Below are 48,413 nucleotides of genomic sequence, written 5' to 3'. Positions count from 1 at the left end.
GGCAGAGAGGTCACACCCGTTCCCATACCGAACACGGAAGTTAAGCTCTCTAGCGCCGATGGTAGTTGGGACCTTGTCCCTGTGAGAGTAGGACGTCGCCAAGCAACTAAAAACACAAGTCATTTGACTTGTGTTTTTTTGTATTGTTAAAAAGAATGGGAAAGAAGTAATGGAAATACAAACACGTTGCCCAAGAGTTAATCATATTATATAAAAGATGGGTGTATATTTTTCTGTAAATTGTTAAGGATTAGAAGTATAAAATAGGTTCACTTAAATAGGGAGGGAAGATTATGAAATTACAAAGTGAAGTTTGTATTGTTTGTGAGACAAAAAGAAAAGAAGGTATATATGTTTATAATAATTTAATATGCCATGAATGTGAAAAGGATATGGTGAATACAGAGACAGATGATCCGAAATATATATATTATTTAAAGCAGCTTCGAAAATTAGAAGTATCATATTTTTAAATAGGCATATGCCTATTATTTTTTTTGTTCTGTATAATAGATAGAGAATGAATAATAAGGAAGAGATGTAGATGAATCAAAATCGTATGCCTTTATATGAGGCGTTAATAGAGTTTAAAGAAAGAGGGCCGTTATCCTTTCATGTTCCTGGTCATAAGAATGGTTTAAACTTCCCTCAGGAGGCAATAAGAGAGTTTAAAGGTATTCTATCTATTGATGTAACTGAATTAGCAGGACTAGATGATTTGCATAGTCCGTTTGAATGTATAGATGAGGCACAACAATTATTGGCTGAAGTTTATAATACAAAGAGAAGTTATTTTTTAATTAATGGTTCAACAGTCGGGAACTTAGCAATGATTTTGTCTTGTTGCGGGGAACATGATATTGTTCTTGTACAAAGAAATTGTCATAAATCAATTATTAATGGTTTAAAACTTGCGGGAGCAAATCCCATTTTTTTAGATCCATGGATTGATGAAGCTTATAACGTACCAGTGGGAGTTCGTAATGAAATTATTAAGAACGCAATTGGAAAGTATCCAAATGCGAAAGCACTTATTTTAACGCATCCTAATTATTATGGTATGGGGATGGATCTAGAGGCAAGCATCGCTTTTGCACATGCACATAAAATCCCTGTTTTGGTAGATGAGGCACATGGGGCACATCTATGTTTGGGAGAACCATTTCCGAAGTCAGCATTAACATATGGTGCAGATATTGTAGTTCATTCTGCACATAAAACATTACCCGCAATGACAATGGGTTCCTATTTACATATAAATAGTCATTTAGTAGACGAAGATAAGGTTACTACTTATTTAAGTATGCTACAATCTAGTAGTCCATCGTATCCAATTATGGCTTCCTTGGATATAGCACGCTTTACAATGGCGCGTATAAAAGAAGAAGGTCACAGTGAAATTGTTGAGTTTTTACGAAGATTTAAGGAACAATTACGTTCTATTCCCCAAATCACCATTTTAGAATATCCGTTGCAAGATGAGTTAAAGGTCACCGTACAAACTCGTTGTCAGTTATCAGGGTACGAATTACAGTCTGTATTTGAAAAGTTCGGTATATATACAGAGATGGCTGATCCGTACAATGTCCTATTTATTTTACCCTTACAAGTAAATGAGGGATATATGAAGGTTATAGAGATGATCCGAGTAGCATTGCAACATTATGAGGTGAAAGACAACAGGGAATCTATTCGTTATACTTATAATGGTGAATTCTCTCTTTTACCGTATACGTATAAACAACTAGACGGATATGAAACAAAGATAGTATCTATAGAAGAGGCTGTTGGAATGATAGCGGCGGAAATGGTGATTCCGTATCCACCTGGAATTCCATTAATTATGTATGGAGAGAGAATTACTTCAGAGCATAAAGAGCAAATTATGTATTTAGAAAGAGCAGGAGCTCGTTTTCAAGGTAATACGAAATATATGAAAGTGTATGATATAGAAAGTAGGTTTTAGGATGAAGGGATTATTTGTAACAATTGAGGGCCCAGAAGGTTCAGGTAAAACAACGTTAATTAAAAGCTTATTGCCATATTTTGAACAAAAAGCACAGAAGGTAATGGCGACAAGGGAACCAGGCGGTATTGCAATTTCTGAGGATATTAGGACGATTTTACATAAACAAGAATATACGATGATGGAAGCACGTACAGAAGCGCTTCTTTATGCTGCTGCGCGCAGACAACATTTAGTAGAAAAAGTTATGCCAGCACTTAATGAGAACTACCTCGTGTTATGTGATCGTTTTATAGATAGCTCTTTAGCATACCAAGGCTATGCAAGAGGATTGGGTATGGATAAGGTATTTGAAATAAATCGTTTCGCAACAGAGGACTGTATGCCTAGTTTAACAATTTATCTAGACATTGAGCCTGAGGTTGGTTTGGCTCGGATTGAAAAAGATGCAGGACGTGAAGTAAATCGACTAGATATGGAAGATATCTCTTTCCATAAACGTGTGCGCGAAGGGTATTTACAAGTTGTAGAACGTTTCTCGGATCGTATTGTATTGGTAAATGCTGATCAACCGATGGAAAAACTTATAGAAGAAGTTGTTCAGATTATAGAAGATAAATTGTTATAATAGAAGGAAAGAATGAAATAAGTGAGGTATGCATTATGACGAAGACGTGGGAGCAGCTTTCTGCTATACAACCCATCGGTGTAAAAATGTTGATGAATAGCATTGCAAAAGAGCGTATATCCCACGCTTACTTGTTAGAGGGAGGGAAAGGGACAGGAAAGTTTGCGACAGCAATTCAAATGGCAAAGAGTTTCCTCTGTTCTGAGCGGAATGGAGTAGAGCCCTGCCATGTATGTACAAACTGTAAGCGAATTGATTCAGGTAACCACCCTAACTTACATATTGTAAAACCAGACGGATTATCTATTAAGAAGCAGCAAATTCATGATTTACAAGAAGAGTTTTCCAAAACAGGATTAGAGGCAAATAAAAAAATATATATTATTGAGCACGCAGATCGTATGACAGCAAATGCGGCAAATACACTTTTGAAATTTTTAGAAGAACCAAGTAGTGATACAACTGCTATTTTACTTACTGAACAAAGTCATCAAATTTTAAATACGATTTTATCTCGCTGCCAAGTTGTTACGTTTAGACCGTTACCTACGGAATCTTTAATTAGAAGATTACAGGATGAAGGGATTACAGCATCTTTATCGACACTTGCTGCTCAACTTACAAATAGTTTTGATGAAGCTTTAGCTTTATGTAGTGATGAATGGTTTGCACAAGCACGAGCTTTAGTGATAAAATTATGTGAAGCGCTCGAAAAAGATAAAACCTCTATTTTTTTTGTACAAGAAAAATGGGGAAAACACTTTGGAGAGAAAGAACAATTACAGCAAGGTTTAGATATGTTACTCCTTATTTATAAGGATTTATTATATGTTCAACTTGGAGAAGAAGATCGTCTTGTTTTTCATGAGCAGAAAGAGATGTTTGAATCGTTTTCCTATGCTCAGAAGCGCATTGTATCAGCTCTCTTTAATATATTAGAGGCAAAAAATAGAATCAACGCTAATGTAAATGCGCAGCTTGTGTTCGAACAGTTAGTGTTGCGGTTGCAGGAGGGATGACCGTTTTGTATGATGTAGTAGGTGTTCGCTTTAAGAAGGCCGGAAAGGTATATTACTTTGATCCAAACCAGTTCGATATCTCTGAAAATGAGTTTGTCATTGTAGAAACGGTAAGAGGTATTGAATACGGAAAAGTAGTTATTACCAAAAAACAAGTTGATGAAAACGATGTTGTATTACCGCTAAAAAAGGTTATTCGTATTGCAAATGAAAATGATCGTACCATTGTTGAAGAGAACAAACATGCTGCCAAAGAAGCATATCAAGTCTGTCAACAAAAGGTAGTAGAGCATAATCTTGATATGAAACTTGTAGATGTAGAGTATACATTCGATCGTAATAAGATTATTTTCTATTTTACTGCGGATGGTCGGATCGATTTCCGCGAACTAGTGAAGGACTTAGCCGCAATTTTTAGAACAAGAATTGAACTAAGACAAATTGGTGTTCGTGATGAAGCGAAGATGCTAGGTGGTATTGGTCCATGTGGTCGTATGCTTTGTTGTTCTACTTTTTTAGGGGATTTTGAACCTGTATCCATTAAAATGGCAAAGGATCAAAATTTATCATTAAATCCTGCAAAAATCTCTGGTTTATGTGGTCGCTTAATGTGTTGCTTAAAATATGAGAATGATGAATATGAGGCAGCAAAGGAACAACTTCCTGATTTAGATCAACGTATACAAACCCCGCATGGTACTGGCCGTGTTATCGGATTAAATATTTTAGAAAGATTAATTCAAGTGGAACTAGTAGACAAGGAACGGATAGTAGAATATACGTTAGATGAGTTAGTGAATAAAGGGGTCGTTTCGAGTCAAACCACAGATTAATGAGGTGGGTGCTTGTGGAGAAAAAAGATATTTTTGAATCGGTTTCTAGTATGGAAGAGCAAATTGGACATTTATATAAACAGTTGGGAGAGTTAAAACAGCATCTTGCAGAGTTGTTGGAAGAAAACCAGCATATAAAAATGGAAAATAACAATTTGCGACACCGTTTTGAAGAAGTGCAGAATAAAGAAAAACAAAAAACTCAAAAACGTAAAGAAGTGAAGCCGAAAACAGATATTGGTGAAGGCTATGACAATTTAGCGAGACTATATCAAGAAGGTTTTCATATTTGCAATCTACATTATGGAAGTGTACGTAAAGAGGGAGATTGTTTGTTCTGTCTTTCATTCTTAAATAAAAAGTGAAATTACCTTTCCAATTATAATTGGAAAGGTAATTTTTTATACATGAAATAGGGTAGGTTAAGGGTAAGAAAAGGAGCAGTATATGAATTTATATGAAGATGAACGTTTAGATTACTTATTAGCACAAGACATGAAGATTATACAAAGCCCATCAGTATTTAATTTTTCTTTAGATGCCGTTTTACTCGCAGATTTTGCATGGGTACCAATTCAAAAGGGGAATTTACTTGATTTGTGTACAGGTAACGCGGTTGTTCCCCTTCTATTAAGTACAAGAACAAAAGGAAATATTACTGGTGTGGAAATTCAAGAACGCTTATATGATATGGGAGTAAGAAGTGTTCAATACAATGGGTTGGAAGAAAGAATTCACCTCATACATGGAGATTTGAAAGATATGCCAGAGAAACTTGGACGTCATCAATATGATGTTGTTACATGTAATCCACCATATTTTCAAACACCTCAAACTTCAGAGAAAAATATGAATGAACATTTAGCGATAGCTCGTCATGAAATTATGTGTACATTAGAAGATGTTGTATCTGCAAGTAGTCAGTTAGTAAAACAAGGTGGGAAAGTAGCGTTTGTACATCGTCCAGGGCGATTACTAGACATTGTCACATTAATGCGTAAATATAAAATTGAACCAAAGCGTGTGCAATTTGTTTATCCTAAGGTTGGAAAAGAAGCAAATACATTGTTAATTGAAGGAATTAAGGATGGAAATGCAGATTTGAAAATTTTACCGCCTCTCGTTGTATATGAGAACAATAACGAATATACAAAGGAGCTACGTTCAATTTTATATGGAGAAGAATAAGCACTTTTTTTATGTGGTAGAGTGCTCTGATGGAAGTTATTATGCTGGATATACAAACCATATAGAAAAGAGAATTCAGACTCATAATAGCGGCAAAGGGGCTAAGTATACACGCGTCAGGCTTCCTGTCGTTTTAAAATATGTAGAGACCCACGATGATAAGCGTACAGCTATGCAAGCGGAGTATTACTTTAAGCAATTAACGAGAAAACAAAAAGAGGCATATATGCAAAAAGGAGAACGCTATGTGGCAACAAAAAAGCTTTCAACAAAATGAAAAAGGAGTTTTATATTTAGTACCAACTCCTATTGGAAATCTAGAAGATATGACATTTCGTGCAATCCGAATTTTAAAAGAAGTTGATTTAATTGCTGCTGAAGATACGAGACAAACGAAAAAACTTTGTAATTATTTTGAAATTGAAACACCTGTCACGAGTTATCATGAGCACAATAAAGAAGTAAGTGGGAAGAAACTATTAGAGAAATTAGAGGATGGAAAGAATGTAGCACTTGTTAGTGACGCTGGTATGCCGTGTATTTCTGATCCAGGTTACGATATTGTCGTTGAGGCAGTAGCTGAGCAATATCATGTAATTCCGCTTCCTGGAGCAAATGCAGCCCTTACAGCATTAATTGCATCCGGTCTTGAAACAAAGCAGTTTTATTTCTATGGTTTCTTGCAGAGAAACAAAAAGGAACGGAAGATGGAGTTAGAAAAGCTTCGTTATGTACAAACTACAATGATGTTTTATGAAGCACCTCATCGTTTAGATGATACTTTAATTTCGATGCAGGAAGTGTTGGGAAATAGAGAGATTGTATTATGTCGAGAGTTAACGAAAAAATTTGAGGAATTTATTCGAGGAACAATCGAAGAAGCAATTGAGTGGACGAAGCAAAATGAAGTACGTGGTGAGTTTTGTATTTTAGTAGCTGGTTCAACAGAAGAACCTGCTCCAGAAGAACAATGGTGGGAATCTCTTTCGGTATATGATCATATTGAATATTATATAAATGAAAAAAGTATGAATTCAAAAGAAGCGATTAAAACAGTCGCTAAAGATCGAGATTTGTCGAAAAGAGATGTATATCAAATCTATCATGTCGATAAAAAATAAGCTTCTCATAATTGAGAAGCTTATTTTGCTGTTTCGATATAATCTTGAAGTTCGTTTAAGATTTGCTCAGCGCCTTCTTTGCTTAAGATGATTTTACCTTCAGCTAAAGAAAGGTTACCGTCAGATACTTCACCAGTTACTTGGCAAGTCATGTTTGGTTTATATTTCTTTAAGATGATTTTTTCGTCATCAACATAGATTTCAAGAGCGTCCTTTTCTGCAATACCTAAAGTACGGCGTAATTCGATTGGAATTACTACACGACCTAATTCATCAACTTTACGAACAATACCAGTAGATTTCATAATTTTTTTCCTCCTAAATAAATAGTTTATAAGTTTCGAGTCTATTTTTAGATTCGTCATTTTTCGACAAAATACCCTATGGACATATGATACCAATCATTTACATTTCCGTCAATTCTTAAATTCTATATTTTTTAAAAAGATTTATAGATTTCTTATTTCTTATATATAATAGATTGAGAGGAAATTCCACAATTATTTACATTATTTTCTGAAAAAATAATAAATTAAAAGTGGATATTGTATATTTTTTTGAAATATGAGCAATAGATGATAAAGATATTGAGCATTAAGACCTAAATTGAAAATTAGGTTGGCGTAAAGAAGATAAGTTAGATTTGGGCTGCTCGTAAAAGCCCAATTAACGTAGGCTAATAATTAGTGGGGAGGAACAAAAACCCTACTGATTAAAGTTTCACTTTATATATGAGTTTTTGATATACTGTTTATAAATACATATGAGGTTATTCGGGAGGTCCAAAACAATGACAGAGGAAAATAAGTCCTTTTATATTACTACCCCAATTTATTATCCAAGTGGAAAATTACACATTGGACATGCTTATACGACAGTAGCAGGAGATGCGATGGCACGATATAAGCGTATGCAAGGTTATAATGTGCATTATTTAACAGGAACTGATGAACATGGACAGAAGATCCAAAAGAAAGCAGAAGAGTTAAATATTACGCCACAGGCATATGTTGATAACATTGTTGCAGGAATTAAAGAGCTTTGGGAGAAGATGGATATTTCTTATGATGATTTTATTCGTACAACTGAAGATCGTCATAAAGATGTTGTCGAAAAAATCTTTAAACAATTAGTAGATCAAGGTGACATTTATCTTGATGAATATGAAGGTTGGTATTCTGTACAAGATGAGACGTTCTATACAGAGCATCAATTAGTAGATCCAATTATGGAAGGCGACAAAGTAGTTGGAGGAAAAAGCCCAGATAGTGGTCATGATGTAGAACTTGTTCGTGAAGAATCTTATTTCTTTAGAATGGGTAAATATGTCGACAGACTATTAAAGTTCTATGAAGATAATCCACATTTCATTCAGCCGGAGTCTCGTAAAAATGAAATGATTAATAATTTTATTAAACCGGGATTAGAAGATTTAGCAGTTTCTCGTACTTCATTTGACTGGGGAGTTCGTGTTCCTGGTAACCCAAAACACGTTATTTACGTATGGGTTGACGCATTATCTAACTATATTACGGCGTTAGGTTATGGAACAGCAAATGAAGAGAAATATAAAAAATTCTGGCCTGCAGATGTGCATTTAGTTGGGAAAGAAATTGTTCGTTTCCATACAATTTATTGGCCGATAATTTTAATGGCATTAGATTTACCTCTTCCGAAGAAAGTCTTTGCTCATGGCTGGATTTTAATGAAGGATGGAAAGATGAGTAAGTCAAAAGGAAACGTAGTAGATCCAGTTACATTAATCGATCGTTACGGATTAGATGCATTACGTTATTACCTACTTCGTGAAGTTCCATTTGGATCTGATGGCGTATTTACACCAGAAGGATTTGTGGAGCGTATTAATTTCGACTTAGCAAATGACTTAGGTAATTTATTAAATCGTACAGTAGCTATGATTGATAAGTACTTTAACGGAGAAATCCCTGCATTTAAAGCAAATGTGACGGAATTTGATGAAACGTTAGTAGCGTTTGCACAAGATACTTTGAAAAAAGTAGAAGAAGCAATGGAGAATATGGAGTTCTCTGTAGCGTTAGGATCTATTTGGCAACTAGTTAGTCGTACGAATAAATATATTGATGAAACACAACCATGGGTATTAGCAAAAGATGAGAATGATCGTGAAAAGTTAGCCTCTGTAATGGCTCATTTAGCAGAAGTACTTCGTCAAACAGGTATTATGCTTATGCCATTCTTAACAGTAGCACCAAGCAAGATGTTTGCTCAGCTTGGCCTTACTGATGAAGCTCATAAATCTTGGGAAAGTCTATCTACAATTGGCTGCATTCCAGCTGGAACAAAAGTAGAAAAAGGAAACCCAATTTTCCCTCGTTTAGAAATGGAAGTGGAAGTAGAGTACATTAAAGAACAAATGAAAAGCTCTGCTCCTAAAGTAGAAGAGAAAAAAGAAGAAGAACCGAAGGCAGAAGAAATTACAATTGATGATTTCTTTAAAGTAGAATTACGCGTAGCTGAAGTACTATCTGCTGAACCTGTGAAAAAAGCAGACAAGCTGTTAAAAATTCAACTAGACTTAGGTACAGAAAAGCGTCAAGTTGTTTCTGGAATTGCAAAATTCTATTCGCCGGAAGACTTAAAAGGTAAAAAGGTTATTTGTGTAACAAACTTAAAACCTGTAAAATTACGCGGTGAATTATCGCAAGGTATGATTTTAGCGGGTGAAGAGAATGGCGTATTGTCATTAGCATCAATTGACCAAAATCTACCAAATGGTACAAAAATCAAGTAATTAAGACAAGAAAAGAGATGTTTCACGTGTAACATGTGTGAAGCGTCTTTTTTCTTTTTACACTCTCTATTTTTGCATTAAGATTGTAGTATTGTTATCGTTAAGTTATTAAAGAACTTATTTTTGTAGAATAAACTTGATTTCAATATAAAAGGAGTTATGTATTATGTTGTTTGATACACATTCACATTTGAATGCAGAGCAATTCGAAGGAGATTTGCAAGAGGTTATTGCCCGAATGAAAGAAGCGGGAGTTACTTATACAGTTGTTGTTGGTTTTGATGAAGTAACGATAAAAAAGGCGATGGAATTAGCTGAAGCCTATGATTTTATTTACGCTGCGGTTGGGTGGCACCCAGTTGATGCAATCGACATGACAGAAGAACATTTAGCTTGGTTAGAAGAACTTGCTTCTCATCCTAAAGTCGTTGCACTTGGAGAAATGGGCTTAGATTATCACTGGGATAAGTCTCCAAAAGAAATACAGAAAGAAGTATTCCGTAAACAAATTGCATTAGCGAAAAAAGTAAAATTGCCGATTATTATACATAACCGCGATGCAACTCAAGATATTGTTGATATTCTAGAAGAAGAGAATGCAGCTGAAGTAGGAGGCATTATGCATTGCTTTAGCGGCAGTGTAGAGGTAGCAGAGCGATGTGTTGATATGAACTTTTTAATTTCGTTAGGTGGACCAGTTACATTTAAAAACGCTAAGAAGCCGAAAGAGATTGCTACGGAGATTCCATTAGAGAAATTGTTAATAGAGACGGATTGTCCGTATTTAACACCGCATCCATTTCGAGGGAAACGAAATGAACCGAGTTATGTAAAACTCGTAGCAGAAGAAATTGCGAATTTAAAAGGGATTTCTTATGAGGAAGTAGCAGAAATGACAACTAAAAATGCAAAAGTTTTATTTGGTGTTGAATAAAAAAGAATGGGGAAACCTGTTCTTTTTTATTTTGAGAAAAACTAGTAGAAGTGATGAAGAAAATAAATGTGAATGATGAAGTGTTACAATAAGGACAGAGAACAAAGATTTTTCTATTCTATTTTTTAAAATATAAGAATGGGGAAAATAATAATGGAAAAGTCGTCATTTTTTTGTTTTACTAAGTAGAGACGAAATGAGTGTGGAGGCAAGCATGAAAATAAAAGAGATTATCGTTGTAGAAGGTAAAGATGATACAGTTGCGATTAAGCGTGCTGTTGATGCGGATACAATTGAAACGAACGGTTCAGCAATCGGTGATCATGTTATTGAGCAAGTTAAATTAGCGCAGCAAAAAAGGGGCGTTATTATTTTCACAGATCCGGATTATCCTGGAGAGCGTATTCGAAAAATTATTTCTGACAAGGTTCCTGGCTGTAAGCATGCCTTTTTACCGAAGGAAGAAGCGCTTGCTAAAAGGAAAAAGGGTGTTGGGATCGAACACGCTTCTAATGAGTCGATTCGCCGCGCTCTAGAGAATATACATGAAGAAATGGAAGCTTACACAAGTGAAATTAGTTGGAGTGATTTAGTCGATGCAGGCTTAGTGGGCGGAGAAATGGCAAAGAGCCGCAGAGAAAGAATGGGTAAGCTATTAAAGATTGGCTATACAAATGCAAAACAGTTACATAAACGATTACAGATGTTTCAAGTTTCAAAGGAATCATTTGCAGAAGCTTATAAGCAAGTAATACAGGAGGAAAAAAAATGAAGGATATCGCAACGCCAAATCGTACAAAAGACATTGTTGAAAAGTATGGATTTTCATTCAAAAAAAGTTTAGGACAAAACTTTTTAATTGATACAAATGTATTAAATCGTATTGTCGATCATGCAGAAATTGGTTCAGAAAGTGGTGCAATTGAAATTGGACCAGGTATTGGTGCATTAACAGAGCAATTAGCAAAGCGTGCTAAAAAAGTAGTGGCTTTTGAAATTGATCAAAGACTATTACCAATTTTAGATGAGACGTTAGCGCCATATGGTAACGTTACAGTTATTAATAAAGACGTACTAAAAGCAGATGTACATGAAGTATTTAATGAGCAATTTGAAGAAGGGCAAGATGTAATGGTAGTAGCTAACTTACCATACTATATTACAACGCCAATTTTATTTAAATTGCTTGAAGAAAAGTTACCAGTTCGTGGATTTGTTGTTATGATGCAAAAAGAAGTTGGAGATCGTTTAGCTGCTAAACCTGGAACGAAAGAGTATGGTTCTTTATCGATTGCTATTCAGTATTATACAGAAGTTGAAACAGTTATGACTGTACCGCGTACAGTGTTTGTACCACAGCCAAATGTTGATTCTGCAATTATTCGCCTTCTAAAGCGTCCGAAACCGGTTGTAGAGGTGACAGATGAAACATTCTTCTTTGAAGTAGTACGAGCAAGTTTCGCACAGCGCCGTAAAACTTTGATGAATAATTTATCAAATAATTTAAATGGTTTCCCGAAAGATAAGGAATTATTGGATCGAATTTTAACAGAAGTAGGAATTGATCCAAAGCGAAGAGGCGAAACGCTATCTATTGAAGAGTTTGCAACATTAAGTAATGCATTAGTTCTTCATAAATTATCATAAGAATATGAAAGGGACAGTTCAAGTTGAACTGTCCCTTTTGTCACCTTTCTCTCTTTAAATTCATACTTTAAAAACAGGTAAGATGGCCTAATGAGTTTGGAGGTAGGAGAATGGTTTTACATGTTGGAGAATTAGTGGAACGATATTCTCATAAGAGGGATATTCTTTTTCGTATTATAGAAATAAAAGGCGAGATAGCTATATTGTTTGGAGAGGAAATTAGATTGGTGGCGGATGCGCCACTTGAAGATTTAATTAGTATAGATCAAAGAGAACATAAAAAAAGGGTGAAGCGTGAGAAAGAAACAATGGAGCGCACGTATCGTTTGTTTCAACAAGATTATGTACTGATGAAACAAAGGCATGAACATACTTCAACTGGTGGATACACAAGTGAGGTGAATTATTTTCAAATGCCGGGACGTGTATTGCATATAGATGGAGACCCTTTATATTTGCGCAAGTGCTTAGATTTATATAATAAAATTGGCGTTCCTGTTCAAGGTATTCATTGTAAAGAAACGGAGATGCATGAAAAAGTAGTAGACTTAATAGATCACTTTCGCCCAGACATTCTCGTTATTACAGGGCATGATGCATATACAAAATCAAAAGGAGTGAAGGGAGATTTAGCGGCATATAGGCATTCAAGACATTTTGTACAGGCTGTTCGTGAAGTGCGAAAAAAATATCCATCATTGGATCAACTTGTTATTTTTGCTGGGGCATGTCAATCACATTTTGAGGCACTAATTCGTGCAGGGGCCAATTTCGCTAGTTCACCATCTAGAATTAATATTCATGCACTAGATCCTGTATATGTAGTTGGTAAAATTAGTTTTACTTCATTTATGGAGAGAGTCAATGTATGGGATGTCGTACGTAATACAATTACTGGTGAAAAGGGACTAGGTGGAATTGAAACGAGAGGGATTTTACGAACGGGATTACCTTTTCAACATTACGAAGAGTAAGCAGGATACATATGTATCTTGCTTTTTTGTATGGAAGGATTTAAATGAATTTGGATAAAAAGAGGTAAGAACGTGCAGACTACGTAATGATACTTTTACAATATAGTATTTCTTCTATCTATTCAAACGCAGGATGATATTAGCTGTGAATCGCGGTTAATAATTAGGATAGATATATCGTGCTTTAAGTGTTCAATCTAAATTACAGCGAGGTGTAGCGAAGTATATGTCAAAACGTTTAGATGAAATTAAAAGCGAATTAGATCACCATCTTGGACAGCGACTTATGTTAAAAGCAAATAGTGGAAGAAGAAAAACTGTGGAGCAATCAGGTGTACTAGCAGAAACATACCGTTCCGTTTTTGTTGTACAATTAGATCAACAAGAAGATGCGTTGCAACGTGTATCTTATAGTTATGCAGATGTTTTAACAGAGACAGTAGAGTTAACATTTTATGGAGACCCTCATAATGAGGTCATTTTATAATCCGTATATCATTACATATATTCCCATAAATGAAAAGCTATATTATTTTGCATACTAACTATACCGTAGCAAAATAAGGAGGGACTCTGCATTGAGTAGACGAAGAGGTGTCATGTCAAACCAATTTAAAGAAGAGCTAGCAAAAGAGCTTGGCTTTTATGATGTTGTTCAGAAAGAAGGATGGGGCGGAATTCGTGCGAAAGATGCTGGTAACATGGTGAAACGTGCTATAGAAATTGCAGAACAGCAATTAATGAAACGAAACCAGTAGTTGTAAGATACTTTCTATGCTACGGTAGCCGAGGAGACATTCCTCGGCTTTTTGTACTCTAAAAGGTGCCATCATTTTACATAAGTAGTTTCATTCTGAATGCTTTTCGTTATAATTAGGGAAGTGTCATCGTCTTACTATAAATTTATGGTAAAATAAACGATAAAAGATTGAGTACATAGAGTGGGTGAATAGATTGAAGCTACTAGTGAAAGCACCAGCAAAGATTAATCTGTCGTTAGATGTACTGGGAAAAAGACAAGACGGATATCATGAAGTGAAAATGATTATGACAACCATTGATTTAGCAGATCGTCTAGAACTAACGGAATTAGCAGAAGACCGTATTGAAATTTTATCCCATAATCGGTATGTCCCAGACGACCAACGAAATTTAGCTTATCAGGCAGCGAAATTATTAAAAGAGAAGTTTAATGTAAAAAAAGGTGTATCTATTACTATTGAAAAAACGATTCCAGTAGCAGCTGGATTAGCAGGTGGAAGTAGTGATGCAGCAGCCACATTACGTGGTCTTAATAAATTATGGAATTTAGGGCTTACAATTGATGAGTTAGCAGAGCTTGGCGCAGAAATTGGATCAGATGTATCGTTCTGTGTATACGGAGGCACAGCAATTGCCACTGGAAGAGGAGAGAAAATTGAGCATATAAAGACTCCGCCTTCTTGTTGGGTTATTTTAGCGAAACCACATATAGGTGTATCTACTGCTGATGTGTATGGAAATTTAAAGTTAAATCGAGTTACACATCCGAATGTAGATAAAATGGTTGATGTCATAAATTCTGGTGATTATAAAGGAATTTGTGATACTGTTGGTAACGTTTTAGAAGATGTAACATTTGGAATGCATCCTGAAGTTGCCCGTATTAAATCACAGATGAAGCGATTTGGAGCGGATGCTGTATTAATGAGTGGAAGTGGTCCAACTGTATTTGGACTTGTACACCATGATTCACGAATGCATCGCATTTATAACGGATTAAAAGGATTTTGTGAACAAGTCTATGCGGTACGTTTATTAGGAGAGCGAGAAACGCTTGAATAAAGACGTATAATACGTTATGATTTGTTTAGAATATTCGTGATTTGAGGTGAGAGTATGAAAATTAGAAGAAGTACAAGATTAGTCGATATGACTTATTACTTGCTACAAAACCCTCGTCAGCTAGTATCTCTCACTTTTTTTGCTGAAAGGTATCAATCGGCTAAGTCTTCCATTAGTGAAGATTTAGTTATTATTAAGCAAACGTTTGAACAACAAGGGGTCGGCACATTGCAAACGATACCAGGAGCAGCAGGAGGAGTGAAATATATACCGTATATAAGTGAAGAAGAGGCAGATCTAATTATTGATGAGCTTTGTGGCTTATTTGAAAACCCAGATCGTATTTTGCCTGGCGGTTACTTATACATGACAGATTTATTGAGTAATCCTCGCCATATTAATGGCGCAGGTCGTTTGTTTGCTTCTGTTTTTGCTAGGCAACCAATTGATGCAGTTATGACGGTGGCAACGAAGGGGATTCCACTTGCTTATGCAGTGGCAAATTACTTAGATGTACCAGTTGTAATTGCAAGGAAAGATAATAAGGTAACAGAAGGTCCGACTGTTAGTATTAACTATGTGTCGGGTTCTTCTAAACGAATTCAAACAATGACGTTAGCAAAACGCAGTCTTCCAGAAGGGTCGAATGTTTTAATTATTGATGACTTCATGAAAGCTGGCGGAACAATTCAAGGTATGATGAGTATGTTAGAAGAGTTCAAGGCTAATGTTGTTGGTATTGGTGTATTAGTAGAATCCACAGATATTGAAGAACGACTAATTAATAATTTTGTATCATTAATTCGTCTATCGGAAGTTGATGTGAAAGAAAAAACGATTCAAGTGGAAAAAGGGAATTATTCTCTTGCGCCATTTGATGAAGGGCTTGTAGAGGCGGAATAAAAGATAGAGCAGATAGCTCTATCTTTTTTTATTTTATTTATAGATTATAAAATAGATGGACAAACTGCCTTTCGTACACTATTTTTAAAGAGTAAAATAAATAATAAAAGGGTGAAAAGTATGAAAGTTGTTCAAACAAGCAAGGCACCACAAGCAATTGGACCTTATTCACAGGGGATTATTGTAAATAACATGCTCTATAGCTCAGGACAAATTCCATTGACGGCAAATGGGGAGCTTGTAACAGGAGATGTAACAGTACAAACAGAACAAGTATTTCAAAATTTACAAGCGGTATTAGAGGAAGCAGGTGCTTCATTTGATACAGTCGTAAAAACAACAGTATTTTTAAAGGACATGGATGATTTTAATGCTGTGAATGAAGTGTATAGCTCTTATTTCTCTACTCATAAACCAGCTCGATCTTGTGTGCAAGTAGCAAAATTACCGAAAGATGTTTCCGTTGAAATTGAAGTAATCGCCCTAGTTAAGTAACCTTTTGTAAGCGATAACCTCCACTAATCTCTATATTCAACTACTTTAAAAATTTTTATCTTAAAAATTTTTAAAAAATTAAAGGGAAAATAGAAAATTTGTGGAATTTATACAAATATATCGCTTATTTAGAAAAGGGTGGTGAACACAAGATGGAAGTGACTGACGTAAGATTACGCCGCGTAAACACAGAAGGCCGCATGAGAGCAATTGCCTCTATTACTCTAGACCATGAATTTGTTGTTCATGATATTCGTGTAATTGATGGTAATAATGGATTATTTGTAGCAATGCCAAGTAAACGTACTCCAGATGGAGAGTTCCGTGACATTGCACATCCAATTAATTCTGGTACACGCTCTAAAATTCAAGATGCGGTTTTAACAGAGTATCATCGTTTAGGCGAGTTAGAAGAGGTTGAGTTTGAAGAAGCGGGTGCTTCGTAAAATTCGAATGAAAAGGGCTTTTGACAAAAAGCCTTATAATTTTGTAGCAAACTCCTGTAAGCATTTACAGGGGTTTGTTTTTTTTGCTTTATATTTGGAAACTGCATAATTTATTAACATAAAAAGAAGAAACTACTAATTTTTTCAAAATCATTTTAAATAGTATAGCTTATTTCTTAAAAAAGATACTAAAGAGTAAAACATCTTATAAGAATTATGGTAAAATTTAATAGTTAAAATGTGTTTCTTGAAATATATGATGATTTAGGATAATATCTTTAATGGATAAATAGGTTGCGATGGAGGGTCTATATGTCAAACAGATTTGCAGTGATTCTAGCTGCAGGTAAAGGCACACGTATGAAGTCTAAGCTATACAAAGTGCTGCATCCTGTATGTGGAAAACCTATGGTACAACACGTAGTCGATCAAGTATCTCAATTAGGATTGCAGAAACTTGTAACGGTTGTTGGACATGGTGCTGAAATGGTACAAGAACAGCTAGGGAACGTAAGTGAATTTGCATTACAAGCAGAACAACTTGGTACAGCACATGCTGTAGATCAAGCTGCAAGTGTACTTGCAAATGAAGAAGGAACAACTTTAGTTATTTGTGGTGATACGCCTCTAATAACTGCTGAAACAATGGAAGCATTACTTCAGCAACATAAAGAAGCAGGAGCAATGGCGACGGTGCTAACAGCATACATAGAAGAGCCTGCTGGATATGGCCGTATTGTTCGTAATGAGAATGGTCATGTTGAAAAGATTGTTGAGCATAAAGATGCAAATGAGAAAGAATTAGCTATTAAAGAAATCAATACAGGTACGTATTGTTTTGATAATAAGGCTTTATTTGCTTCACTTTCTAAAGTTTCAAATGATAACGTGCAAGGTGAATATTACCTTCCAGATGTTATTGAGATTTTAAAAAATGAAGGTCATATCGTATCAGCTTATCAAACAGAGCAGTTCGACGAAACGTTAGGTGTTAACGACAGAGTCGCTCTATCGCAAGCGGAAATTATTATGAAAAACCGTATCAACCGAAAGAACATGGTAAACGGTGTTACAATTATTGATCCAAGTAACACTTATATTTCTGCTGATGCAGTTATCGGTAGTGATACAGTTCTTCATCCAGGAACAATTATTGAGGGGAACACTGTAATTGGCTCTGATTGTGAAATTGGACCGCATACAGTAATTCGCGATAGTGAAATTGGAGATCGTACGACAATTCGACAATCTACTGTACATGATAGTAAGCTTGGTACAGAAGTATCGGTTGGTCCATTTGCACATATTCGCCCAGATTCAGTTATTGGAGACGAAGTACGCGTTGGAAACTTCGTGGAAATCAAAAAAACTGTCTTTGGTAATAGAAGTAAAGCTTCACACTTGAGTTATATCGGGGATGCACAAGTTGGAGAAGACGTGAATCTTGGTTGTGGTTCAATTACGGTGAACTATGACGGTAAGAATAAATTCAAAACTGTGATTGGTAATGGGGTATTTATTGGATGTAATTCAAACCTTGTTGCTCCAGTAACAGTTGAAGATGGTGCTTATGTGGCAGCAGGCTCTACAATTACAGAGAATGTTCCATCAAAAGCATTATCGGTAGCACGTGCACGTCAAGTTAACAAAGAAGACTATGTTGATCAATTGCTGAATAAGAAAAAATCATAATGTGGAGGGTTAATCTAGATGTCGACTCAATATCTAAATTCTAATTTGAAAGTATTCTCTTTAAACTCTAATAAGGAACTTGCTGAGCAGATTGCAAAGCATATTGGAGTAGGGCTAGGAAAATGTTCTGTTGATCGTTTTAGTGATGGAGAAGTTCAAATTAACATTGAAGAAAGTATCCGTGGTTGCGATGTATTCATTATTCAATCTACAAGCTTCCCAGTAAACGAACATATCATGGAATTACTTATTATGATTGATGCATTAAAACGTGCATCTGCGAAAACAATTAATATTGTTATTCCTTACTATGGTTATGCGCGTCAAGACCGTAAAGCGCGTTCTCGTGAACCAATTACATCGAAACTTGTAGCAAACTTGCTTGAAACAGCAGGTGCAACTCGTGTAATCACTCTAGATTTACATGCTCCACAAATTCAAGGATTCTTTGATATCCCAATCGACCACTTAATGGGTGTACCGATTCTTTCAGATTACTTTGAAACAAAAGGTCTTAAAGATATCGTAATCGTGTCTCCTGACCATGGTGGTGTAACTCGTGCAAGAAAAATGGCAGATCGTCTAAAAGCGCCAATCGCTATTATTGATAAGCGTCGTCCTCGCCCGAACGTATCAGAGGTAATGAACATTATCGGTAATATTGAAGGTAAAACAGCGATTTTAATTGATGACATCATTGATACAGCTGGTACAATTACATTAGCAGCAAACGCTCTTGTTGAGAACGGTGCTTCTGAAGTATATGCTTGCTGTACACACCCAGTATTATCTGGTCCAGCAATTGAGCGTATTCAAAATTCAAATATTAAAGAGTTAGTTGTAACGAACTCTATCGTATTACCAGAAGAGAAGAAAATCGACAAAGTACATGAACTTTCAGTTGCTCCATTAATCGGAGAAGCAATCATTCGTGTATACGAAGAAGAATCTGTGAGTGTATTATTCAATTAATTGGATAGAATGAGACGTAACCAAAATTGGTTACGTCTTTTCGTATCGAAAAAAGAAAGTAGTGGTACAAGAATGAAATTGATAGTAGGACTTGGGAACCCAGGTAGAGAATATGAATTAACAAGGCATAATATTGGATTTATGGCCATTGATGAACTTGCGAAGCGTTGGAACATTTCTTTGAATGAACAAAAATTTAAAGGTGTATTTGGTGCAGGGTTTGTTAATGGAGAAAAGGTAATCTTATTAAAGCCGCTAACATACATGAACTTATCTGGGGAAAGTATTCGTCCACTCATGGATTATTATAAAATTGATGTTGAGGACTTCGTTGTTATGTACGACGATTTGGACATTCCTGTAGGTAAATTGCGTCTTCGCATGAAAGGTAGTGCTGGTGGACATAATGGTGTAAAGTCAACGATTTCGCACCTAGGAACACAAGAATTTCAACGTATCCGTATGGGAATCGATCGCCCGAAAAATGGAATGAAGGTAGTCGATTATGTATTAGGACGCTTTACATCTGAAGAGATTCCGGATGTTAACCATTCTATTGAAAAAGCAGCGGATGCATGTGAAGAGTGGCTAAATAAGCCTTTTCTCCAAATCATGAATACTTTCAATAGTTAAAAATGAGATTGGGAATATTTCTCTTTTGTTTTACCCATACTAGTAGTAATTGAATTTTTAGGAGGCTAGTATGGAAGGGTATTATTATTGCAGACACTGCGGAGGTAATGTAGGCTCCATTAACGCAGAAAAAGTATATAGCGACGTTTTATTTCAACTAACAGAGCAAGAAGTAGTAGAAATGATTCATTTTCATGAGAATGGAAATATATATATAAAAACGATTTGTGAATCGTGTCAAGAAACGCTCGCATCTTATCCTGAGTATTATGAGTATGAAAAATTTCTGCAATAAAATGTTGTCGCTTTGGCATGTCCAAAGCATTTTTCTGTTTTCCTTTTCCAAAATATTTGCATAAAATAGAATGACTTGCTCTTTATGTTGAGAGGAGTTTTAAAAATGATAGGTTTATTAGAGCAATTTTATAAAAATGAAGAGATACAATCGGTTATTAATGGATTAGAAGATGGGTTAAAAGAACAACTTATATCAGGGATGGCAACGTCTTCTCGTTCGTTATTAATGGCGGCTTTATATAAAAAAACAAAAAAATCACAATTAATCGTGACACATAACTTATACCAAGCACAAAAAGTACATGAAGATTTAGTGGCGTTACTTGGTGAAAAAGATGTGTGGCTATATCCAGTGAATGAACTGATAGCATCGGAAATTGGGGTTGCAAGTCCAGAATTGAAGGCGCAACGTATAGAAGTGTTAAATCGCTTGGCTGCGGGAGAGAATGGAATCATTGTAGCGCCAGTGGCAGGATTGCGTAGATTTTTACCAATAAAAGAATTGTGGAAGCAAAAGCAAGTTGAAATCAATCTAGGGCAAGAGATTGATTTAGATGCGCTCTTGCATACTTTACATCATATTGGCTATGAACGTAAGTCGATGGTAGAAGCTCCAGGGGAGTTCAGTTTGCGTGGGGGAATATTAGATATTTATCCTTTAACTGAAGAACTACCATTTCGTATTGAATTCTTTGATACAGAAGTCGATTCTATTCGATTATTTGATGTGGATGAACAGCGTTCTCAAGGTAAAAAAGAAAGCGTTAGGTTTGGTCCGGCAACAGAGTTTTTATTTTCACAGGAAGAATTAAAATCAGGAATTCAGCATCTTGAAGAAGGTTTAACTAAGACGATGCAAAAACTTTCTGATGATAAACTAAAGACTACAGTGCTTGAGACGGTAAGTCATGAAATTGAGATGTTGAAAAACGGGCAAAGTATAGAACAGATTTTTAAATACTTATCTATTTTCTATAAAGAACCTGCTAGTCTGATAGATTATTTACCAGAAGACGGTGTTGTAATTTTAGACGAGATTTCGCGTATTCAAGAAACAGCATCGCATCTTGAAACAGAAGAGGCGGAATGGTATATATCACTTCTTGGTGAAGGAACAATTATTCAAGATTTATCTTTCTCTCACCCATTCGAGGGGTTTCTTCATCATAAAAAAAGAAGTTTTGTATATTTAACGTTATTCTTGCGTCATATCGCACACACACATCCGCAAAATATTGTTAATGTAACATGTAAAACAATGCAAGATTTCCATGGACAGATGAATTTGTTAAAAACAGAAATTGATAGATGGAATGAAGGACATTTTACGACTGTTGTACTTGGAACAGATGATGAACGTGTGAAAAAATTACAACATATTTTAAGTGATTATGATATTGAGGCAGATATTGTAGAAGGTACAGATATCTTATTGCCTGGAAGGTTACAAATTGCTGTAGGTGATTTACATGCAGGATTTGAAATGCCGATGCAAAAGCTTGTTGTCATTACTGAAAAGGAGCTTTTTCATAAGAAAGTTAAAAAATCACAACGTAAACAAAAGTTATCGAATGCTGAACGTATTAAAAGTTATTCGGAATTAAAAGTTGGAGATTATGTAGTTCACGTAAATCATGGTATAGGTAAATTTTTAGGTATTGAGACATTAGAGATTAATGGTGTTCACAAAGATTATTTAAATATTAAATATCAAGGTAATGATAAGCTATACGTTCCAATTGAACAAATTGATCAAGTCCAAAAATATGTAGGATCTGAAGGTAAGGATCCGAAAGTTTATAAATTAGGCGGTAATGATTGGAAAAAGGTTAAAACGAAAGTTGAAAAATCTGTACAAGACATTGCGGATGACCTAATTAAACTATATGCTGAGCGCGAAGCTTCAAAAGGCTATGCATATACGCCAGATACGGCAGAACAACAAGAGTTCGAATCCTCTTTCCCGTATCAAGAGACAGAGGATCAGTTACGTTCTATTGACGAGATTAAAAAAGATATGGAACGCGGACGCCCGATGGATAGGCTCCTTTGTGGTGACGTAGGGTATGGAAAGACTGAAGTGGCTATTCGTGCGGCATTTAAAGCAATTATGGATGAAAAACAAGTTGCAATTTTAGTACCGACAACGATTCTTGCGCAGCAACACTATGAAACAATTCGAGAGCGTTTTCAAGATTATCCGATCAATATAGGCTTATTAAGTAGATTCCGTACGAGAAAACAACAAAATGAAACAATTAAGGGCTTAAAGGATGGAACAGTAGATATCGTAATCGGAACACATCGTATTTTATCTAAAGATGTTACGTATAAAGATTTAGGGCTTCTTATTATTGATGAAGAACAAAGATTTGGTGTAACACATAAAGAAAAAATTAAACAATTGAAGGCAAATGTTGATGTATTAACATTAACGGCAACTCCGATTCCGCGGACGCTTCATATGTCTATGCTTGGTGTGCGCGACTTATCTGTTATTGAGACACCACCAGAAAATCGTTTCCCAGTCCAAACTTATGTAGTCGAGTATAATCCAGCGTTAATGCGAGAGGCAATAGAGCGAGAGCTTGCAAGAGGTGGTCAAGTTTACTTCCTATATAACCGTGTAGAGGATATTGAAAGAAAAGCAGATGAAATTTCGATGTTAGTTCCAGATGCCCGCGTAACGTACGCACATGGGAAAATGAACGAAAGCGAATTAGAGTCTGTTATGCTATCATTTTTAGAAGGACAGCATGATGTTCTTGTAAGTACAACAATTATTGAGACGGGTGTAGATATTCCGAATGTAAATACGTTAATTGTATTTGATGCAGATCGTATGGGATTATCACAGTTGTATCAGCTTCGTGGGCGTGTTGGACGTTCTAATCGTGTTGCGTATGCATACTTTGCATATAAACGTGACAAAGTGCTGTCAGAGGTTGCAGAGAAGCGTCTACAAGCAATTAAAGAGTTCACGGAACTTGGATCTGGTTTCAAAATTGCGATGAGAGATTTATCTATTCGTGGAGCAGGTAATTTGTTAGGGGCAGAACAGCATGGATTTATTGATTCTGTCGGATTTGATCTATATTCGCAAATGTTAAAAGATGCAATTGAACAGCGTAGAGGAACAGATGGGGCTGAAAATATAGTTAATGTTGAAATTGACTTAGAGGTAGATGCATACTTACCAGATGCTTATATTTCAGATAGTAAGCAAAAAATTATGATGTATAAACAATTTAGAGGTGTTTCTGCAATTGAGGATATTGAAGAATTGCAGGAAGAAATGATCGATAGATTTGGCGATTATCCACAAGAAGTTGGTTATTTATTACAAATTGCAAATATTAAAGTGTTGGCAATGAAAGAACAAATTGAATTAATTAAGCAGAATAAATTTGAAGTAACATTCCTATTTTCTGAACAAGCAAGTCAAAATATTGATGGTGGAAAATTATTCATGCTCGGAAATAGTTTTGGACGTATGATCGGTTTAGGAATGGAAGGATCACAATTGAAAATTGTTATGAAAACAAATGGCTTAGAGACATCGAAGTGGTTAACAATTGCTGAAAATTTATTAAAAGGCTTACCAGATGTAAAAAAAGAAGTAATAAATGCCTAAAATAAGATAAAAAAATACAATTCGACGTGCATAGAAGAACTAATGTGTAAAATACTATGTCTAACAGTTGGTGATTTTTACATGAACAGGTAAATTCACCACTTTGATCATCAGTAGAAAGTGAGGCAGCATTAGAATGAAAGCAACTGGAATCGTACGTCGAATTGATGATTTAGGCAGGGTAGTAATCCCGAAGGAAATTCGTAGAACTTTACGTATTCGAGAAGGAGACCCACTAGAAATATTTGTTGATCGCGATGGAGAGGTAATTTTAAAGAAGTATTCTCCAATTAGTGAGCTAGGTGATTTTGCGAAAGAATATGCTGATGCTTTATATGACAGCTTAGGACATAATGTGCTTGTGTGTGATCGAGATTCTATCATCGCAGTATCAGGCGTATCGAAAAAAGAATACTTAAATAAAAGTGTTGGCGATCTAATTGAAAAAACGATGGAAGAACGAAAGTCTGTTATTATGACGGATGAAAGTGATATTTCCATTATTGATGGTGTAACAGAAAAGGTTCATTCTTATACAGTTGGACCGATTGTTGCAAACGGGGATCCGATTGGAGCCGTCATTATTTTTTCAAAAGAAGCCATTATAAGCGAGATCGAGCATAAAGCGGTTAATACTGCTGCCAGTTTCTTAGCGAAACAAATGGAACAGTAAGGGTATATTGATTTTAGAAGTAGCAATCTTTCCTAATTATGATCTTTCTTTTTGAGAAATCAATTATTTGGAGATATATGTATATTGAATGAAGGTAGCACTTTGCTACCTTTTTTCGTTGAATATTTTTAACATTTAGGAACTCATTATTACCCGTGTTGGTAAGGGAGTTTGTTTTTTTCTTTATGATATAATACGAGAGGTGAGAATAGAAAAAGGAGTTTTCTTGTATGGAAGCGAAGAAGTATCAAGCCTTTTGGCGTGGGGCTATTATATTAACGATTGCAAGTTTCGTTACAAAAGTATTAAGCGCTTTTTACCGTATTCCATATCAAAATATAGCGGGGGATATTGGGTTTTATATTTACCAACAAATTTACCCGTTTTATGGATTTTGTTTAATTTTAGCTACTTATGGATTTCCTGTTATCATTTCGAAAATGGTTGCAGAACGACTAGAGCGGGGAAAACAAAAAGAAGCAGAAGAAATTATTTGTGTATCTTTTTGGTTCTTATTAGGAATTGGTTTTATAGGCTTCTTTACATTGTTTTTTGGGGCCGAAACAATTGCGGTAGCTATGGGCGATATACACTTAGATAAGTTACTACGTGTTATTTCATTTTCATTCTTATTGATGCCATTTTTGTCTGTAGCAAGAGGGTATTTTCAAGGATTTAATAATATGATGCCAACGGCTGTTTCGCAAGTAATAGAACAAACAATTCGAGTTTCTATTATTGTATTTTTATCACTATTCCTAATTGCTCACGGATTTGATTTATATACAGTTGGTGCAGGGGCTATGTTAGGCTCAATTGCGGGTGGACTTATTGGGATTATTGTACTTATATTGTATATGCGTCAAGATTTTCGTTCTATATTCTTCAAAAGTGCAGCGAGAATTAAGGGTAAAAGGAAGATAGTTAAAATCCTTTTTTGGCAGGGGTTAGCGATTTGTGTTAGTAATTTAGTGCTTATTTTTATACAGATGGCTGATTCAGTGTCCTTTTACAGCTTACTTATTGGTGCGGGAGAACAGGCTGAAAATGCAAAGGTATTAAAGGGTGTTTATGATAGAAGTATTCCGCTAATGCAATTAGGTACTGTTGTGACGACTTCTTTCTCGTTGTCACTTATTCCGATTATTACAGCGGCGAAGGAAAGAGGAGATCTTTCCTTTATTCAAGAAAAGGTAAAGTTAGCAATGAAAATAACATTTGTTATTGGACTTGCAGCAGCTATTGGACTAACTTGTATTATTCAACCTACCAATATTATGTTGTTTGAAAACAGTGATGGATCAGATGTTTTATCTATTTTATCGTTATCTATTTTATTTAGTTCATTGTCAATTACGACAGCTTCTATTTTACAAGGATTAGGGCAAACGTTTAAGCCAGCGTTATTTGTTGTATTTGGAGGTTGCTTAAAGTTAGGGTTAAATTATATATTCATGCCTTATTTTGGTGTGAAAGGTGCAGCTTTTGCGACTTTATGTGCGTTAATTATAATCTCTGGATTAAATAGTTTGTTGCTTACGAGAGCTGTATCAGGGTCACTTATCAATAAGCGAAATATGTTAGGGATAGTAATTAGTGGTATCTGTATGGGGTTTGTATTAATGATGTTCACACGTGTGTTACAGATGTCTGGATTAGTAATTAATACGGAACATAGAGGAAGCGCGACGCTTGAAGCGTTGTTAGGTGTAGCCATCGGCGGATTGACATATATGTTTTTTATTTTGAAATTACGTGTATTTACAAAAAAAGAATTAGGAACCGTTATGAAACAAGAGAAAAAAGAAGGTTCATTGAAGAAGAGTGGATAGAGGTGACTGGTTGTGAGTGGAATCATTACTATTTTAGGTTTAGGAGCTGGTGAATTAGATCAGCTAACGATGGGTGTATATCGAAAAATAAAAGAAGCAGACCATCTGTTTGTTAGAACGAAGGAACATCCAGTTATAGAAGAATTGGAGAAAGAAGGCGTACAATATACGTCTTTTGATGCTGTATATGAAGCGCATGATACGTTTGAAATTGTATATGAAACAATTGCGAATAAATTGCTAGAACAAGCTGAAGGTACAGAAATTATCTATGCTGTTCCCGGGCATCCACTTGTAGCAGAAAGAACAGTTCAGCTGCTGTTAGAAAAAGGAGAAGTTTCAAATGTTGAAGTGCGAATTGAGGGTGGACAAAGTTTCCTTGATCCTATGTTTGCAAGTCTAAAGATTGATCCGATTGAAGGATTCCAATTACTTGATGCTACATCATTTGAAAGAGGGCAATTAGAACTGCGTCAACATTTAATCTTTTGCCAAGTATATGATGCATTCGTTGCATCTGATGTGAAATTAACATTAATGGAGATGTTACCAGATGATTATGAAGTGTATATCGTAACAGCTGCAGGAACTTCATTTGAACAAGTAAAGAAGGTACCGTTGTACATGTTAGATCATGAAACGGAATTGAATAATTTAACGAGTGTGTACGTGCCGCCAGTTCAGGAGCGTGCGTCCTTGTATCAACAGTTTGATGTTCTTAGAGAAATTATTGCGGAACTTCGTGGTCCAAATGGTTGTCCGTGGGATAAAAAGCAAACACATCAATCATTAAAGAAATATTTAATTGAGGAAGCTTATGAAGTGTTGGAAGCAATCGATGAAGAGGATGATGATCACTTAGTAGAAGAATTAGGTGATATATTATTACAAGTTATGCTTCATGCTCAAATCGGAGAAGATGAAGGTTGGTTCTCTATAGATGATATCATTCGAACTCTATCTGAGAAAATGGTTCGTCGCCATCCGCATGTGTTTGGAAATACGGATGTAAACAGCGCTGATGAAGTGATTGCAAATTGGGAAGAAATTAAAAAACAAGAAAAAGGATTCGTGAAAGAATCTGTTTTAAATGGCGTTCCAAAAAGTTTGCCACAGTTACTACGCGCCTATGAAATTCAGAAGAAAGCTGGTAAGGTTGGATTTGATTGGGTTGATGTGCAACCGATGATAGAGAAAGCTTTGGAAGAATGGCAAGAGTTCCAACAAGAGGTTACAAATATGGATGAGGAAAAGATGCTGGGTGAGTTTGGTGATTTACTATTTGCATTTGTTAATATAGCTCGTCATTACAAAATAGATCCAGAAGAGGCGTTACGTTCAACTAATGAGAAATTTACTGGTCGTTTTTTATACATGGAGGCAAAAGTAGCTGAAATGAATAAAGAGATGAAAGATTTATCATTAGAACAGTTAGATGTTTTATGGGAAGAAGCGAAACAAACAGAGCGTTAATAGGGGGATTTGATATGCGTCTAGATAAGTTTTTAAAAGTATCACGTTTAATTAAAAGAAGAACATTAGCGAAAGAAGTAGCTGATCAAGGAAGAATATCTATTAATGGTCAAGTGGCAAAAGCGAGTTCTGATGTGAAAGTAGCTGATGAATTAACAATTCGTTTTGGTCAAAAAATAGTGACTGTGAAAATAAATGAATTAAAAGAAACAACTAAAAAAGAAGATGCAGCAAATATGTATAGCTTAGTTCGTGAAGAAAAAGTAAAAGCGGAAGAAGGCTTGTTCTAAAATCATGTATCCCCTCATACATTACTATTAGCTAGTAAAAACCTATGGGGGGATTTACGTGAATAATGGTTACTCACCTACGTCTTCTAATCAACAAAATGTTTCTGTAGAGCATGACATTATTATGCGTGGCAGGCGTATAATTGATATTACCGGTGTGAAGCAGGTAGAGAGTTTTGATAGCGAAGAGTTTTTACTAGAGACCGTAATGGGTTTTTTAACGATTCGTGGTCAAAATTTACAAATGAAAAATTTAGATGTGGAAAAAGGTATTGTGTCGATTAAAGGGAAAGTTAATGAGATGCTGTATATTGATGAAAATCAAGGGGAAAAAACTAAAGGTTTCTTTAGTAAGTTGTTTAAATGAGCTTAACAATTCAGTTGTATACAATGCTTTCAATGATTGGAATGGGTGCTTGGATTGGAGCGTCTTTAGATACATATCAACGTTTTTTAAAGCGCCAAGAACGTAAACGTTGGCTTGTATTTATACATGATATATTATTTTGGATTGTCCAAGCATTATTCGTCTTTTATGTATTGCTTCTCGTAAATGAAGCTGAGCTACGTATATATGTGTTTTTGGCATTATTATGTGGTTTTGCGGCATATCAAAGCTTATTGAAGGCACTATACATGAAGCTGTTAAATTTTCTCATCTATATTTTTATGCAAACAACATATTTTTTTGTTCGAATTATACAGCTACTCATGATAAAACCTGTTATTATTATAGCGCAGCTATTTATTGCATTTATATTATTCTTATTTCGTATACTGCTTTCAATTGGACATGTGTTATGGAAAATGGTGATTTGGATATTACTTTTCATATGGAAAGTTTTTTTCTGGCCTGTTCGATTTATTGCTTCGCTCATATGGAAACTTCTCCCTAATCGTGTTAAACTTTTTATAGTGAAACATATAGGGTTCCTGCAATATATAGCAAAATTGAAGGGACATATCTTCCAACTATGGGAGCATATAAAAAAGAAGTTAGGGGGACCTCGGAAATGAGGGAACTGAGACAAAGAACAATCGAAAAACAGAGTCCAAATCCTGTTAAAGAGCATATAATACAAACGGATGAGAACAGGAAGCGACTTTATCGCCGTTTAGCGGTTTTTCTTGTCTTTACTTTTACAATTATTGCGAGTATTAGTGTAACGTTTTATCAACAAAACAGTTCCATTAAAGCAAAAGAAGCAAAAGTTAAGGACATGAAAAAAGAACTGGATTCATTAACGAATAAAGAAAAAAGTCTAAAAGACGAAGTTCAAAAGTTAAATGATGAAGAGTACGTATTAAAGATTGCTAGAAGGGATTATTTCTTCTCTGGTAAAGGGGAGATAATTTTTCCTGTTTCTAAGTAGAGTATGTCTTATTGACACTATATTTTAGGATTATATATAATAAAGTAAAATTTGACTTTTTAACCACTAAGGAGGAGCATTTTTTTTATGTCAATCGAGGTAGGCAGCAAGTTACAGGGTAAAGTAACAGGTATTACAAATTTTGGGGCTTTTGTGGAGCTGCCAGAGGGCTTAACGGGTCTTGTTCATATTAGTGAAGTTGCTGATAACTATGTAAAAGATATTAACGATCACTTAAAAGTGGGCGACCAAGTAGAAGTAAAAGTTATTAATGTTGAAAAAGATGGAAAGATTGGTTTATCTATCAAAAAAGCGAAAGAACGTGAAAAAACAGAAGGAGATCGTCCACGTGGTGAATACCAACGCGGTGGTGATCAACAACGTTCTGGACGTCCACAACGTAATAATCGCTCTTTCAACAGAGATAATCGCGGTGGCGGTAACGACCGAGCTCCGAAAGAAACATTTGAGCAAAAGATGGCACGCTTCTTAAAAGATAGCGAAGATCGTTTAACTTCTTTAAAGCGTAACACAGAGTCTAAACGTGGTGGCCGTGGCGCGCGTCGCGGATAATAAGGACGTTTAGTTTTTAACATATAGAGAGGTACCCAGAGTAATGTCTCAGGGTGCTTTTTTATATGTAAAAAATATTTTCAAAAAAGTTTTTGAGATGTGTTGACTTTAATTAGTATCTGATGTAAGATACTAATTGTCCGTTAAATAAGACGACATGGCGGTGTAGCTCAGCTGGCTAGAGCGTACGGTTCATACCCGTGAGGTCGGGGGTTCGATCCCCTCCGCCGCTATATTTAATTTAACGGCCCGTTGGTCAAGTGGTTAAGACACCGCCCTTTCACGGCGGTAACACGGGTTCGAATCCCGTACGGGTCATCTAAAAAGATCATGCAAATTTGCATGATCTTTTTTTGTTAAATAAATTAAGATATACAACACTTCTACAAAATCACCCTATATTTTCTGAATGTTTAATTAAAATATCGAAAATAACTTACATACCCTGTATATCTGTAGAGTTATTTCGAATAAAAAGTCGAACGATTATAAAAGTGAAAACTGTTGTTTTGACAAAAAAACCAACAATCATCTTTTATAATGACAGTAATTAAACTATGCAGGTGGTGTTAAAAATATGCCTAAAGCAGGAAGGAATACTATGAATACAAGTGCATTGGCAATGAATGAGAGTCAGCTTGATGGAATAAAGTGGACGAGTAAGTTGCGAATGAAATTTGAGCAAGTTTTCTTTAGATGGGGATTTATTATTGTTGTTATTGGTTTTCTTTTGGGACGAGCATATATATTAACAAATATTTTACCGTTTGCACTGCCATTTTTTGCTGCTGTTTATGTTATGAAGCGGGATAAGATGCCGCTAGCATTTTTAGCTCTAATGGGAGGAGCTCTTTCAGTATCGATAGATAATTTGTTTTTTACCTTTGCATCTATCTTTACCTTCTTCATTTATAATATCTTCTTTAGTCGATTTACACGTAAAACTGTTGGACTTGTTCCATTTCAAGTATTTATCTCCGCATTAACCGCACACTTAGTTGTTGTATATTTTGCGCAACAAACTGTCACCATGTACGATTTACTCGTTAGTACCATTGAGGCTGGGCTTAGTTTTGTATTAACTATGATATTTTTACAAAGTGTCCCACTTTTAGTGGAAAGGAAAGGAAAACAACAGGCATTAGAGACGGAAGAAATTGTTTGTTTGATTATATTACTAGCATCTGTTTTAACGGGTACAACAGATTGGTTTGTATATGATGCTTCTATTCAACATATTTTTACAAGGTATTTAGTGCTAGTATTTGCATTTATTGCGGGTGCTGCCACAGGGTCTACAGTGGGGGTTGTAACAGGACTAATATTAAGTTTAGCAAATGTGTCTAGCTTGTCTCAGCTTAGCCTTCTTGCTTTTTCTGGATTGCTTGGTGGATTGTTAAAAGAAGGAAAGCGTTTAGGTGTTAGTTTAGGTTTATTAATTGGGACAAGCTTAATTACATTATATGTAGACAAACAGACAAATATTGTAACAACTTTAATTGAGTCAGGTGTAGCGATTGTTATCTTCTTATTAACACCGAAGCTTGTTTTGGATCGTATTGCTAAATTTATGCCAGGTACACAAGAGCATTCGCAAGATCAACAACAATATTTAAGAAGGATGCGTGATGTTACAGCAAATAAAATCAACCAATTTGCAAATGTATTTGCTGCTTTATCTAATAGCTTTTCTGTATATGGGTATGTAGAGGAAGAAGATAAAGAGACAGAAGCAGATTTGTTTTTGAGTACAATTACTGCGAAAACATGTCAAACATGCTTTAAAAAGGATCAATGCTGGGTAGTGAATTTTGATAAAACGTACGATTATATGAAACAAATAATGAATGAAACGGAAGAAGGAACCCTGCAACATAATCGTAAATTAGTTCGTGAGTGGGACAAGCATTGTGTGAGAGGGAAAAAAGTGACGGATTTAGTAGCCGGTGAATTAGATCACTTCTATGAGGGACAAAAATTACGAAAACAAATGAAGGAAAATCGTAGAATAGTAGCGGAGCAACTATTAGGTGTATCAAAGGTTATGGAGGATTTTGCTAAGGAGATACAACGAGAGCGTGAAAATCATCAAGTGCAGGAAGAACAGATTATGCAAGCGTTCCGAGATTTTGGTGTCGAAGTAGAGCATGTTGATATTTATTGTTTAGATAGAGGAAGTATTGATATTGAAATGTTAATTCCAGTTGCATCTAATGAACATGGTGAGTGTGAAAAGTTAGTTGCACCGATGCTTTCAGATATCCTTAAAGAAAATATTGTCGTTAAACATGAAGAAAAGTCTTCTTATCCAAATGGCCATAGTTTAATATCATTTGGTTCGGCGAAGACGTATTCTCTTGATACAGGATTGGCTACAGCTGCAAAAGGCGGTGGATTTGTTTCGGGTGACTCTTATGCGATGATGGATTTAAGTGTTGGTAAATATGCACTTGCGATTAGTGATGGTATGGGTAATGGGCAAAGAGCTCATATGGAAAGTAAGGAAACGGTGAAATTATTACAAAAAATACTCCAATCAGGCATTGATGAAGAAATAGCAATTAAGTCTATCAATTCAATTCTTTCTTTGAGAACGACAGAAGAAATGTTTACGACATTAGATTTAGCTATGGTAGATTTGCGGGATGCGAGTGCAAGGTTTTTAAAGATTGGATCGACGCCGAGTTTTGTTAAACGCGCAAATAATATTTTGAAAATTGAAGCAAGTAATTTGCCGATGGGAATCATCGAAGATGTTGAAGTTGATGTGGTGGGTGAACAATTAAAAACGGGCGATATTCTTATTATGATGAGCGATGGGATTTTTGAAGGAGCACAGCATGTGGAGAATCATGAATTGTGGATGAAACGAAAAATTAAAGAATTGCAAACCGAAGACCCGCAAGAAATTGCTGATATCATTATGGAAGAAGTGATTCGCTCTTGTGATGGTTATATAAATGATGATATGACTATTGTAGTGGCAAAAGTGAAGAAAAATATGCCGAAGTGGGCTACGATTCCGATTGTAGGAATGCAGGCGCAGTAAAATATAAGTGGAATGTTTATCTATAATTTGATTTTAAAAACCTAGGTGAATACCTAGGTTTTTTTGTGGGAAAAGGTAATGTTATTAATTTTGTGAATATACACGGAGGATGTAAGATAAAAATGTAATTTTTGTATATCTTTTTTTTGCACAATGTTTGTAAAAGTTGTACCATTGTAGACAAGGTGACTAAGGTTGCTGTTCTTGTTTAATGAAAGGTGATTGCGAAGTTGAAAGATACATTTGTTGAAAAAGTAGATGACTTTGTAAAGCAGCATGATGTATTAAAGAATGATTCAACAATTGTTGTGGGAGTTTCTGGTGGTCCTGACTCGTTAGCGCTTTTATATTATTTATTAGAAAAAAGAGCGGAAAAACAGTTGGCAATTGTAGTTGCTCATGTGGATCATATGTTTAGAGGTGATGAATCTTATGAGGATTTACAGTTTGTGCAGGGCCTTTGTGAAGAACTGGGAATTATTTGTGAAACGATAAGGATTAATGTATCACAATATCAACAGCAATACGGAATGAATGCACAGGTTGCTGCGAGAGAATGCAGATATGCATTTTTGGAAAGAATAATGAAGAAATATGATGCGAGATATGTTGCTCTTGGACATCATGGAGATGATCAAGTCGAGACAATTTTAATGCGTCTTGTAAGAGGGAGTACTCCGAAAGGATATGCAGGAATTGCAGTGAAGCGTCCTTTTCATAATGGATATTTAATTAGGCCGTTACTTGGCGTAACGAAGGAAGAAATTGTTGATTACTGTAATAAGCTAAATTTAATGCCACGTATAGATCCGAGTAATAAAAAGGAAGTATATACAAGGAATCGATTACGTAAATATGTCCTTCCTCATTTGAAAGAAGAAAATCCACAAATGCATGAGAAATTCCAAAAATTTAGCGTGCAGATGCAAGAGGATGAGGCTTATTTGCAGGAATTAGCTTTTGAGAAAATGAATAAAGTAATTACAAAAAAAAGTGATAAACAAATTAGCTTATCAATTCCTGCCTTTGAATCCATGTCTATGCCTTTACAAAGAAGAGGGATTCAACTAATATTAAACTATCTTTATGAATATAAGATTCCATCTTCTCTTTCTTCTATACATATTGACAAGTTGATTGAGTTTTTTAAGCGGACACAACCTTCAGGTTCACTTGATTTTCCGGGTGATTTGAAAATTGTTCGTTCATACGAGGAGTGTAGCTTTAGATTTAAACAAGAAATTGTCTCTCCTTTTTCACAAGATTTATTAGTACCCGGGACCATTACGCTATTGAACGGGGATGAATTTGTAACAGAGGTGAGCGAAGATATACCAAGTAACATGAATGAAACAGTATTTGTTGCTAAGTATAATGATATATCATATCCACTTCGTATTCGTTCTAGAGAAAATGGAGATCGCATGTCAATACAAGGTATGAATGGCACGAAAAAGATAAAAGCTATTTTTATCGAAGCGAAAGTACCGAAAGAAAAAAGAGAAGAATGGCCGGTCGTTTGTGATGCAAGTGGGACTATTATTTGGGTACCCTTGTTGAAACGATCTGCATTTGCAATTTCGAAAGAGATGGCAAAGAAGGATAAATATATGATTATTCACTACAAAAGCAAGGAGTCTTCCGGGAGGATAATGAAATGATGAATCAAGATATCGAAAAAGTATTAATTTCTGAAGAGCAAATACAAGAAAAGGTGCGCGAACTAGGTGCAATTATTGCAGAGGATTATAAAAACACAGTACCTCTTGCAATTGGTGTATTAAAAGGCGCAATGCCATTCATGGCAGATTTATTAAAGAGAACAGATACATATCTTGAAATGGATTTTATGGCTGTATCTAGTTACGGTCACTCTACAGTTTCAACAGGCGAAGTGAAAATTTTAAAAGATCTTGATACTTCTGTAGAAGGTCGCGATATTTTAATCGTCGAAGATATTATTGATAGTGGTCTTACACTAAGCTACTTAGTAGACTTATTCAAATATCGTAAAGCGAAGTCTGTAAAAATTGTTACATTATTAGATAAGCCAACAGGCCGTAAGGTTGATCTGAAAGCGGATTATGTTGGATTTACTGTTCCACATGAATTTGTAGTAGGATATGGATTAGATTATAAAGAGCAATACCGTAATCTTCCTTATGTAGGCGTATTAAAACCAAGCGTTTACTCAAATTAATTAAATATAGGCTTCACAATTGTATAGGAAAGTTTTTCTATGTTACGATTTACTATAGTGTTTATGCCGTGAGAGGAGGTTAGGAATGAATCGTATCTTCCGTAATACCATCTTTTATTTACTGATATTCTTAGTAGTAATTGGAATCGTGAGCTATTTTAATGGTTCGACACAAAAAACGACATCAGTTAGCTACGACAAATTCATTACTAAACTAGAAAGCGGTGAAGTGCGTAATGTGCAACTTCAACCGAAAAATGGTGTATTTGAGGTAAAAGGACAATTTAATAACTCTAGCCAAGGAGAACAATTTGTTACTTATGCACCAAATACTGAGGAATTACAAAAGAAAATTAATGATAAAGCGAAAGGTGCCGAAGTTAAGTATCAACCAGCAGAAGAAACAAGTGCTTGGGTAACATTCTTTACTTCAATCATTCCATTTGTCATCATCTTCATTTTATTCTTCTTCTTATTAAACCAAGCTCAAGGCGGCGGTAGCCGTGTTATGAACTTCGGGAAAAGTAAGGCGAAGTTATATAATGATGAAAAGAAAAAAGTTCGTTTCAGAGATGTTGCTGGTGCGGATGAAGAGAAACAAGAACTTGTTGAGGTAGTTGAATTCTTGAAAGACCCTCGTAAGTTCTCTGAAGTTGGTGCTCGTATTCCAAAGGGTGTCCTATTAGTTGGACCTCCAGGTACAGGTAAAACTTTATTAGCACGTGCTGTTGCAGGTGAGGCTGGCGTTCCATTCTTCTCTATCAGTGGTTCTGACTTCGTAGAGATGTTTGTCGGTGTCGGTGCATCACGTGTACGTGATTTATTTGAAAATGCAAAGAAAAATGCTCCTTGTATCATTTTCATTGATGAAATTGATGCAGTAGGTCGTCAACGTGGCGCAGGTCTTGGTGGTGGTCATGATGAGCGTGAGCAAACATTGAACCAATTACTTGTTGAAATGGATGGATTCGGTGCAAACGAAGGTATTATTATCGTTGCTGCGACAAACCGTCCAGACATTCTTGACCCAGCGTTATTACGTCCAGGTCGTTTTGACCGTCAAATTACAGTAGATCGTCCAGATGTAAATGGCCGTGAAGCTGTACTGAAAGTACATGCGCGTAATAAACCACTTGATGAGCATATTAATTTAAGAGCAATTGCGACTCGTACACCAGGATTCTCTGGTGCGGATCTTGAAAACTTATTAAACGAAGCTGCTTTAGTAGCTGCACGTCAAGATAAGAAGAAAATTGATATGAGTGATATCGATGAAGCGACGGATCGTGTTATTGCAGGTCCAGCTAAGAAAAGTCGTGTTATCTCTGAAAAAGAACGTAATATCGTTGCTTTCCATGAAGCAGGTCATACTGTAATTGGTGTTGTTCTCGATGAAGCAGATGTCGTTCATAAAGTAACAATTGTCCCTCGTGGTCAGGCTGGTGGATATGCGGTAATGCTTCCGAAAGAAGATCGTTACTTCATGACGAAACCAGAGTTACTTGATAAAATCACTGGTTTACTTGGTGGCCGAGTAGCTGAGGAGATTGTATTTGGTGAAGTGAGTACAGGTGCTCATAATGACTTCCAACGTGCGACTGGTATTGCAAGACGTATGGTTACGGAATTTGGTATGAGTGACAAACTTGGACCGATGCAATTTGGTAGCTCGCAAGGTGGTCAAGTGTTCTTAGGAAGAGACTTCCACTCAGAACAAAACTATAGTGATGCGATTGCACATGAAATCGATATGGAAATGCAATCAATTATGAAAGAATGTTATGCTCGTGCAAAACAAATTCTTACTGAAAACCGTGATAAACTAGATATTATCGCACAAACGTTACTTGAAGTAGAAACGTTAGATGCAGAGCAAATCAATCATTTATGTGATTACGGCAGATTGCCAGAACGTCCAACATCTTCAGATGATGTGAAAGTAAACATCAACATGAAGAAAGACGATGAAGATAAAGAAGATAAGTAAGAAGTGAAGGAGTGACTATCGTCACTCCTTTTTTGTTTGTTAAAATCTTTGTTAATTACTATTGAGAACTTAGTGGATAAAGTAATTTAAGTAAAACTAGTATTAAAAATTGAAATAGAGAGCAATCTTTTTGTAAAATGATGAGGATAGGAAAGCTGATTATATAAGTATGTGTGATATGATGTTTTTATAAGTTTTATACATACTGCACAAATATAGATTAAATAAGATAAGTGGTGAGAATATGATTTTTGTATTGGATGTAGGGAACACAAATGCTGTACTAGGTGTGTTTGAAGAGGGGGAACTTCGTCAGCATTGGCGCATGGAAACAGATCGTCATAAGACAGAAGATGAATATGGAATGCTTGTAAAGCAATTGCTTGAGCATGAGGGTCTTTCGTTTGAAGATGTGAAAGGTATTATTGTGTCTTCAGTCGTACCACCAATTATGTTTGCTTTAGAGCGCATGTGTGAAAAATATTTTAAAATTAAACCGCTTGTAGTAGGGCCTGGGATAAAAACAGGACTAAATATTAAATATGAAAATCCGCGTGAAGTAGGCGCAGACCGAATTGTAAATGCAGTAGCAGGAATCCACTTATATGGAAGTCCGCTCATTATTGTTGATTTTGGTACGGCTACTACATATTGTTATATTAACGAAGAAAAACATTATATGGGTGGAGTTATTACGCCAGGAATTATGATTTCAGCAGAGGCTTTATATAGCAGAGCAGCAAAACTTCCTCGTATCGAAATTACAAAACCAAGCAGTGTTGTTGGGAAAAATACAGTAAGTGCGATGCAATCTGGTATTCTTTATGGTTATGTTGGACAAGTGGAAGGTATTGTTAAGCGTATGAAAGAAGAAGCTAGACAAGAACCTAAAGTTATTGCAACAGGTGGATTGGCAAAATTAATTTCCGAAGAATCGAATGTAATTGATATTGTAGATCCGTTTTTAACGTTAAAAGGTTTGTATATGTTATATGAACGTAATGCAAATTTACAGCATGAGAAAGGTGAATAAATACGTATGAAAGATTATTTAGTAAAAGCGTTAGCATTTGATGGAGAAGTGCGTGCGTATAGTGTGCGTACAACAAATACAGTAAGTGAGGCGCAAAGACGTCATGATACATGGAGAACAGCTTCAGCAGCACTAGGGCGTTCTTTGACTGCGGGTACAATGATGGGCGCAATGTTAAAGGGCGAGCAAAAGTTAACGATTAAGGTAGAAGGTAACGGTCCAATTGGCCCTATCTTAGTAGATGCTCATGCAAATGGAGATGTACGTGGTTATGTAACGAATCCGCATGTTGATTTTGAAGGAACAGAACAAGGGAAGTTACGTGTATATCAAGCGGTAGGTACAGAGGGGTTTGTAACTGTAATTAAAGATATTGGAATGCGTGAGCCGTTTATTGGTCAATCTCCAATCGTTTCAGGAGAATTAGGAGAAGACTTTACGTATTATTTTGCAGTTTCTGAACAAACGCCTTCTTCTGTAGGTGTTGGTGTTCTTGTAAATGGAGATGATAGCATATTAGCGGCAGGTGGATTCATCCTTCAAATTATGCCGGGTGCGCAAGATGAAACGATTTCATTTATTGAAGACCGTTTACAAAAGATTCCACCTGTATCAACGTTGATTGAACAAGGTCTTTCTCCGGAAGAGCTACTATATGCAGTTCTTGGAGAAGATAAAGTAAAAGTATTAGAAACAATGGATGTTCAATTTAATTGCACATGCTCACGCGAGCGTATTGAGAGTGTATTAATTAGTTTAGGTAAAACAGAGTTAGAGCAAGTTCGTGAAGAAGAGGAAGAGACAGAAGTTCACTGTCATTTCTGTAATGAACGATACAAGTTCTCTAAAGAAGATATTACAAATTTAATCGAGAATTTGTAATAAGGGAATTAAGAGGAGCAATCCTCCAAATGAATTGACAAACAGGGAATTTTCTGACAAAATCTAAATATAGATAAAACCAATAAAAATACTCGGTGTTAGGAGTGACAGGAATGCGAGTGGCACAATCAGTTTCAGAATTAATCGGGAAAACGCCGATCGTTAAGTTGAACCGCATCGTAGAATCAGACAGCGCAGATATATACTTGAAATTAGAATTTATGAATCCGGGGAGTAGTGTTAAAGATCGTATCGCATTAGCTATGATTGAAGATGCTGAAAAAAAGGGATTATTAAAAGAGGGCGATACAATCATTGAGCCGACAAGTGGTAACACAGGAATTGGTTTAGCGATGGTAGCGGCTGCTAAAGGATATAATGCAATCTTAGTAATGCCAGAAACAATGAGTATTGAGCGTCGTAATTTATTACGTGCTTACGGTGCGGAATTAGTATTGACTCCAGGGCCTGAAGGAATGGGTGGAGCAATTCGTAAAGCGACTGAATTAGCAAAAGAACATGGCTACTTTATACCACAACAGTTCAAAAACCGATCGAATCCAGAAATTCACCGTTTAACAACAGGTCCAGAAATTATTGAACAAATGGGCGACCAATTAGATGCGTTTATTGCAGGTATTGGTACAGGTGGAACGATTACTGGTGCTGGTGAAGTACTGAAGGAAGCGTATAAAGATATTAAAATTTATGCAGTAGAACCTGCAGATTCACCAGTATTATCTGGTGGGAAGCCAGGTCCACATAAAATCCAAGGAATTGGGGCGGGATTTGTTCCGGAGACGTTGGATGTAGAAGTATATGATGAAATTATTCAAGTGAAAACAGAGCAAGCATTTGAATATGCGAGAAGAGTGGCTAAAGAGGAAGGTATTTTAGTTGGTATCTCTTCAGGCGCAGTTATTTATGCAGCAACAGAGGTTGCGAAAAAGTTAGGTAAAGGGAAAAAGGTACTTGTTATTATCCCGAGTAACGGTGAACGTTATTTAAGTACACCACTTTATCAATTTGAATCCTAATTAAACGCGATTGAAAAAGCATCCTTGAAAAAGGGTGCTTTTTCTTTTGGGATTGGAAATAGGAAAAGAGTGAATGACTAGAAAACTTCATGTAAAATAAGAGGTAGTATAATTAAATTATTTTCACTAGCCTTCGAGTATAATCAATCTCTATATAAATAACTTATGTAGTTTGAGCTGGTTTATCTAAGAGGGTGGGATAAAAGAAGACGGGGTGTTGATATGCAACGAAGAAAATCTTTAGCGCTTTCTATTCCATATCAGTTAGATTTCTTTAAGCAATATAAATTTCTTTCTCAGGGTAAATCGCAACATATTTTGTTAGAAAGCGGCCGTGGCGGTCGTTATAACATTGTAGGGCTGAACCCAGTAGCGGTAATTCGAGGGAAGGATGAAACGTTACATATAAGTGAAAGTGGTAAGGAAACAATAAAACGAGGGAATCCGTTAGATTTAATGCAAGAATATATGGAACAATGGAAGACGGACTATAACCCAGAGTATCCGCCTTTTCAAGGTGGTGCAATTGGCTATTTCAGTTATGACTGTATCCGTTATATTGAAAAGCTACCTTCTCTTGCGGAAGATGATATTAATATACCTGACATCTTCTTTTTGTTATTTGATGACGTATTTGTCTATGATCAAAAAGAACAAGTGTTATGGGTTATTACGCATTATGTAGATAAATATGAAGAGGCGAAAGAACGGCTAAATGAGTGGAAGAGTCTTTGGATGACAGAAGCGCCTGAAGTGACCGTGCCCTTTGAAAGTCCTGAAAAGAAAAGTGAAGCAGTTGCTTTTACTGAAGCTGGCTTTATGAAGGCAGTTGAATGTATTCAAGAATATATTGGAGCGGGTGATGTGTTCCAAGTAAACTTGTCGACGAGACAAGAAAGAACGTTACAGACACACCCACTAGAAATTTATACAAGTCTTCGTGAAATTAATCCATCTCCATATATGGGTTACCTGGAGCTTGGGGATTTTCAAATCGTTAGTGGATCGCCAGAGTTGTTAATTAAGAAACAAGGAACTGAAGTAAGTACAAGACCGATTGCTGGAACGAGATCTAGAGGCGCGGATGAGCAAGAGGATGAAGAATTAGCAAGAGAATTAATTGAGAACGAAAAAGAAAGAGCAGAGCATGTAATGCTTGTGGATTTAGAAAGAAATGATTTAGGACGTGTTTGTAAATATGGCACTGTAGAAGTAGATGAATTTATGGTAATTGAGAAATACTCACATGTTATGCATATTGTTTCTAATGTGCGTGGTGAGGTGGAAGAAGATAAAGATGCTTTTGATTTAGTGAAGGCTGTATTCCCTGGGGGAACAATTACTGGTGCCCCAAAAATACGTACGATGGAAATTATTGAGGAATTAGAACCTGTTCGAAGAGGGATTTATACAGGGTCAATCGGTTGGATTGGTTATTCTGGAGATACAGAATTGAATATTGTAATTAGAACACTTCTTGCTAAAGATGGAAAAGCTCATGTACAAGCAGGGGCGGGAATTGTAATTGATTCAAATCCGGAAAATGAATATAAAGAGTCGTTAAAAAAGGCGATTGCTTTATGGCGTGCAAAAGAACGTAGTGAAGAAACGGTTAGGTGAGAGAAATGATATTAATGATTGATAATTATGATTCTTTTACATTTAATTTAGTGCAGTTTCTTGGAGAACTTGGACAAGAGCTCGTTGTTAAACGTAACGATGAAGTGACCATTTCAGATATTGAGAATATGAAACCAGATTTTCTAATGATTTCTCCAGGTCCGTGCAGTCCTAATGAAGCTGGGATTAGTATGGAAGTTATTAAATACTTTGCTGGAAAGATTCCGATTTTTGGTGTTTGTCTAGGGCATCAATCCATTGCACAAGTGTTTGGTGGAGAGGTTGTCCGTGCAGAGCGATTAATGCATGGAAAAACGTCGCTTATGCATCATGATGGAAAGACGATTTTTTCGGATATTCCTAATCCGTTTACTGCGACGCGCTATCATTCCCTTATTGTTAAGAAAGAGACGTTACCCGATTGCTTAGAGGTAACATCTTGGACAGAGGAAGGGGAAATTATGGCACTTCGTCATAAGACATTGCCGATAGAGGGTGTGCAATTCCATCCAGAATCTATTATGACTTCTCATGGGAAAGAGCTGTTGCAGAATTTCATTCGTAAATACAGTCCAAGTGCGACATTATGTTAATTTACGTAAATGGTCAGTATGTAGAAGCAAGTGAAGCGAGAATTTCTCCTTATGATCATGGTTATTTATATGGTCTTGGAGTTTTTGAAACGTTTCGTATTTATAATGGTCATCCTTTCTTATTGGATGATCATTATAACCGTTTAATAGAGGCGCTGGATACATTGCAAATTAAATGGACAATGACAAAAAATGATGTGATGCTTATTTTGAAAGATTTACTCGCTAAGAATGAATTGAAGCATGCATATGTACGTTTTAATGTATCGGCGGGTATAGATGAAATAGGATTACAAACGGAAATGTATGAAGAGCCTTCTGTTATTGTTTTTATAAAACCTTTAACAGCTCCAGGGGATGTAGTGGAAAAAGAAGGTGTTATTCTAAAACAAGTGCGAAATACACCGGAAGGGACATTTCGCCTGAAGTCTCATCACTATTTAAATAATATTTTAGGGAAGCGTGAAATTGGAAATGTTGTGAGTAAGGAAGGTATTTTCCTCACTGAAGCAGGTTATGTTGCAGAGGGCATTGTTTCGAATCTATTTTTTGTGAAAGGTGATGTTTTATATACACCTTCGTTAGAGACAGGGATTTTAAATGGTATCACTCGTGCGTTTATTATAAAGAGTGCTGAAGAATTAAATATAGAAGTAAAGGAAGGTTTCTTTACAAAAGATGAGCTACTTTCAGCGGATGAAGTCTTCGTAACAAACTCCATTCAAGAAATTGTTCCGCTTTATCGTATAGAAGCGCAGGATTTCCCGGGTAAAGTAGGAGTGGTTACAAAAAGTTTAATGTACCTTTATGGAATGCAAAGAGAGAAATTATGGAGCAGAAATGAACTACGAAGAGGAGATGTGTAGTTTGAAGTGGGATTATGATTTGCGCTGCGGCGAATATACATTGAATTTAAATGAAAAAACATTAATTATGGGGATTTTAAATGTAACACCAGATTCGTTTTCTGATGGTGGGAGTTACAACGAGGTAGATGCTGCGGTACGTCACGCAAAAGAAATGCAAGGTCAAGGTGCTCATATTATTGATATTGGTGGCGAATCTACTCGCCCAGGTTTTGCTAAAGTATCAGTAGAAGAAGAAATAAAGCGAGTTGTCCCGATGATTCAAGCAGTTTCAAAAGAAGTAAAATTGCCTATATCTATCGATACATATAAAGCTGAAGTTGCAAAGCAAGCAATTGAGGCTGGTGCTCATATTATTAATGATATTTGGGGAGCGAAGGCGGAGCCAAAAATTGCTGAAGTCGCAGCTCATTATGATGTACCCATCATTTTAATGCATAACCGCGATAATATGAATTATCGTAATTTAATGGCGGATATGATTGCTGATTTGTATGACAGTATTAAAATTGCTAAAAATGCTGGTGTGCCAGATGAGAATATTATTTTAGATCCAGGTATCGGTTTTGCTAAAACACCTGAGCAGAACTTAGAGGCGATGCGTAATTTAGAACAGTTAAATGTGCTAGGTTATCCAGTTCTCTTAGGTACTTCGAGAAAGTCCTTTATTGGGCACGTATTAGATTTGCCAGTGGAGGAACGCCTTGAGGGAACAGGAGCTACCGTTTGTCTTGGTATTGAAAAGGGCTGTGAGTTTGTTCGTGTCCATGATGTGAAAGAAATGGCGCGTATGGCTAAAATGATGGATGCGATGATTGGTAAGGGGGTAAGGTAATTGGATAAAATTTATATCCATGATATGGAGTTTTATGGTTATCATGGTGTGTTCCCAGAGGAGAATAAATTAGGTCAGAGATTTAAAGTTGACTTAACGGTGGAGTTGGATTTAAAGCGTGCAGGGGAAAGTGATGACTTAGAGCATTCGGTCAATTATGGAGAGCTTTTCGAATTATGTAGAAAAGTTGTTGAGGATAGAAAGTATAAGCTTGTGGAGAGTATCGCTGAAAATATTGCTGCAGATATATTAAAACAATATGAAAGTATTTCACGCTGTACAATTAAGGTAATTAAGCCGGATCCACCGATACCGGGTCATTATCGTGCTGTAGCAGTAGAAATTACGAGAGAACGTCCATGAACAATATAGCTTACATTGCATTAGGGTCAAATATTGGAGAGCGTTATACGTATCTAACTGAAGCGATTCAGTTTTTAAATAAAAATCCTTATATTCAGGTTGATGATATTTCATCTGTATATGAAACTGAGCCAGTTGGCTATACTGACCAAAGTTGCTTTTTAAATTTAGTTATAAAAATTTCTACCAATTTATCACCACAAGAGTTATTGAAAGTAACACAAAAAGTAGAAAATGACCTAGGAAGAAAAAGGGAAATTAGGTGGGGGCCGAGGACTATCGACCTTGACATTTTACTTTATAATCAAGAGAATATTGAAGCAGAGAATCTTATTGTTCCGCATCCGCGGATGTTTGAAAGAGCTTTTGTTATCGTTCCGTTGTTAGAGATTAATCAAGACATAAAACAAAACATTTCACGTTCACAAGTAGAAGAAATGAAAAGGCGAGAGGGAGTAACGGTATGGAAGCAGAAAAATGGGGAAGACGCATTCGTGCTTTTCGAAAGCTAAAAGGCTATACACAAGAAGGTTTTGCTAAAGAACTAGGGGTATCTGTATCTGTTTTAGGTGAGGTTGAGAGAGGGAATAGATCGCCTTCTCAAGATTTTGTAGTAGAAGTTGCTAAGGCATTAAATGTTTCGATAGAGGAATTAATGCCAAAGTGATTGTACAGGAAGGAGTAGGTTGATTGTTAAAGATTGCAAATATCGAGATGAAAAATCCGGTTGTACTAGCACCGATGGCGGGAGTGTGTAACTCTGCATTCCGTTTAACAGTAAAAGAATTTGGTGCCGGCTTAGTTTGTGCTGAAATGGTAAGTGATAAGGCAATATTACTTAATAATAAAAGAACATTAGATATGTTATATATCGACGAGAGAGAAAAGCCATTAAGTTTACAAATTTTTGGTGGAGAGAAAGAAACTCTTGTAGATGCTGCGAAATATGTAGATAAATATACGACAGCAGACATAATTGATATTAATATGGGTTGTCCAGTGCCGAAAATCGTTAAATGTGATGCGGGGGCAAGGTGGCTTTTAGATCCGAATAAAATATATGAAATGGTAGCAGCGGTTGTAGATGCTGTAGAAAAGCCGGTTACAGTTAAAATGCGTATCGGTTGGGATGAAGAACATATTTTCGCAATAGAAAATGCTAGGGCTGTTGAGCGTGCTGGTGGCCAAGCTGTGGCGGTTCACGGACGTACACGAGTGCAAATGTATGAAGGAAAAGCGGATTGGGATATTATTAAACAAGTAAAACAATCTGTAAATATCCCGGTTATCGGAAATGGTGATGTCGCAACGCCGCAAGATGCAAAGCGTATGCTTGATGAAATTGGTGTAGATGGTGTTATGATTGGTCGTGCGGCTCTTGGAGATCCGTGGATGATTTATCGTACGGTAAAGTATTTGGAGACAGGTGAATTAATGCCGGAACCAACAGTGCGCGAGAAAATTGATGTATGTATGTTACATCTAGATCGTCTTATTGACTTAAAGAACGAAAGTGTCGCTGTAAGAGAGATGAGAAAACATGCAGCTTGGTATTTAAAAGGTGTTCGTGGTAATGCGAGTGTACGTAATGGTATTAATGCTTGTAACACACGGGAAGACCTTGCGAATGTGTTAGGTACATTTGTAGAAGAAGTGGAAGCGAAACAACAAACAATTTACGTTGGTTAATAATAGACATAGGAGATTGACATTCTTCTATACACTTCCTATAATTACGTGAAAGAAAGAAGAGCTGCCAGTTAGTTGCTGGCAGTTTTTCTAGTTGAGTAGAAAATGCTATACTGTATATATTGTAAAATTAAATAGAGCTGGAGTGATATCAATATCATGGATAACATGAACCACGAAGAATTAAACGACCAATTGATTGTTCGTCGTGAAAAGCTACATAATTTACGTGAACAAGGAATTGACCCGTTCGGTAAAAGATTTGAACGCACAAATTCAACAACTGATTTAGTGAGTCTATATGGAGAGTTCTCTAAGGAAGAATTAGAGGAGAAGGAAATCGCTGTTTCTATCGCTGGTCGTATTATGACAAAACGCGGAAAAGGGAAAGCTGGATTTGCACACGTTCAAGATTTACATGGACAAGTTCAAATTTATGTTCGTAAAGATGCTGTTGGAGATGACGAGTATGAATTATTTAAAACAGCAGATTTAGGTGATTTAGTAGGTATTGAAGGTAAAGTGTTCAAAACAAACGTTGGAGAACTTTCAGTAAAAGCAACAGGCTTTACGCTATTAACGAAATCTCTTCGTCCATTACCAGATAAATACCATGGATTAAAAGATGTTGAACAACGCTACCGTCAACGTTACTTAGACTTAATTACAAGTATGGAAAGTCGTGAAACGTTCGTTACTCGTAGTAAAATCATTCGTGAGATGAGAAGATACCTAGATGACAACGGTTATCTTGAAGTGGAAACACCTATGATGCATGCAATTGCAGGTGGAGCTTCTGCGCGTCCTTTCACTACACATCATAATGCGTTAGATATGGAATTATATATGCGTATCGCAATTGAGCTACATTTAAAGCGTCTTATTGTGGGTGGTTTGGAAAAAGTATATGAGATTGGCCGTGTATTCCGTAATGAGGGTGTATCAACTCGTCATAACCCTGAGTTTACGATGATTGAATTATATGAAGCATACGCTGATTATAAAGATATTATGAAGTTAACAGAAGATATGGTTGCTCATATCGCGAAAAAAGTACTGGGTACAACAACAATCCAGTATGGTGATTATGAAATTAATCTAGAACCAGAATGGACACGTCTTCATATGGTAGATGCGATTAAGCAATACTCTGGAGCTGATTTCTGGAATCCGATGAGTGTAGAAGAAGCACGTGAGCTTGCAAAAGAATATAATGTAGAAATTAAAGATACAATGGAAGTTGGTCATATTATAAATGAATTCTTCGAACAAAAAGTAGAAGATAAATTAATCCAACCAACATTTATTTACGGTCATCCGGTAGAAATCTCGCCGCTTGCGAAAAAGAATGATGAAGATCCAAGATTTACAGATCGTTTCGAATTATTTATCGTTGCGCGTGAACATGCAAATGCATTCACTGAGTTAAATGATCCAATCGATCAAAAAGAACGTTTTGAAGCGCAATTAAAAGAGCGCGAACAAGGTAATGATGAAGCTCATATGATGGATGACGATTATATTGAAGCTCTTGAGTACGGTATGCCTCCTACGGGTGGATTAGGAATCGGTATTGATCGTCTAGTTATGTTATTAACAAATGCACCATCTATTCGTGATGTATTATTATTCCCTGCTATGCGCCATAAACAAGACTAAGCTTTGGAGATTTCTCCAAAGCTTTTTTTATTTGAGCATGAGTTGCGTGGGTATAGTAAGTTTTGATAGTGCGAGAAATTATATTTATATAGAAGAAATGTGCTGTTTTTATACTTTTTTACTAAGTTAAAAATTTTATTAGAAAAACTATTGCATTTTAATAATCAAACTGGTATATTTATATTCGTTGCCACGAAAGGTAACAAACAAAACAAACGAAAAACAACTTATTGAAAAAAAGTTGTTGACGAAAATATAACGAAATGTTATATTGATAAAGTCGCTTCCGAGTGACGAAGTAGTTCTTTGAAAACTGAACGAAACAAACAACGTGAAACGTCAATTTTTATTTTAGATGCTAGACAAACTAACTTTATTGGAGAGTTTGATCCTGGCTCAGGATGAAC

At 36.0% G+C, this 48,413-nt stretch carries 50 protein-coding genes, 2 tRNA genes and 1 rRNA gene; 52 read left to right on the top strand and 1 reads right to left on the bottom strand.

Going from position 1 to position 48,413, the window contains the following annotated elements; translation table 11 throughout:
- The 10 genes from rrf to rsmI form a co-directional block, all read left to right on the top strand.
- Positions 1–104, top strand: a 5S ribosomal RNA gene (rrf, locus tag ACTFO4_RS28740); the annotation flags it as partial.
- A gap of 189 nt (positions 105–293) precedes the next feature.
- Positions 294–473, top strand: coding sequence for a sigma factor G inhibitor Gin (locus ACTFO4_RS28735; protein WP_000776278.1), 180 nt, complete (start codon positions 294–296; stop codon positions 471–473).
- Positions 474–544: 71 nt separating this feature from the next.
- Entirely contained in the window at positions 545–1,966 is a 1,422-nt protein-coding gene (locus tag ACTFO4_RS28730) for an aminotransferase class I/II-fold pyridoxal phosphate-dependent enzyme (protein ID WP_440014554.1), read from the top strand.
- 1 nt (position 1,967) lies between these two features.
- Positions 1,968–2,594 (top strand): dTMP kinase, encoded by a 627-nt coding sequence (gene tmk, locus ACTFO4_RS28725; protein ID WP_000677218.1) that lies wholly within the window; start codon positions 1,968–1,970, stop codon positions 2,592–2,594.
- Positions 2,595–2,629: 35 nt separating this feature from the next.
- Positions 2,630–3,613, top strand: a complete 984-nt coding sequence (gene holB / locus ACTFO4_RS28720; protein WP_000169561.1) for a DNA polymerase III subunit delta' — start codon at positions 2,630–2,632, stop codon at positions 3,611–3,613.
- 5 nt (positions 3,614–3,618) lie between these two features.
- The gene (locus ACTFO4_RS28715) at positions 3,619–4,446 is read left to right on the top strand and encodes a PSP1 domain-containing protein (RefSeq protein ID WP_000272429.1); all 828 of its coding nucleotides are present in this window, start codon (positions 3,619–3,621) and stop codon (positions 4,444–4,446) included.
- 14 nt (positions 4,447–4,460) lie between these two features.
- The gene (yabA, locus tag ACTFO4_RS28710; RefSeq protein ID WP_000412063.1) at positions 4,461–4,811 is read left to right on the top strand and encodes a DNA replication initiation control protein YabA; all 351 of its coding nucleotides are present in this window, start codon (positions 4,461–4,463) and stop codon (positions 4,809–4,811) included.
- An 82-nt stretch (positions 4,812–4,893) separates the two neighbouring features.
- Positions 4,894–5,634 carry a tRNA1(Val) (adenine(37)-N6)-methyltransferase gene (locus tag ACTFO4_RS28705; protein WP_001055366.1) on the top strand — a complete coding sequence of 247 codons (741 nt, stop codon included), beginning with the start codon at positions 4,894–4,896 and terminating at the stop codon, positions 5,632–5,634.
- On the top strand, positions 5,621–5,911 hold the full coding sequence (locus ACTFO4_RS28700; protein ID WP_000414350.1) for a GIY-YIG nuclease family protein: 291 nt from the start codon (positions 5,621–5,623) through the stop codon (positions 5,909–5,911). Before ACTFO4_RS28705 ends, ACTFO4_RS28700 begins: the two co-directional genes overlap by 14 nt.
- A complete protein-coding gene (gene rsmI, locus ACTFO4_RS28695) occupies positions 5,880–6,755 on the top strand; it encodes a 16S rRNA (cytidine(1402)-2'-O)-methyltransferase (protein ID WP_000267821.1) in 876 nt (291 codons plus the stop codon). Before ACTFO4_RS28700 ends, rsmI begins: the two co-directional genes overlap by 32 nt.
- Before the next feature lie 20 nt (positions 6,756–6,775).
- On the opposite strand, the gene ACTFO4_RS28690 is transcribed toward rsmI, so the two are convergent.
- Positions 6,776–7,060 (bottom strand): AbrB/MazE/SpoVT family DNA-binding domain-containing protein, encoded by a 285-nt coding sequence (locus ACTFO4_RS28690; RefSeq protein WP_000843036.1) that lies wholly within the window; start codon positions 7,058–7,060, stop codon positions 6,776–6,778.
- Between the two features lie 485 nt (positions 7,061–7,545).
- Here ACTFO4_RS28690 and metG point away from each other — a divergent pair, with 485 nt between their 5' ends.
- From metG to lysS, 42 genes are all read left to right on the top strand, one after another.
- A complete protein-coding gene (metG, locus tag ACTFO4_RS28685) occupies positions 7,546–9,528 on the top strand; it encodes a methionine--tRNA ligase (RefSeq protein WP_000134132.1) in 1,983 nt (660 codons plus the stop codon).
- A gap of 166 nt (positions 9,529–9,694) precedes the next feature.
- Positions 9,695–10,462: a TatD family hydrolase gene (locus ACTFO4_RS28680; RefSeq protein ID WP_440014555.1), complete on the top strand. Its 768-nt coding sequence runs from the start codon at positions 9,695–9,697 to the stop codon at positions 10,460–10,462.
- 214 nt (positions 10,463–10,676) lie between these two features.
- Complete coding sequence (gene rnmV, locus ACTFO4_RS28675) at positions 10,677–11,234, top strand: ribonuclease M5 (protein WP_000692835.1); 558 nt, start codon at positions 10,677–10,679, stop codon at positions 11,232–11,234.
- The gene (gene rsmA / locus ACTFO4_RS28670) at positions 11,231–12,109 is read left to right on the top strand and encodes a 16S rRNA (adenine(1518)-N(6)/adenine(1519)-N(6))-dimethyltransferase RsmA (RefSeq protein ID WP_000651548.1); all 879 of its coding nucleotides are present in this window, start codon (positions 11,231–11,233) and stop codon (positions 12,107–12,109) included. The genes rnmV and rsmA overlap by 4 nt, the downstream gene beginning before the upstream one ends.
- Positions 12,110–12,219: 110 nt before the next feature.
- Positions 12,220–13,083: a sporulation peptidase YabG gene (gene yabG, locus ACTFO4_RS28665; protein WP_000242868.1), complete on the top strand. Its 864-nt coding sequence runs from the start codon at positions 12,220–12,222 to the stop codon at positions 13,081–13,083.
- 226 nt (positions 13,084–13,309) lie between these two features.
- Positions 13,310–13,570, top strand: coding sequence for a biofilm formation stimulator Veg (veg, locus tag ACTFO4_RS28660; protein ID WP_000044347.1), 261 nt, complete (start codon positions 13,310–13,312; stop codon positions 13,568–13,570).
- A 91-nt stretch (positions 13,571–13,661) separates the two neighbouring features.
- The gene (gene sspF, locus ACTFO4_RS28655; protein ID WP_002094215.1) at positions 13,662–13,841 is read left to right on the top strand and encodes an acid-soluble spore protein SspF; all 180 of its coding nucleotides are present in this window, start codon (positions 13,662–13,664) and stop codon (positions 13,839–13,841) included.
- 196 nt (positions 13,842–14,037) lie between these two features.
- Positions 14,038–14,907 carry a 4-(cytidine 5'-diphospho)-2-C-methyl-D-erythritol kinase gene (gene ispE, locus ACTFO4_RS28650; RefSeq protein ID WP_000772104.1) on the top strand — a complete coding sequence of 290 codons (870 nt, stop codon included), beginning with the start codon at positions 14,038–14,040 and terminating at the stop codon, positions 14,905–14,907.
- Positions 14,908–14,961: 54 nt separating this feature from the next.
- Positions 14,962–15,810, top strand: a complete 849-nt coding sequence (gene purR / locus ACTFO4_RS28645; RefSeq protein ID WP_000702466.1) for a pur operon repressor — start codon at positions 14,962–14,964, stop codon at positions 15,808–15,810.
- 120 nt (positions 15,811–15,930) lie between these two features.
- Entirely contained in the window at positions 15,931–16,305 is a 375-nt protein-coding gene (locus ACTFO4_RS28640) for a RidA family protein (RefSeq protein ID WP_017674247.1), read from the top strand.
- Positions 16,306–16,457: 152 nt separating this feature from the next.
- Positions 16,458–16,751 carry a septation regulator SpoVG gene (spoVG, locus tag ACTFO4_RS28635; protein WP_000454041.1) on the top strand — a complete coding sequence of 98 codons (294 nt, stop codon included), beginning with the start codon at positions 16,458–16,460 and terminating at the stop codon, positions 16,749–16,751.
- Between the two features lie 312 nt (positions 16,752–17,063).
- Entirely contained in the window at positions 17,064–18,443 is a 1,380-nt protein-coding gene (gene glmU, locus ACTFO4_RS28630; RefSeq protein ID WP_000071041.1) for a bifunctional UDP-N-acetylglucosamine diphosphorylase/glucosamine-1-phosphate N-acetyltransferase GlmU, read from the top strand.
- Positions 18,444–18,461: 18 nt separating this feature from the next.
- Entirely contained in the window at positions 18,462–19,415 is a 954-nt protein-coding gene (locus ACTFO4_RS28625) for a ribose-phosphate diphosphokinase (RefSeq protein WP_000107420.1), read from the top strand.
- 72 nt (positions 19,416–19,487) lie between these two features.
- Positions 19,488–20,048, top strand: a complete 561-nt coding sequence (gene pth, locus ACTFO4_RS28620) for an aminoacyl-tRNA hydrolase (RefSeq protein ID WP_000767702.1) — start codon at positions 19,488–19,490, stop codon at positions 20,046–20,048.
- Positions 20,049–20,118: 70 nt separating this feature from the next.
- A complete protein-coding gene (locus ACTFO4_RS28615) occupies positions 20,119–20,343 on the top strand; it encodes an anti-sigma-F factor Fin family protein (protein WP_000399438.1) in 225 nt (74 codons plus the stop codon).
- Between the two features lie 105 nt (positions 20,344–20,448).
- The gene (gene mfd / locus ACTFO4_RS28610; RefSeq protein ID WP_440014556.1) at positions 20,449–23,979 is read left to right on the top strand and encodes a transcription-repair coupling factor; all 3,531 of its coding nucleotides are present in this window, start codon (positions 20,449–20,451) and stop codon (positions 23,977–23,979) included.
- Positions 23,980–24,115: 136 nt separating this feature from the next.
- Positions 24,116–24,652, top strand: coding sequence for a stage V sporulation protein T (gene spoVT / locus ACTFO4_RS28605; RefSeq protein WP_000648302.1), 537 nt, complete (start codon positions 24,116–24,118; stop codon positions 24,650–24,652).
- 230 nt (positions 24,653–24,882) lie between these two features.
- A complete protein-coding gene (locus ACTFO4_RS28600; RefSeq protein WP_103621431.1) occupies positions 24,883–26,484 on the top strand; it encodes a putative polysaccharide biosynthesis protein in 1,602 nt (533 codons plus the stop codon).
- 12 nt (positions 26,485–26,496) lie between these two features.
- Positions 26,497–27,957 carry a nucleoside triphosphate pyrophosphohydrolase gene (gene mazG, locus ACTFO4_RS28595; RefSeq protein WP_000014239.1) on the top strand — a complete coding sequence of 487 codons (1,461 nt, stop codon included), beginning with the start codon at positions 26,497–26,499 and terminating at the stop codon, positions 27,955–27,957.
- A gap of 14 nt (positions 27,958–27,971) precedes the next feature.
- A complete protein-coding gene (locus ACTFO4_RS28590; protein ID WP_001234876.1) occupies positions 27,972–28,247 on the top strand; it encodes an RNA-binding S4 domain-containing protein in 276 nt (91 codons plus the stop codon).
- 58 nt (positions 28,248–28,305) lie between these two features.
- A complete protein-coding gene (gene yabP / locus ACTFO4_RS28585) occupies positions 28,306–28,614 on the top strand; it encodes a sporulation protein YabP (RefSeq protein WP_001059104.1) in 309 nt (102 codons plus the stop codon).
- The gene (gene yabQ / locus ACTFO4_RS28580) at positions 28,611–29,264 is read left to right on the top strand and encodes a spore cortex biosynthesis protein YabQ (RefSeq protein WP_000059772.1); all 654 of its coding nucleotides are present in this window, start codon (positions 28,611–28,613) and stop codon (positions 29,262–29,264) included. Before yabP ends, yabQ begins: the two co-directional genes overlap by 4 nt.
- Positions 29,261–29,620, top strand: coding sequence for a cell division protein DivIC (divIC, locus tag ACTFO4_RS28575; protein ID WP_001208739.1), 360 nt, complete (start codon positions 29,261–29,263; stop codon positions 29,618–29,620). Before yabQ ends, divIC begins: the two co-directional genes overlap by 4 nt.
- 87 nt (positions 29,621–29,707) lie before the next feature.
- Complete coding sequence (locus ACTFO4_RS28570; protein ID WP_000021451.1) at positions 29,708–30,193, top strand: S1 domain-containing RNA-binding protein; 486 nt, start codon at positions 29,708–29,710, stop codon at positions 30,191–30,193.
- Between the two features lie 159 nt (positions 30,194–30,352).
- A tRNA-Met gene (locus ACTFO4_RS28565) sits at positions 30,353–30,426 on the top strand.
- 13 nt (positions 30,427–30,439) lie between these two features.
- A tRNA-Glu gene (locus tag ACTFO4_RS28560) sits at positions 30,440–30,511 on the top strand.
- A gap of 259 nt (positions 30,512–30,770) precedes the next feature.
- The gene (spoIIE, locus tag ACTFO4_RS28555) at positions 30,771–33,242 is read left to right on the top strand and encodes a stage II sporulation protein E (protein ID WP_001123541.1); all 2,472 of its coding nucleotides are present in this window, start codon (positions 30,771–30,773) and stop codon (positions 33,240–33,242) included.
- A gap of 230 nt (positions 33,243–33,472) precedes the next feature.
- Positions 33,473–34,903, top strand: a complete 1,431-nt coding sequence (tilS, locus tag ACTFO4_RS28550; protein ID WP_332285459.1) for a tRNA lysidine(34) synthetase TilS — start codon at positions 33,473–33,475, stop codon at positions 34,901–34,903.
- Positions 34,900–35,442 (top strand): hypoxanthine phosphoribosyltransferase, encoded by a 543-nt coding sequence (gene hpt / locus ACTFO4_RS28545; RefSeq protein ID WP_000981842.1) that lies wholly within the window; start codon positions 34,900–34,902, stop codon positions 35,440–35,442. The genes tilS and hpt overlap by 4 nt, the downstream gene beginning before the upstream one ends.
- Before the next feature lie 85 nt (positions 35,443–35,527).
- The gene (gene ftsH / locus ACTFO4_RS28540) at positions 35,528–37,429 is read left to right on the top strand and encodes an ATP-dependent zinc metalloprotease FtsH (RefSeq protein ID WP_001079674.1); all 1,902 of its coding nucleotides are present in this window, start codon (positions 35,528–35,530) and stop codon (positions 37,427–37,429) included.
- Between the two features lie 244 nt (positions 37,430–37,673).
- Positions 37,674–38,462, top strand: a complete 789-nt coding sequence (locus ACTFO4_RS28535; RefSeq protein WP_000578368.1) for a type III pantothenate kinase — start codon at positions 37,674–37,676, stop codon at positions 38,460–38,462.
- A 6-nt stretch (positions 38,463–38,468) separates the two neighbouring features.
- Positions 38,469–39,344: a redox-regulated molecular chaperone HslO gene (gene hslO, locus ACTFO4_RS28530; RefSeq protein ID WP_000656372.1), complete on the top strand. Its 876-nt coding sequence runs from the start codon at positions 38,469–38,471 to the stop codon at positions 39,342–39,344.
- 113 nt (positions 39,345–39,457) lie between these two features.
- The gene (gene cysK, locus ACTFO4_RS28525) at positions 39,458–40,381 is read left to right on the top strand and encodes a cysteine synthase A (protein WP_375035626.1); all 924 of its coding nucleotides are present in this window, start codon (positions 39,458–39,460) and stop codon (positions 40,379–40,381) included.
- Between the two features lie 222 nt (positions 40,382–40,603).
- Positions 40,604–42,001 carry an aminodeoxychorismate synthase component I gene (pabB, locus tag ACTFO4_RS28520; RefSeq protein WP_001189719.1) on the top strand — a complete coding sequence of 466 codons (1,398 nt, stop codon included), beginning with the start codon at positions 40,604–40,606 and terminating at the stop codon, positions 41,999–42,001.
- A 5-nt stretch (positions 42,002–42,006) separates the two neighbouring features.
- The gene (pabA, locus tag ACTFO4_RS28515) at positions 42,007–42,594 is read left to right on the top strand and encodes an aminodeoxychorismate/anthranilate synthase component II (protein WP_000602297.1); all 588 of its coding nucleotides are present in this window, start codon (positions 42,007–42,009) and stop codon (positions 42,592–42,594) included.
- Positions 42,588–43,460: an aminodeoxychorismate lyase gene (pabC, locus tag ACTFO4_RS28510; protein ID WP_000909884.1), complete on the top strand. Its 873-nt coding sequence runs from the start codon at positions 42,588–42,590 to the stop codon at positions 43,458–43,460. The genes pabA and pabC overlap by 7 nt, the downstream gene beginning before the upstream one ends.
- Positions 43,435–44,295, top strand: a complete 861-nt coding sequence (gene folP / locus ACTFO4_RS28505; protein WP_002164656.1) for a dihydropteroate synthase — start codon at positions 43,435–43,437, stop codon at positions 44,293–44,295. The genes pabC and folP overlap by 26 nt, the downstream gene beginning before the upstream one ends.
- The gene (gene folB, locus ACTFO4_RS28500) at positions 44,296–44,658 is read left to right on the top strand and encodes a dihydroneopterin aldolase (protein ID WP_000358062.1); all 363 of its coding nucleotides are present in this window, start codon (positions 44,296–44,298) and stop codon (positions 44,656–44,658) included. It abuts the gene before it with no gap.
- A complete protein-coding gene (gene folK / locus ACTFO4_RS28495; RefSeq protein WP_001059450.1) occupies positions 44,655–45,170 on the top strand; it encodes a 2-amino-4-hydroxy-6-hydroxymethyldihydropteridine diphosphokinase in 516 nt (171 codons plus the stop codon). The genes folB and folK overlap by 4 nt, the downstream gene beginning before the upstream one ends.
- The gene (locus tag ACTFO4_RS28490; protein ID WP_000387031.1) at positions 45,122–45,325 is read left to right on the top strand and encodes a helix-turn-helix domain-containing protein; all 204 of its coding nucleotides are present in this window, start codon (positions 45,122–45,124) and stop codon (positions 45,323–45,325) included. Before folK ends, ACTFO4_RS28490 begins: the two co-directional genes overlap by 49 nt.
- A 23-nt stretch (positions 45,326–45,348) precedes the next feature.
- A complete protein-coding gene (gene dusB, locus ACTFO4_RS28485; RefSeq protein WP_000912251.1) occupies positions 45,349–46,347 on the top strand; it encodes a tRNA dihydrouridine synthase DusB in 999 nt (332 codons plus the stop codon).
- 159 nt (positions 46,348–46,506) lie between these two features.
- Positions 46,507–48,006: a lysine--tRNA ligase gene (gene lysS / locus ACTFO4_RS28480; protein ID WP_061457951.1), complete on the top strand. Its 1,500-nt coding sequence runs from the start codon at positions 46,507–46,509 to the stop codon at positions 48,004–48,006.
- Positions 48,007–48,413: the final 407 nt, after the last annotated feature.

This window comes from Bacillus cereus group sp. MYBKT14-1 (assembly GCF_051915185.1).
GTDB lineage: Bacteria > Bacillota > Bacilli > Bacillales > Bacillaceae_G > Bacillus_A > Bacillus_A cereus.
This window is presented reverse-complemented; position numbering and strand designations above follow the sequence as displayed.

Excerpts from the sequence above, each read along its gene's own strand:
- ACTFO4_RS28705 (WP_001055366.1), top strand. The coding sequence starts at position 4,894 with ATGAATTTATATGAAGATGAACGTTTAGATTACTTATTAGCACAAGAC.
- ACTFO4_RS28690 (WP_000843036.1), bottom strand. The coding sequence starts at position 7,060 with ATGAAATCTACTGGTATTGTTCGTAAAGTTGATGAATTAGGTCGTGTA.
- lysS (WP_061457951.1), top strand. The coding sequence starts at position 46,507 with ATGGATAACATGAACCACGAAGAATTAAACGACCAATTGATTGTTCGT.
- hpt (WP_000981842.1), top strand. The coding sequence starts at position 34,900 with ATGATGAATCAAGATATCGAAAAAGTATTAATTTCTGAAGAGCAAATA.
- ACTFO4_RS28625 (WP_000107420.1), top strand. The coding sequence starts at position 18,462 with ATGTCGACTCAATATCTAAATTCTAATTTGAAAGTATTCTCTTTAAAC.
- ftsH (WP_001079674.1), top strand. The coding sequence starts at position 35,528 with ATGAATCGTATCTTCCGTAATACCATCTTTTATTTACTGATATTCTTA.
- cysK (WP_375035626.1), top strand. The coding sequence starts at position 39,458 with ATGCGAGTGGCACAATCAGTTTCAGAATTAATCGGGAAAACGCCGATC.
- ACTFO4_RS28600 (WP_103621431.1), top strand. The coding sequence starts at position 24,883 with ATGGAAGCGAAGAAGTATCAAGCCTTTTGGCGTGGGGCTATTATATTA.
- hslO (WP_000656372.1), top strand. The coding sequence starts at position 38,469 with ATGAAAGATTATTTAGTAAAAGCGTTAGCATTTGATGGAGAAGTGCGT.
- pth (WP_000767702.1), top strand. The coding sequence starts at position 19,488 with ATGAAATTGATAGTAGGACTTGGGAACCCAGGTAGAGAATATGAATTA.
- ACTFO4_RS28615 (WP_000399438.1), top strand. The coding sequence starts at position 20,119 with ATGGAAGGGTATTATTATTGCAGACACTGCGGAGGTAATGTAGGCTCC.
- spoVT (WP_000648302.1), top strand. The coding sequence starts at position 24,116 with ATGAAAGCAACTGGAATCGTACGTCGAATTGATGATTTAGGCAGGGTA.
- veg (WP_000044347.1), top strand. The coding sequence starts at position 13,310 with ATGTCAAAACGTTTAGATGAAATTAAAAGCGAATTAGATCACCATCTT.
- ACTFO4_RS28640 (WP_017674247.1), top strand. The coding sequence starts at position 15,931 with ATGAAAGTTGTTCAAACAAGCAAGGCACCACAAGCAATTGGACCTTAT.
- metG (WP_000134132.1), top strand. The coding sequence starts at position 7,546 with ATGACAGAGGAAAATAAGTCCTTTTATATTACTACCCCAATTTATTAT.
- ACTFO4_RS28570 (WP_000021451.1), top strand. The coding sequence starts at position 29,708 with ATGTCAATCGAGGTAGGCAGCAAGTTACAGGGTAAAGTAACAGGTATT.
- pabA (WP_000602297.1), top strand. The coding sequence starts at position 42,007 with ATGATATTAATGATTGATAATTATGATTCTTTTACATTTAATTTAGTG.
- pabC (WP_000909884.1), top strand. The coding sequence starts at position 42,588 with ATGTTAATTTACGTAAATGGTCAGTATGTAGAAGCAAGTGAAGCGAGA.
- yabQ (WP_000059772.1), top strand. The coding sequence starts at position 28,611 with ATGAGCTTAACAATTCAGTTGTATACAATGCTTTCAATGATTGGAATG.
- tmk (WP_000677218.1), top strand. The coding sequence starts at position 1,968 with ATGAAGGGATTATTTGTAACAATTGAGGGCCCAGAAGGTTCAGGTAAA.
- spoVG (WP_000454041.1), top strand. The coding sequence starts at position 16,458 with ATGGAAGTGACTGACGTAAGATTACGCCGCGTAAACACAGAAGGCCGC.
- ACTFO4_RS28680 (WP_440014555.1), top strand. The coding sequence starts at position 9,695 with ATGTTGTTTGATACACATTCACATTTGAATGCAGAGCAATTCGAAGGA.
- divIC (WP_001208739.1), top strand. The coding sequence starts at position 29,261 with ATGAGGGAACTGAGACAAAGAACAATCGAAAAACAGAGTCCAAATCCT.
- folK (WP_001059450.1), top strand. The coding sequence starts at position 44,655 with ATGAACAATATAGCTTACATTGCATTAGGGTCAAATATTGGAGAGCGT.
- yabG (WP_000242868.1), top strand. The coding sequence starts at position 12,220 with ATGGTTTTACATGTTGGAGAATTAGTGGAACGATATTCTCATAAGAGG.
- mfd (WP_440014556.1), top strand. The coding sequence starts at position 20,449 with ATGATAGGTTTATTAGAGCAATTTTATAAAAATGAAGAGATACAATCG.
- purR (WP_000702466.1), top strand. The coding sequence starts at position 14,962 with ATGAAAATTAGAAGAAGTACAAGATTAGTCGATATGACTTATTACTTG.
- ACTFO4_RS28590 (WP_001234876.1), top strand. The coding sequence starts at position 27,972 with ATGCGTCTAGATAAGTTTTTAAAAGTATCACGTTTAATTAAAAGAAGA.
- rsmI (WP_000267821.1), top strand. The coding sequence starts at position 5,880 with ATGTGGCAACAAAAAAGCTTTCAACAAAATGAAAAAGGAGTTTTATAT.
- ACTFO4_RS28535 (WP_000578368.1), top strand. The coding sequence starts at position 37,674 with ATGATTTTTGTATTGGATGTAGGGAACACAAATGCTGTACTAGGTGTG.
- glmU (WP_000071041.1), top strand. The coding sequence starts at position 17,064 with ATGTCAAACAGATTTGCAGTGATTCTAGCTGCAGGTAAAGGCACACGT.
- pabB (WP_001189719.1), top strand. The coding sequence starts at position 40,604 with ATGCAACGAAGAAAATCTTTAGCGCTTTCTATTCCATATCAGTTAGAT.
- holB (WP_000169561.1), top strand. The coding sequence starts at position 2,630 with ATGACGAAGACGTGGGAGCAGCTTTCTGCTATACAACCCATCGGTGTA.
- ACTFO4_RS28700 (WP_000414350.1), top strand. The coding sequence starts at position 5,621 with ATGGAGAAGAATAAGCACTTTTTTTATGTGGTAGAGTGCTCTGATGGA.
- ACTFO4_RS28490 (WP_000387031.1), top strand. The coding sequence starts at position 45,122 with ATGGAAGCAGAAAAATGGGGAAGACGCATTCGTGCTTTTCGAAAGCTA.
- rsmA (WP_000651548.1), top strand. The coding sequence starts at position 11,231 with ATGAAGGATATCGCAACGCCAAATCGTACAAAAGACATTGTTGAAAAG.
- rnmV (WP_000692835.1), top strand. The coding sequence starts at position 10,677 with ATGAAAATAAAAGAGATTATCGTTGTAGAAGGTAAAGATGATACAGTT.
- ACTFO4_RS28730 (WP_440014554.1), top strand. The coding sequence starts at position 545 with ATGAATCAAAATCGTATGCCTTTATATGAGGCGTTAATAGAGTTTAAA.
- spoIIE (WP_001123541.1), top strand. The coding sequence starts at position 30,771 with ATGCCTAAAGCAGGAAGGAATACTATGAATACAAGTGCATTGGCAATG.
- ACTFO4_RS28735 (WP_000776278.1), top strand. The coding sequence starts at position 294 with ATGAAATTACAAAGTGAAGTTTGTATTGTTTGTGAGACAAAAAGAAAA.
- folP (WP_002164656.1), top strand. The coding sequence starts at position 43,435 with ATGAACTACGAAGAGGAGATGTGTAGTTTGAAGTGGGATTATGATTTG.